This is a genomic window from Paenibacillus sp. NPDC058174 (assembly GCF_042883865.1).
Classification (GTDB): Bacteria; Bacillota; Bacilli; order Paenibacillales; family Paenibacillaceae; genus Pristimantibacillus.
The window spans coordinates 273,039-330,709 of record NZ_JBHVUY010000004.1 but is presented as its reverse complement, the minus strand read 5'-3'; the positions used below and the strand labels follow the sequence as shown (position 1 = coordinate 330,709).

Here is a 57,671-nt window from a genome sequence, read left to right as displayed (position 1 = left end):
GCAACCCGATGCGGCCAACGTCGTAGCCGCTCGTGGAGGTTTTTGCAAGCGCTAACGTCTCGAACAGCGCGTTCAGATGCGGCTGGATCTCACCGCCCCCAGCCCGCTGGGCGGCCAGCACAGCTGCTTCCTTCGAGCCGCCTCCGGCCGGAATGAGTCCAACCCCAGTCTCCACCAGGCCGAAGTACGTCTCCGGCGAGTAGATGATCTGATCCGCCGGCAGGCAGGCCTCGACTCCGCCGCCCAGCGTCATCCGGTGCGGTGCCGCTACGACAGGGCGGTCGAGTCTTTTCAGCCCCAGCATGCTGGATTGGAACAGCCGGATAATGTCCTCGACCTCCTCCCATTCGCCGCTTTGCGCCTCCATGAGCAGCAGCATCAGATTCGCGCCGACGCAGAAATTCCGGCCCTCATTCGCAATGACGAGCCCCCGCCAATTTCGGCTCACTTCTTCCGTGCTGCGCTGAATCGCCGTCAGAATATCGCCGCCAATCGCATTGTTGGGCGAGTGAAATTCCAGACAGACGACCTCATCGCCCAAGTCGATTAAGCTCGCCCCGGAGGTGCTAAGCACCGTGCGCCCGGATTCTTTTAACGCCGCTAATGAAATGTCGTCTGCACCAGGCTCCTCCTCCGTGAAGACATAACGGTTGCCTGAGGCGGCTGCCGCATAGAATCTCTTGGCAACAGTACCTGCAGGCGAACCATCTTCTGGCGGCGCGATCCGGTAAAAGCTTTCATTGCCCGCCTCCAGCCATTGCAGCACCCATTCCGGCACCTCGTCGCCTTCATCGCTCATGCGCTGCACAGACCTCCGAAGCCCGATTGCATCCCACAGCTCGAAGGGTCCCAGCTCCCAGTTAAAGCCCCATTTCATCGCCCGGTCGATCTCTGCAATGGAGTCCGCGATGACGCCAGTCAGCTTCGCCGAATACAGCAGCGTCCGCTTGATCGTCTGCCAAGCAAACAGCGAATACCGGCTGCCCGGCTCGGCCGCCAGCAGCGCCTTCGCTTTGCCTGCCGCGCCTTTTGCCGCCTTAGCCGCATCGATTACGGTCGAGCTGATTTGCTTCCGCGGACCATAATCCATCGTCTGCAAACGGAGCGACTCGATCTCACTCCCGCCGCCTGCAGCCTTCTTCTTCCTGTAAAAGCCGCCGCCCGACTTCTCGCCAAGCCGCCCCGACGCGACCAGCGCCTCCAATACCGGTGGACGTGCGAACACGGCAAGCTCCTCCGGATCGCTGCTCCGCTCCCGCACGTTGTCTACGACATGCAGCAAAGTGTCGAGCCCGACGATATCCAGCATCCGGAACGTTGCTGTCTTCGGCCTTCCCATTGCCGGTCCCGTCAAGGCATCCGCTTCCTCCACAGTGAGCCCGTAGCGGACCACCTCTTCCAGCGTCACAAGCATGCCGTACGTGCCGATCCGATTCGCGATAAAATTAGGCGTATCCTTGGCAAGCACAACACCTTTGCCGAGCCGTTTCTCGCAGAGATCAATCAGCTTCGCAACGACAGCAGGGTCCGTATCCGGCGTCGGCACAACCTCTACCAGCTTCATATAACGAGGCGGGTTAAAAAAATGCGTCGCCGCAAAATGCTTTCGGAACTCTTCGCTTCGTCCCTCCGCCATCGCCGCAACGGACAACCCTGATGTATTGGTTGTGACAATCGTCCCTGGCTTACGTACCTTCTCGATCTGCTCGAACAAGCTTCGTTTCACATCCAGCCGTTCTACTACTGCTTCTACGATCCAATCGGCGTCAGCCAGTCCGGCAAGATCATCTTCTAGATTGCCTGCCGTAATCCGTCCAGCAAAAGCCGCGTCATACAAAGCTGCCGGCTGCGCCTTAACCAACCGCTGCAGTGCGGTCTGTGCGAGACGATTGCGCACCTGTGTGTGATGGAGCGTCAGCCCGATCCTCTCTTCTTCCTCTGTCAGCGAGCGAGGGATAATATCGAGCAGCAGCACCTGCATGCCCGCATTCGCAAGGTGGGCCGCTATTCCCGCCCCCATAACGCCGGAGCCGATAACCGCAGCGCGGCGCACCGATTCCGCACGATGATTCGACATAAGCACCAACCCCTTTTCTCGATCACGATTCTGTTAAGCTTCCAGTCCTTTGCTCAATTCAGACTTTATCTGCCTTCCGAGCCGAACACGCTTGCTGCCAGCAGCTCCGCGACATCACGCGCCGACACCTGCTCATCCGCCTCCAGCGACTTTAGTCCATCCTCCATCATCGTCAAGCAATACGGGCAGGCCGACCCGATAACGGAGGGCTTCACCTCCAGCGCCTGCGAGGTGCGTGCGATATTGACCCGGACACCGCTTTGCTCCTCCATCCACATCAAGCCGCCGCCGGCTCCGCAGCACATGCCGTTGGCCCGTGAACGGGCCATTTCTTGCAATTGAACGCCGGGTATCGCTTTCAACAATTGGCGCGGCGCATCGTAAACCTCGTTGTAGCGCCCCAGGTAGCAGGAGTCATGATAAGTGACCCGCTCCTCCAGCGCATGCCGAGGCTTTAGGCGGCCGGCTGCAAGCAATTCAGCCAGCAGCTCGGTATGATGCTCTACTACGACAGATTCCGGAAGTCCAAAATCGGGATAATCCTTTTTAAAAGCGTTATAGGTATGCGGACAGACAGTAACGATTCGAGTAATGCCGTACTTAGCGATGGTCGCAATGTTCTCGCGGCACAGCTCTTGAAACAGCAGCTCATTGCCGATACGTCTCGCCGTATCGCCCGAGCTCCGCTCCTCCAGCCCCAGCGTTGCAAACGTTACGCCTGCCTGGTCAAGCAAACGGACAACATCGTAGAGCACCTTGCGGCTGCGCGTATCATAGGCGCCCATGGAGCCCGCCCATAGCAGCACCTCCGGCACAGCAGCCTTAACAGCAGCAGTAACAGCCGCCCCCTTCTCATGCTCAGCATGCTGCGATACCCTCAGCGCCGCTTCCTTCCTGAACTCCTGCATCGTAGGCACCCGTACGCCGGTACGGCTCTCGCACTCCTCAATCCACGCCGCCCGCTCCACGCGGGGCAGTCCCCACGGATTGCTTTGGCGCTCGATATTTTGAAGCGCCCGCTGGCCATCGGCTGGCAGCTTGCCGTCCATCAGCACGAGATAACGGCGCATATCGATGATTTTGTCGACATGCTCGTTGCCCACAGGGCACACCTCCTCGCAGTTGCGGCAGGTTGTGCAGGCCCACAGCTCCTCCTCGGTCATCACGTCGCCAATCAGCTCGGCGTCCTCCGCTTTTGAGCCCTCCCGTACGCTCCATGCCTGCGCCTGTGCCGCCATCGTTGGCCCGATGGAAGTCACGCTGCCCTCGAAGCCGTCCTCCCACACCGGGAGAGACGCCCCCATCGTATGCGCCCCCGCCGTCCGTCCGCCCATCACCCGGGGAATCCAAGCCGATTTGGACGTAACCGCCGCCCCTTTTTCCGTCAGATGATCACGAAGCTTCACCATCAAATGCATAGGCGACAGCAGCTTGCCGGTGTTGGACGCCGGACACACATTCGTGCAGCGGCCGCATTCGACGCATGCGTATAGATCGATTAATTGCTTGTGCGAAAAATGCTCCACCTTCCCTGCGCCAAAAGCTTCCGCTTCTTCATTCTCCAAATCCAGCGGCGACAGCTTGCCGACCGGCGCTCTGCGGTGAAGCCACAGATTGACCGGCCCCGTTATCAGATGAAAATGTTTGGACTGCGGCACATAGACGAGAAACGAGAGCAATACGGCCAGATGCAGCCACCAGAACAACTCGTAGCCGATATCCGCGGCCAGGCTCCCCCCAGAGACGCCCAGCACGCCAAGTCCATGGGCCAGCACAGCAGATACCGGCGCGTAGCTTTCCGCAACAAGATGCACTGCCGCATCCGGCCCGTCAGCTATACCTCCGCCAGCTCCTGCGCCCGAAGCTGCAAGCCGCTCAAACGCCAGCGTGAACAGCACCGTCGCCATCAGACCGCCGATAAACCATAGAACGAGCGAAGGCTTCCAGCCTCTTTTCAACCGTGGAAGACGCTCCACATAGCGGCGAAAGCCGCCGTATAGTACAGCAAGCAGCACTAACGATACCGTCAGCTCCTGGCTCCAGGCGAAGCCGTCGTAGTAGGGAAACGGAATAGGATGTCCGCTCAGTTTCTTCCAGATGAGATCCGCTGCGCCGAACTGAAGCACGATAAAGCCGTAAAAATAAATCAAATGCATAATCCCGCTTCGAATATCGTGAAGCAGCTTGCGATGGCCCAGCATTTGCCCGGCAAAAGACGGCCTTCGCTTCGTCCTCTCCCCCATGCCCCCTTCTTGACCTCCCGGCAGCCAGTCAAGCTTCACCGGCACGCCGAGGCCTATGTACAAAGCCCGCCTCCACACGACAGTCGCGGATATCCATCCCGCCAGCGCTACTGCAGCCGCAAAAGCCGTCCATCTAGCCAACTCCGTCCCATGCTCAGCGAGCCAATTCAAAGCTGCCGACATATTTTTCGCCCCCTTTCCCTTCGCCTGATCCGGACAAGCTTTCATAGCGCTTTCATTAAGCCGCAGTGCTCCAAGTATATGAGCCGAAGAACGCGAACATGCCGCCGGGAAGTCCTGCTGGATGGGGTCTATTTATGTGTTTCCGGTCATACTGTAGCACTGAAGGGAAGTCCCATGAGCCGAGCTGTTACACCACTTTCACATCAACGGGGGGAGGAATGGAGCTGTATGCTCACTATCGCTGTTTTACTTAAACAAACCTTTGATACGGAGGAAAAAATAGTCGTCGCGCCGGACGGCAGCATATCGAGCGGGGAGGCGAAGCTCGTCATTAATCCTTATGACGAGTACGCATTGGAGGAGGCGCTGCGCCAGCGCGAGCTGCATGGCGGAAAGGTGCACGTTATTACATCCGGCCCAGAAAAGGCCGAGGAGGCTTTGCGGACAGCCCTTGCCATGGGTGCAGATGAAGCGGTCCGGCTGGAAAGCGAAGGCAGCACCCTGCTCGCCGAGGGGGACAGCCATACGATTGCGGCGGCGCTCACCGAAATATTGCGACCGCTTGCTCCGGACCTCGTGCTGGCGGGACTGTTCGCCGTTGACAGCGGCTCGGGCAGCGTTGCGCTGCAGGTCGCCGAGCGGCTTGGACTGCCGCATGCTTCGTCTGCGGTCAAGCTGGATATTGCGGAGGCGGCTGGAACTGCCGCCTCGGGAGCTATCCCGGCAGGCGCACAGGCAGCTGAACGGTTCGCTATCGTGGAGCGTGATGTCGAAGGTGACACTGAGACGGTCGCCATTCCGCTGCCTGCGCTCATCACCGCACAGCAGGGCTTGAACGAGCCCCGCTACCCTTCGCTGCCGGGCATTATGAAAGCGAAGAAAAAACCGCTCGTCCGCGTCAATCCCGCCGACTTCGGCGGCGAATGGTTAACGGCGGCAGCGGCAAGAACGGTACGAACAGCACTGTTCCCGCCGGAGCCGCGGGCTGCGGGCAAACGGCTCGCCGGCTCGCCTTCCGAGCAGGCCGCCGCGCTGACGCAGCTGCTTCAGACTGCCGTTAAGCTGGAGTAGCCTCTTAAATGTCTCAAGACCATCCGGGAGGAGATGAACATTCGCAATGGCTAAAACGATTCTCGTATTTGCCGAATGCCGCGACGGTAAATTGCGCCGTGTCGCGCTGGAAGCGCTAGGCGCAGCGCGGCTGCTTGCCGGCGGGGACGGCGAGGTGCATGCCGTCCTTGCCGGCTCCGGCGCAGCGTCCGGTGAAGCGGACGCGCTTGCCGCCCGAGGCGCGGACGTCGTGCATGTCGCCGACGACCCCGCCCTGCAAAGCTATGCGCCCGAGGCGTACCTTGCCGCCATCGGCGCCGCTATCGATGCCGTGCAGCCGGATGCGCTGCTGCTCGGCCATACCGCTTCCGGGCGCGACCTGGCTCCGCGCCTCGCAGCAAGATACAACGCCGGCCATATCGCCGACGTGACCGCGATTGACGGCGCAGGCGATGACGCCGTCTTCACGCGCCCGCTCTACGCCGGCAAGGCATTCGAGCGGCGCAGCTTCGCCGCAGCGGCCGCTGCCGTAAACACAGGCGGACCATCGGTCATCACGATCCGCCCGAACAATCTGCCGCCGGCAGAAGCGATTGACGGCGGCCGCCAAGGCGTTGTGCAGCCGTTGCCGTTCACGGTGCCGGCGCTCTACACCGCTGTGCGCTCGCTTGTGCGCCGCACCGGCGGCCAGCTTGATCTCGCCGAGGCCGACGTCGTCGTGTCCGGCGGCAGAGGCGTGCGCAGCGCAGCAGGCTTCGAGCCGCTGCAGGCGCTCGCCGGTGTGCTCGGCGGCGCAATCGGCGCCTCGCGCGGCGCCTGCGACGCCGGCTATTGCGGTTATGCCCTGCAAATCGGGCAAACCGGCAAGGTCGTGACGCCGCAGCTCTATATTGCCTGCGGCATCAGCGGCGCGATTCAGCATCTGGCTGGCATGAGCCAGTCACGTGTCATCGTCGCCATTAACAAAGACCCCGACGCCCCCATTTTCGGCGTTGCCGATTACGGCGTGGTCGGGGATCTGTTCGAGGTCGTGCCATTGCTGACCGCCGAGCTGCAGCGAACGCTAGCCAACCCCGGTGCCTAATTGTCATGAACAGCATGCGTTCTTGCGATTCTTCACACCGCTAATCCTTCATCCCGTTAATACTAAACGGGATGCAATTCTGAGCGAAAAAGCAGCTCCGCAAGGCCCGTTCAATCCGGCCTTACGGAGCTGCTTTTTCACTTTTAACACCTGCTTACCCGGTGCAATGCCACCAATTCCCTCTAGAACCGCCTACTTTGTTCTGGTAACGTTTATATTGGACTACTTGTACAGAAAGAGGTATCACAGCAATGAAGAAATCGCTTTTCCTTGTTTTTGTTCTAGTTTTAGCTTTATTCTATCCGCTCCATTTGAAGTCCATCGAAGCCGCCGAGGCCAATCCCTTGGATTTGTATAATCCCACATACATCGAAGGACATTGGGCCAACGCGCAATTAGAAAACTTCGTAAGCGCCGATCTTCTGAAAGGCTACACCGATCCCAAGGGCAGCGTGACCCTTCAGCCAGAAGCTCCTATTACCCGTGCGGAATTCACTGCTATGCTGGTCCGCGTTCTGGACTTAAAGAGCGAGGACAGCAGCATCACGTTCGCCGACGTCCAGCCTGACAGCTGGTATGCCGAGCCGATTCGGATTGCAGCAGCCTTAGGTGTGGCGAATGGTGTTGGCTCTAACCGCTTCGGGCCTAACCAGAACATTACGCGGGGCGAGATGACTGTGCTCGTCGTTAGAGCCTTTCAATCCTCCATCTCATTTGAAGGCAAAGCCGTGGACTTCTCGGATGTGCCGAACTATTATGCAAGGCCTTTTATTCAACAAGCGAGTCAGGCAGGCATTATTCAAGGCAGCACTGCATCCATGTTCCGGCCTTTTACCATTGCTAAGCGCGCCGAAGCCGTAGTAATGCTGCAGCGAGCTTTGGATTTGCAAAAAAGCGCTTTGCCGCAGGACAGTCAGCTCACGCAGCCAGTTCTCGACTCGGAAGAGCAGGAGCTGCAAATCTTCAAGGACAAGGCATTTGACCAGCTTGACGATGCTTTTGCGAAATTTTACACCGGCTATTACCTGGCGATCAGCAATGCGTACGCCTCCGACGTCGTAAAGTGGACCAAGCAAGGCTACGGACTCAGCATGGAAAAAGCCGCAGCCCAGAAGCTGCAAGTATTGCAAAAGACCGACCGGTTTGCGGCGGTAGAGTCGACTGGCGGCAGCTACAAAATCACCATGACCGATGGCGATAACCAGCAAGTAGAGATGCAGTCGAATGAGGGCGTTTATCTGCTCAAAAAGATGACCGATGGCGCTTGGAAAATTTACGCCTTCTACACAAGCGAAAGCGCAAAATAAGATAGCTAGCTAAAAAAAAGACAGTTTCGATGTAGGCCCTAGCGCCTTACTCTCGAAACTGTCTTTTTTTCATTCATGCTGCGCTGCCATGCTTGCCTAAGCGAAGTCCGGCCGAATCTCCCGGATACAATCCGGCGATTCATACGCTTCGTCACCAATTGCGTTCGTAACCGGATAAGCTCGCATTTGATAAGACTCCAGCGGCTCCAGATGCTTGCGCAGCGACCGGTAATCCTGCAGGCGCGGATTAAGCCAATCCTCCAGCCCTTCCTCATCGAGCACGATCGGCACACGCGGCTGCCATTGCGACATCGCACCTGATGACGGAGCGGTCAGCATCGTAAACGCCCGGACAAGCTCGCCGCTGTAGTTGCGCCACTCGTCATAGAAGCCAGCGACGCCCAGCAGCCGCTGCTGCGGCACCACGATATGCATCGCCCGCGGCTCCTTCTCTTTGCCGGACTGCTGCCAGCCGAAAAATCCGCTGCAGGGCACGACGCACCGCTGTCTGCGCAGCATCCGGTCGAAGAAACGCTTCTCCGACAGCGTCCCGGTATCCGCATTCACCGAATCCTTGGCCCAGAAAGGGAACAATCCCCATCTTGCGTCATGCATCGTGCGTTGCTCCCACTTATCATTCATTACGATGGACACCGTTTGTGTCGGCGCAACGTTGAACCGATTCGTGTAGCAATGCAGCAGCTTCTTAATTTGGAATGCCTCGACCATATCGCCGACATCCGCCGTAATGGAATACCGTTCAATCATGTTAGCCCAGCCCCTTCTGCTTTCCTCTGTTTCAAGTATTTGCATAAAATGGGCCGGACTATTCGTTAGTTTGTAAAACGTTTGCGGAAACGCAGCGGCGGCATACCCGTCTGCGCAGCGAACAGCCGCGAGAAATGCGGTGTCTGCCGGAAGCCGGTCTCTTCCGCGATCTTGGCAATCGTCCAATCCGTCTTAATCAACAGCAACTTGGCCTGATCGAGACGGTAATACAGCAAGTACTGCTGCGGCGTGCAGCCGAACACCTCGGTCATGCAGCGGGTAATATAGTTCGTATGAAGCTGCAGCGCTTCGCTGAGCATCGTGTTCGTAATGACGCTGCGGTAGTTCATTTTCAAATAAGCGGCAGCGCGTTCCGCAACCGATACACCTGCTCTGGCTGCATCTGAACGCCAGCCTTCATCCAGCATTTGCAGCAGATGGAGGAAGCGCTGCTGACGCTCCCAGAATGCGCCGTGCGAGGAGCTGCTCGCCGCCTCATGCAGCTGAGAGAAGATCAGCTTCGCTTCGTCCGGGAAGGACAGATGCATTTTTTTCGGCAGACGAATGGCATAGGTATAATAATCCCCTCTTAGCGAGCCGGTGTGGCTGCCTTCGGTCTCCTCCCAGGCGCCAACGGTCTGAAAATGCACCCAGTCGAACGTCGTCTCCTCCGTACAAGGCTTGAATGAGCAATGCCAGCGGTCCGGACGAAGAATGAGCACGTCACCCGGCTTCAGCGTCCATTTATTGTTCTCCTCGGCGATATACAGGGAGCCTTCCTGAACGAAGAGCAAGTCGAACACGCCGATATTGCTCCGGTTCGGATGCTCTTGCCCAGCGGTGTAGGTTCTGCGGTTCGATTCTATGAAAAATGGCAGCGGCGGCGAACGAAAGGTTAGCAGCAAGTCCTCTTGCAATGATGATCTCTCCCTAATAGCTGTAAACTCCGGGGTTTCTAGCGATTGTTCCATCTCTGAAAATAGTCCCGATCTCACGCTTCAATCTTAAATCTATTGCCATGTTACATAAATCGTCACCGTTTGTCTACAAGACTCGACAATCCTCTTCTTTCTATCTTCCATTCCGCCAAAAACCTCAGCTAAAATGGAAAAAACCGCGATCTGAACAGCATTAGCCTGTTCAAACTGCGGTTTGCGCGTTTATAGATTCAGCTAGACTTTGAGTGCTTCAGCTATCTGCCTGCCGAGCGCTTTGCAGGCTTCCTTTTCCTCACCGGACGGACTGTATTCCACTTTGAGCCCTTCGGCAGCTATTTCAGCGCCAAGCTCTCTCAGTTTCTCTTCAATAATATCGACCGATGCGCAAAAGATCGGATACGATGAATCGCCGGAGCCAAACGCTGCTGCTTTTCGCCCTGATAGATTCAAGCTGTCCATCTCCTCGTAAAAATCGAGAAATTCATCGGGCAGTTCCCCGTCACCCCAGGTATACGCTCCAATTATGATGCCGTCATAGGCCAGCAGCTCCTCAGGTTTAGCGTCGAAGGCTTCCTTCGCCACAACCTCCGCACCAGCCTCCTTTGCTCCTGCTGCGACGGACTCCGCCATCTCTTCCGTATTTCCTGTCAAGCTTGTGTACAGCACAATAACTTTCGGCAACAGGCTCTCTCCCCTCGCACTTATAGCTGTGGCTGCGCGTCCATTGTCTGGATACCGTTGAACAGCGTCGCCATATAAAATTGCCCGCCCTGCAGATCGACATCCGTCACCGGGAAGCCCAGCTTCACGGAGATCAGCATGAGCCGTTCCTTAAAGTAGCCCAGCCGGAACAGTCCGTGGTCGGTGCATACGTATATATCTTTATTGAAGTTTTTAATACCGAAAATAAAATGATTGCCGAAGCGTATCCGGTCGAATTGGCCTTTTTTATCGCCGACTAGCAGCTCGCCCTTGTCGCTTGAACCAAGCAGATGTCCGCGGAATACGCTTAGGCTGGTTACCGTCCGGTTCAGCTCGAACTGCGCCCAGCTGTCCATAAAGCGATCGTACAGCGATATTCCCTGATCATGGCCGACTATGAGATATTGAGGCAGGTTGAGGAAATCATAGACCTTCCTGTCGGTGCATGATGACTGCTCCCATTTGCCATTCGTATGGATCCATAGCCCATACTCGGTAGCAGCATAACCCGTGCCGCCCAGCAGCCTGTACTGATAGCATGGCACTGCCAATCCGGTGTCCGACCATTTGCCGTTATCGAATTGGAACAAGCCATAGTTCGTGCAAGCTTGGAGCAGTCCGCTATGCATCTGAAGCCGGTTCGTATTGGCCTGCTCGGGCATCCCTGCGCTCAGCTTCTCCCATTGGCCTGAGCCGCTGATTTCATAGACACCGTGGCCCGAGGAGGCCGCATAGATCGAATCGCCGCCTGCCATAATCGATGAGAACGGAAACAGCATCCAGTTCCATGGCCGTCCCGTCTCCGTGCTGCCAAGCTGCTCGCTTTTATCGTAGGAATGCTCCTTCATGACTGAATCAGCTCCATCCCGTGCAAATTTACGGAGCTCTTGCCGGTTATCCCCGGCACTGCCGCATGCGATGGTACTCCTTGTGCAAGAGATATTTGTGATTCCGAACTTTTGATGCGTTTATAGGCCACGGCGAGCAATGCCGATTGTTTCTTTTTGAGAACCATTTCGTACAATAATCCCATTTCCGCTTCCTCCTGTATCTATGCGACAACGCGAGCGTCGTTCTATTTGAATTTTAATTGATAATGATTATCACTTTCGTATTTATGATAACCATTCTCACTGTAAGTGTCAACTACATTCTTGACATCCATTTGCAAACGGACCCGGCTTCTCACCGTCGAACTAAATGTGACTGTTGATGCCACCGTGGTGTATATCCCCTTACTCTCACACACTATCCGAGCTTTACTTCACCACTGGGCAATCAATTACGCTATTCGGTACTTATTTTCCTTATTTGAACGATTATTTTGAAGATTCGAGAGTATAACGTCACAAAGTTCATAAGCGCGGAAATTGATTTCTTAATAAAGAAAAATAGTTTCTTATCGGACCAAATCAGCTAGTAACTTAGCCCTGCGCTTGCCCCATAGCGAAATTGGCTTCGTTATTTTGCGAATCGGGTTCGCTGTTGGCAGCATCAGCCTTATGTGCCCTCCGAGCAGCGAAATTGGCTTCGTTATTTTGCGAATCCGGTTCGCTATACATTTCATTTGCTCCATTGGCATCCACCTAGCGAACTTGCTTTCGCTAATAGAAAAATTGGTTCACTTTTCCACCCTACCCGCACCTTCTCATACCTCCAAACGACGCACAACGAACCTGATTCGCTATTTTGCGAACTTCGTTTCGCTTTTTTCAGCATTTTAAGCCTGTTTTGGGCACGCTCCTCGCCAGAGCGAAGCTAGCTTCGCTACTCATGAACCTAGGTTCACGGATAGCGAAAATAGGTTCGCTGTTGGCTAAAGCAGCCTCTTTTGCTCGCCGCATAGCGAACTTGGCTTCGTTATTTTGCGAATCAGGTTCGCTGTTGGCTGAAGCAGCCTCTTTGCTCGCCGTGCAGCGAACTTCGCTTCGCTATTTTGCGAATCAGGTTCGCTATTAGCTGATTCCAGTCTCTTCGCTCACCGCCCAGCGAATTTGTTTTCGCTAATAGCGCAAACGATTCTCTAATTCCTTAGCCGTATTCCTCATATTCCATCCAAAACACGCACTACGAACCTGATTCGCTATTTTGCGAACCTCGTTTCGCTTTTTTCAACGTTTTGAGCGTGCTTCAGGCACGCTCCTCGCCAGAGCGAAGCTAGCTTCGCTACTCATGAACCTAGGTTCATGGATAGCGAAATAGATTCGCTGTAGACTGGAGCAGCCTCTTTTGCTCGCCATGCAGCGAACTTGGCTTCGTTATTTTGCGAATCAGGTTCGCTGTTGGCTGAAGCAGCCTCTTTGCTCACCATGCTGCGAACTTGGCTTCGTTATTTTGCGAATCGGGTTCGCTGCAAGTTTGATTCACCTAATCCTCACTCACTCAATGAAGCTATTTTCGCAAATAGCGAAAACGGTTCACTAATTACTCGAGGGCCCCCCCTCGCGCTCCATATCAACTATGCACAACGAGCCTATTCTCGCTATCAGAGAAATCAGTTCACCAGTTCCTTCGGTCTTCAGTCGGCGCACTGTCCAAACTCCGCACAGGTGTGACCAGCCACCCCAGCAACACGCAAAAAAGACGCCTCCGATTTTAGATCGGAAGCGTCCTGCCACTTGAATATACGGTTATAAGTTCACTTGCAGCCGGATCATTACCTTATCCCCTACCAAACGAACGTCGCCTACGCCGACAATATCATCCGCGGACAAACCAAGGGGGATGGTGATCTTCTCCAAGGAGCCATGCGGCAGCTTTACACCGCGCACGCTCATTCCGATCGGCTCCAGCACAACGTTTGGCGCTTTCCAGACCAGTCTGTAGGTGACCAGCAGCCCGACCGGGATTTTGTCGCGGTAGGTTACATTCAAATGCGCGAGCAGATGCTCGTCCTTAAGCTCAAAAGCCGCGCCGTTCACCTTCATATCCGAATACAGATCCTCTTGCGAGCTGCCCATTTGCATTTTCAGCAAATTGTTGACGTCGGCTTCTGTCAGCACAAGCTCCGGCGACAGCCTTTTTACCATATCCAGCGCCTTCGCCTTCAGATCAATCGGCTCATAACGCATATCTAATTGTTGCTGCGGTGCGACATATGACTTCAGCCACAAACCGCCGCCCACGATGAGCACGGCCAGTATGACAATCGTCGTAAGCAGCCGCTTAAAAAATTTCCCCATAAAGCCTCCTTCCCCGTCCATCAGACCAGCAGCCATCGATTTACACTGCATGATCGGAACGAGGATGCTATAATGAATCATTCGTAGTTGTTATCAACTGATTATTGAAGAGGTGATTGCACATGGAAGCTTCCTATGCTCCAAAAATCGGATTAGAAGAAATCGTACACGCGCAAATGCATTTGAAGGATGTCATTACACGCACTCCCCTCCAGTACAACCGTGTGCTCTCAGAGCGCTACGGCTGCACCGTACTGCTCAAGCGGGAGGATCTGCAAATCGTCCGTTCTTTTAAAATTCGCGGTGCCTACCATACCATGCGTTCTCTGGCTCCCGAAAAGCTTGCGTTTGGCGTCATCTGCGCCAGCGCCGGCAACCACGCCCAAGGCGTCGCTTACTCCTGCCAAACGCTCGGCATTCCGGGCAAAATATATATGCCAAGCACAACGCCTCGGCAAAAGGTAAATCAGGTTTCGTTCTTCGGCGGCAGCTTCGTCGAGGTCGTATTGACCGGCGATACCTTTGACGATGCCTATGCCGAAGCGGTCGCAGAGAGCAATCGCAGCGGCATGGCTTTTATCCATCCGTTCGACGACCTCAAAATCATCGCCGGCAACGGCACCGTCGGCCAAGAGCTGATGGAAGCTGCTGAGACGGTTCCCGATTATGTACTCGTGACGGTTGGCGGCGGCGGTCTCGCTGCAGGCGTTGCCTCCTATGTGAAGGCGGTCTCCCCATGTACACAGGTTATCGGAGTTGAGCCGGAAGGCGCTCCGTCGCTGCGTGAATCGCTGGATGCGGGAGAGGTCGTCTCGCTGGACCAGATCGAGAAGTTCGTCGACGGGGCAGCGGTTAAGCGCGTTGGTGACATGACCTTTGCCATCTGCCGCGAGCTGCTTGACGATGTGATCGCCGTTCCCGAGGGCAAAATCTGCACGACGCTGCTCGATCTGTACAACGAGAATGCGATCGTCGCCGAGCCTGCTGGCGCAGTGCCGATTGCGGCGCTAGAACAGCTGCGCGAGCAGATTGCCGGCAAGACGGTTGTCTGTGTCATCAGCGGCGGCAACAATGACGTCGACCGGATGCAGGAGATCAAAGAGCGTTCGCTTATCTATGAAGGTCTCAAGCATTACTTCATGTTGAGCTTCCCGCAGCGTGCAGGCGCTTTGCGTGAGTTTCTCGATGATGTACTTGGCCCGAACGACGACATTACCCGCTTCGAATATACGAAAAAGCATAATAAGGACAATGGGCCTTCCCTTGTCGGCGTCGAGCTGAAGCATCGCGACGACTATGCCGCGCTGATCGGACGGATGCAGAAGAAAGGCATTCAGTTTGTCGAGTTGAACAAAGACCCCGTCCTGTTCAACCTGCTTATTTGATCACTCATTTAACCTGATTAAATACTAACAAAGTTTAATTATTTACCAAGCGTAAGCTTTAGGCGCGTCTCCGCCCGGTCCCGGGAAAATCTCATCGATCCGGGCGAGCGTTGCCTCATCCAGCTTCACTTCCACGGCACGCAGCGAGCGCTCGAATTGATCCAGCGTTCTTACCCCGATAATCGGCGCCGTAACGGCCGGGTTCGCAAGCAGCCATGCTAGTGATACGAGATCCTCCGGTTCGCCAAGCTCATCGCAAAGCTTTCCGTAAGCATCCAATTGCTCACGATGCTGCTCCAGACGTTTGTTATCCCCGCTTCTGCGCCCGGCTCCGCCGCGGCGATGATTGCCAGCCAGCAGACCTCCGTCAAGCGGACTCCAAGGAATAACACCCAAGCCCAGCGCCTTCGATGCTGGCAGTACTTCCAGCTCCGGCAACCGGCATAGCAGGTTGTATTTGTGCTGCTCCGAGATCAGACCCAGATGACCTCTCGCTTTCGCTTCTCCTTGCGCCACTGCAATATCCCAGCCGGCAAAGTTGCTGGAACCGACATAGCCGATCTTCCCTTGTGCAACCGCCGTCTCAAATGCCGACCACAGTTCACGCCAATTGACATTCCGGTCAACGTGATGCATCTGGTACAGCTCGATGTGATCCGTTTGCAGACGCTTCAGCGAGCCCTCGAGATGACGGCGAATTTTATAAGCTGACAGACCTTGTTCACGATTTGGACCGTCATAAGTATCATGCATGTCGCCGTATACTTTGGTAGCGAGCACTGTGCGCTCACGGCGGCCTCCGCCTTGTTGAAACCAGCGCCCGATAATCTCTTCGGTGCGGCCGGAATTTTCGCCCCAGCCGTAGATGTTGGCGGTATCAATGAAATTGATCCCGGCATCAAGAGCCGCATCCAGAATGCGGAACGATTCTTTCTCATCGGTGTCCACACCGAAATTCATCGTGCCCAAGCATAAACGGCTTACTTTAAGTCCGGACTGTCCCAAGTACGTATATTCCATGAATCATTCTCCTCTGCCTCGCAATTTTTATGGATACAATACCCATTATACAAAAATAATAAATACGAACCAAACAGTGTTCACAATGGCATGACAATTGCCCGCTATACTTGCGGCAGGAGGTGCACCATTCCATGGCTAAGCATGATTATTTCCGTCAGCCCAAACTGCTCATTTTGTATGCATCTTATGGAGAAGGACATGTGCAAGCCGCCCGCGCCATTCGTGACGCGCTGGAGGAGCAAGGCAATTACCGGACCGTGCTCATCGATCTGATGGCAGAGTCTCACCCTTGGCTCAACGAAATGACCCGCAAATTTTATCAGCAAAGCTATACGCGCCTGCCTGCACTTTATGGATGGGTATATGGTGTGACACGGCCAATGAAACATGACTCCCTGTTCGGGGGACTACTGCATTCTTTGGGCCGTGACAAAATCAGACGCATAATGGCGCAAGAAAAACCCGATGCTGTTATTCATACGTTCCCTTTATTTGCATTGCCATCGCTCAACCGGCGCTCCCGCTTATTCGGCAATCCGCCGTCCTATGCGGTCATTACCGACTTCGACCTGCACCGGCGGTGGGTACACCCCGATATTGAGCGCTATTACGTGGCAACCGATGACCTAAAGCAGGAGCTTAGCATGCTGGGCATTCGCAGTACGAGCGTTCATGTCAGCGGCATCCCGCTCAAACCGGGCTTCCGGAATGTCGCCCCGAACCTTGAGCTGTTCCGTAAATTTGGGCTGGACCCTGCCCAGCCGACGATTCTGCTCATGGCAGGCGCACAAGGCGTCATGCCGCATATCGGCAAACTGTGCACCGGCCTGCTCGAAGAGCACCGGTCGGCTCAGATTGCGCTCGTCTGCGGCCGCAACGAAAGGCTGCGGCATACGGTGGAGCGGCGTTTTGCCCAACATCCGCAGGGCTCGCGTCTGCATCTGTTCGGCTACGTGGAGCAAATTCATGAGCTGATGTCGATCTCCACCTGCCTCGTTACGAAGCCCGGAGGCGTCACGCTCTCGGAAGGCATAGCCGCAGGCCTGCCTATCTTTATCTACCGGCCCGTTCCCGGCCAAGAGAAGCAAAACGCCGTCTATCTGCAGTCGAAGGGAGCTGCCGTCATCTGCCGCAAGCCCGAGCAGCTGATCGCGAGCTTGCTTAGCGTCATTAACGACCCGGAGCGGCTCTCCAGCAGCAAAGCCTGCCTGAACTCCTTGCAATATACGGAATCAGCGGCGGAGAGCATCGCGCGTGACATTTTAAGCCGCATCCAGTCGGGGAGATCGCTATTTTCAACGGTGTAATCCAATGATAAAGGAGTTTTATAGCCTGTGAAATTAACGAATAATCCTTGGTTCGGAGCGGAGCTGCGGCTTATCTCGATTATTTTGTTCGTTGTCGAGTTTGTCCGCGGCGCCGTACTAATCAGCTTGCTGCCCATCTACGGGCAAAAAACGCTCGGCCTATCGCTCGATATTATCGGCGTTGCCATTACGGCCCATTACTTGACCGACACGATTCTGAAAATGGCAATCGGCTATTTGCTCGACCGGTTCTCCATCCGGTTCGTGGTCCAGATCGGCCTTCTCCTCTCGCTGGTTGGCGTGTTCCTGTTCCAATTCGCCCAGCTTCCATGGGTGTTCATTGCCGCTGCTGCCCTTTACGGCATTGGGATGTCGCCAATCTGGATCGTCTGCTTGACCAAAGTGACGGCCGAGCAGCGGGCGACGCAGATGGGCTTCCTCTACACGATCTGGTTTGTCGGACTGGGCTCCGGACCGATCGTCTGCAATATTTTGCTCGACTATAACGCGGTTGCCACCTACTATTTGCTGCTTGCCCTCGCATTCGTCAGCTGGGTGCTCTCCTTCTTCATGAGCGGGAAGCGAGCTAATGACCTGAAGCCCGTACCGATTCGCGATCAGTTCGCGGTACTCGGCTCGCAGCTTAAGCAAATGCGGCTGCTCCTTCCCGGCATGATTCTGCAAACCGCAGGCGCCAGCATGCTCGTTCCGATCCTGCCGAGCTTTGCGGAGAAGCATCTCGGCATTCCCGGCACGCAGTACTCCTTGCTTCTGACGATCGGAGGAGTATGCGCCGCCGCAGGCCTTATTCCGATGGGCCGTTTAACGGACAAGCTAGGGGGCAAAAAGGGGTTTCTTGTCGTCGGCTTTATTTTTTTCGCCGTCAGTTTATATTTATTGGCATGGAAGCTTCCATTCTGGTATTGTTTAATCATCGCAATGGCGCTGGGCTTATCCTATGCCGCCGTCCTGCCTGCCTGGAACGCTTTGCTGGCCGCTTACGTGCCGCCGAAGCAGGAGGGGCTCGGCTGGGGCATTTTATCCACTTTCGAGGGAATTGGCGTTATGGTCGGGCCTCTGGCCGGAGGATTTATCGCTACCTCTTACGGGGAACCCTCCGTGGTGTGGATTAGCGCGATTCTGTTCGGATTAATCGGATTGTTCTATTTATTTCTCCCGACGAGAGCATTGAGCGGACGAGCATCGGGATAAAACATAGAAGCTCCCGTAAGGATAGGGAAAGAGTGGGGATTACGAGTTCATGACAATGATTCAAAACTGGCTGCACCTTCTCCAAAATATCGATCTCGAGCATCTTCAGCGCACACTGGAGAGCTATGCGGAATTTGGTCCGCTGCTCGGTATTACGCTGCCGCTGCTGGAGGCGTTCTTGCCGTTCCTGCCGCTTCTCGTTATCGTGGCCGCCAACGCCAACATATTCGGGCTGTGGTTCGGCTTCCTGTTCTCCTGGATCGGCGTATCCATTGGCGCGCTGTGCGTATTCTGGGTTAGCCGCCGGTTGGGCCATAACGTTAAAGCGCGCATTGAGCGGCGTTTCCCGCGTTCAGAGAAGTTTTTCAAATGGATCGAAAGCAGAGGCTTTACACCTCTCTTCCTGCTTGCATGCTTTCCTTTCTCTCCATCCTCGCTTATCAACATCGTGTCAGGCCTAAGCTCCGTCCCGTTCCGTACCTTTGCCATCGCTACCGTGCTGGGCAAGGCGGTTATGATTCTGAGCATCTCGCTAATCAGCTTCGATATCAGCAGCTTCCGCCAGGAGCCTTGGCGCATTTTCGTTACCATCGCCGTCATTCTGATCATGTGGTTTGGCGGAAAAAGGCTGGAAGCCCGCTATCAAATCAGCTGATCGCAACGGAGAGGGGCTTAAGCAGCTATGTTCAATATTGGCGCCACGTTAATCGTTTTGCTCCTCGCGGCGCTGCTGCTCGGCGCTATGTTCTTTTTTATCCGCATCTCCACGGACGATTCGGACAAATACAAGGAGTGGAAGGAAATGGTGGAGTCGCTGTTCGGCACTCCTGCCTTCCTTCGCCCGGGCGCTGGCGAGCAGCCTGGCAATGCCGAAGCGGCCGCGGCTGCCTCGGCCACATCAGCGCAGCCTTTCACGGAGCTTTGCCCCGCCTGCGGCGAGACCGTCACGGAGCAGAACGCCGACTGCCCGTCCTGCGGGCTGCGCTTACTCTAATTGGATGTGTCCGCGCACCACGCGCCTCACTTAAGACCCTCAAAAAGCCTTAACCACACTTATATTGGGTGCCTTATGGTTGATTAAGACCCTCGCAAGGCGTTAACGCTTTCCCGTCAGGCCGGAAATCGCCTTTTTCTTGCTGCGTTTCCGACCTTAAAGGCCTTTCAGGGCCTTATTCGCTCTTTCGCCCTTGCTTTGTGGCTCGTTAAGACCCTCGCAGGGTCTTAACGCTTTCCCGTCCGGCCATAAACTGCCTTTTCCTGGCTGCGTTTCGGACCTTAAAGGCCTTTCAGGGCTTTATTCGCTCTTTCACCTTTACTTTGTTGCTCGTTAAGACCCTCGCAGGGTCTTATCACCTTACCGCCAGGTTATAAACGGCCTTTTCCTTCCTGCGTTTCGGACCTTAAAGGCCTTTCAGGGCCTTATGCGCTCTTTCGCCCTTACTTTATGGCCCGTTAAGACCCTCTCAGGGTCTTAACTACCTCCCGCGCACAAAAAACTGCTCTGGCATCATACCGTTCATCCTCTGTCCGCAGATTTCATACCGCTTCATACTGCTTCTTTACCGTCTCTGCTCCGCTTCTACATCATTTTTATCCGATTTCTACATCAATTCTCTCACGTTCCTATATGCATCTCCTCCTCACCTCACCCTGCTCATACACCAACCAACCATTTCAGCCTTCCCTTCGCGCTCATACAATTCTTCCTTTTGTGGCAAACTGTTGGAGCATCCTCAGCCGAAAGGAGGAGACGCAATTGTCAGGCGAACAGCCATCCCATAAGCAAATCGCGGCAGCTAAAGCCCAGTCGAAAGCCGATCGCACCGGTACAGGGAAGCAGAAGGCAAGCGAGCTGCAGTCCGAGGCCGACGCAGCAGCGGTAACGAAGCACGGACAATAAGCAAACGGAAGGACGAGTACGATGAACGAGCATGACAATGACAACAGGCAAAACGATATGGATCCCATCTCTGGCGAAAATGTCGACGTAGACGGCGTCTACGAAAACGAGTGGGGCCGCGTCGAAAAGCTCGAGCGCGGCGACGTATTTCCGAAGGACCCTCAACTGGGTTCGACGGAATGGGAGCTTGTCGAGCTCGATTTCGACAATCACCACGAAGGACGGACCGATCCACGGCTTATTCCGAAGGACGACGACAACGATCCTGAGGCTCATATGCAGCATCCCCGCCGCCATAAAGGCAGCAATAAGACAGAAAATTAAACAATAAAACGGGCTGTCTCCTATCTGGTTGAACATCAACCAAACAGGGACAGCCCGCTTCCTTTTTTAGACACAACCCATATTTACATACCTGACAACTTGTCCAGCAGCAGATCATCTTTCGCCTTCGAGCCTTTACTAGCTATAAGCGGCCAGCGCAGCGGTACGCGTGTTAACGCTCAACCTGCTATCCCTTGCCCGGCTTGTCCGCTAAGTCCAAGCTCTCAGCCGGCGCTTCCTTCTCCTGCCTGCTTTCCTCAGCCGCTCCCCGCTGCTGCACCTGATCGACCAGCTTCTCAAGCCGGCGCAAATGATAAGCGTATTCGAACAGCCCGGATGCTACGAAGACGAGACGCTTATGCTCGTCCGGATCTTCCCGCAAATAATCGGTCAGCTCGTTAACCAGCTTAAATTCACGATCCTCTTCTGGCTCAATGTCAGCATGAGGCTTCATTTTATTCTCGAATTTGAGCAGAATCGATTCATGATATTTGGTCAGATCCTCGATCTGACGGTCAAATTGCTTCGCCCATTGCTCAGCACCAGGCGATGCGAAATAGTGCTCCTCCACAACATCAAGCAGCTCGGAGCCTTTTTGCAGCGTCTTGATCATCTGCTTGGATACGAGCAGCTGGCGGGCATGGCTTTTTTTCGTACGAGCCAGTACCTTCCGCTCCTCCTCAAACAGCGTATACCGGTCCTCCAGCTTGCGCAGGGTAGCATGCAATGCTTCCTTCTCTTTACGGTACACTTGCTCCTTCATCTCGTTGGAGATTGCTGTGCGAAGCAGCAGCGACAGCTGGCCATACGCATGATGCACCTGCTCCGTAAACTGCTTTCTTGGCCGCGGCGGAAAAACCAGTACGTTGACCGTGAATGCCGCTCCAATACCGGTTAATACCATTAGGAAACGGTCCAGCGCAACGGTAATATTTTGCCCATGCGCCTCCATAATGGCTACAACGGTGACGAGCGTAACGCCAATCGTCGTCTCCATCTTCAGCCGTATGCTGACTAAAATAACAAGTATACATACAAGTCCCACAGCTATCGGCGTCTGGCCGAAAAGCTGCATCGCACCGAGCGCCATCGCGGCCCCGAGTATGTTGGTCTGGAACTGGTCCAGCACCTGCTGCCATGAACGGTATATCGACGGCTGAATCGTCAATATGGCAGCGACCGCCGTAATAAGCGGCGATGGAAAACCAAAGAAACTGCTTAAATATATCGCCAGTGCAACAGCCATTCCTGTCTTCAGCACCCGCGCTCCAATCGTCATACGTCCTTCTCCTCTACCAGCCATTGATTGTGCTTCTTATTATGCCACATTTAAGCGCCGCAGTCTTGTCTGTGCTAATGCTTCATCTTGCGCTATGAAATTGCAGGCAAAATCGGCTGCGTCCGGGAGCTTGGAAAACGAATATAAAAGGTTGTTCCTTCTCCAGTCTGGCTGTAGGCGTTAATTTGACCGTGATGGTTGTCTACGATTTTGTAGGTTACCATCATGCCAAGACCCGTTCCTTTCTCTTTGGTCGTGTAAAAGGGCTGGCCAATCTTCGACAGCTGCTCCTTCTCCATCCCCGGCCCCTCATCCTGAATCGAGACCGTTACGGTACGCCCCTCCTCCAAACCGGCTACAATCGTAATCTTGCCTCCGTGAGGCATCACTTCAATTGCATTTTTTATAACGTTAATAAACACTTGCTTAATTTGATTTTCCACACCCATGATCCAGAGCGGCTGTTGATCCATCTGCAGCACCATTTCAATATTGTGCAGAATCGCTTCGGTCTCCAGCAATACTACGGTCTCGGACAGCATTTTGCGGACATCCTGTTCAGCGAGATCATACACTTGAGGCTTGGACAGCATCAATAGCTCGCTCACGATCGACTCGATTCGTACAAGCTCCGATTTCATAATGTCGTAGTAGTTCCGGTTATCAGCCCGTCCGGTCGTGATCAACTGCAAAAAACCCTTCAACGAGGTGAGAGGATTGCGGATTTCATGCGCGATTCCTGCAGCAAGCTGGCCAGCGATATAGAGCTTCTCGGAGTTGATGAGCAGCTCTTCGTTTTTCTTCCGTTCGGATATATCTCGAATAATGACTTGAACGATCGGCTCCCCCGACAGGCTCATGCTGGATCGTACAACTTCCGTATAGAGCCGGGTTCCTTTCACAGTCTGCCACTCCAGCTCCATCGGCTTTTGCTGAGCGTCATTAGGCTCGCTTTCCTCATGAAGCCAGCGGTTGAGCTGCTCGTGATGCTTCACATGAAGCAATTGCCGGACCGACTTGCCAATCATTTCATCTGCCTGCTTCACTTCAAACATACGCAGACCGGCCTTATTAATAAAGGTCCATTTATTGTTTTTGATCATAGCGATCATATCAAGCGAGTTCTCCACCAGCATCTTGTATTGCGCATTCATTACGTTGTACTTGCGCGCCGCATACCAGGTTGTGAAGGTGAAGCTGAAGATCAGAAGCGTTGCGATACCTAGCAAAAAAGCGAGCAGCAGCAAGTAGTTGTTCAAGCGGTCGGTTGTAACTATTTCGGCATGCTCGATTTTCAAAGCGATCAAACCGACTTGATGCATCGCCATTGCCGAAGCGCCAAGCACAACGCTGCTGATCATTTTATAGGTTTGCCGTTTAAGCATAAATAGATAGAGTGAAAAAAACGTGCCAAAATAAATAATAACAAAGGAGAGAATCATGAGCGGATAGTCAACTTCACAGTCCCGTATCTCGCCGGAGAGCATCGTCACGTAATGCAATGCAGCAGCTCCCACCGATATAAAAATACTGCTCGTTAAGAGCCGGACATTAAGCGCGCATTTCGACCATAAATTCATAATGCCGAAATAAGTAAGCGCAGAACAGCCTACGAGCGCATACAGCATTTTCATATCCAATACGATAAGGTAATCAGAGCCCAGCATTGATACGACATGCATCGTCCAGAGTCCGAGACCAAGCACCAGAGATCCGCCAACAATCCAGTTTTTCAGCGAAAATCTCTGCTTCGTACGCGGCTGCCCCACCATGCTGAACATTGTATAGCAAGCAAATACAACGATGAGCAGCGATAATAGCATGTAATAGAATTTACCTATCGTAGGATCGTGATTCATACGGCTCCCTTGTCTTCCATTATTGTGGCTGTCACTAGAAAATTCGACAATGCTGAAAAAAATCCTGTCGACTTTTTTGGAAGAAAAAACAAAATTAATGCGTATTATATCAAATGGTCTGTACTTCCGAATCTAGCGGAAATCGACTAAAATGATAGAGTAGTTTACGAATAAATTGGGTATACTAGATTTAAAGGAGAGCGATCGTACTATGAAGATCATTCAGGAATTTAAGGAGTTCGCCGTCAAAGGCAACGTAATCGATCTGGCCGTCGGTGTCATTATCGGTGCTGCCTTCGGTAAAATCGTTACGTCACTCGTAAATGATATCATTATGCCGCCAATTGGACGGATTCTTGGGGGCGCGGATTTTAAAGGATTGTTTATTAATCTGGATCCGGAAAAGGCAGAGCGGCTTGGAGCTGCCAAAGATCAGCTTCATTCCCTTAAGTACATGACCGACAACGGCATCCCCGTCATCGCTTACGGTCAGTTCATCAACGTACTGCTGGACTTCTTTATCGTATCTGTATGTATTTTCTTCCTTGTAAAATTCATTAACGTACTGCGCCGGCTTAAGCCTGCTCAGGAAGATGCCGAAGCGGCTCCTACGGAGAAAGAGTGCCCTTACTGCTTGTCCCAAGTGCCGATTAAGGCGACGCGCTGCAAGCATTGCACATCGCAGCTTGAAGTGCCGGCAGCCGGCGCAAGCGTATAGCGGAGCAGATGATGGCAGAGGAATTATTCGATATTTATGACGAGCATTTGAACCCCATCGGCACGGCTACCCGCTCAGAGACTCATGCTCGCGGGTACTGGCACCGTTCCTTCCATTGCTGGCTGACCCGCAGGGAAGGAGATAGGCGATTTGTCCGCTTCCAGCTGCGTCAGGCGGGCAAGGACACCCATCCGGGACATTACGACATCACCGTCGCCGGCCATTTGTCGGCCGGCGAAACGATGCGCGATGCGGTACGCGAGATCGAAGAGGAGATCGGCATTTCCGTCGCCTTTGAGGAATTGATTCCGATAGGCCAACTTCGGGAAGAAGCAGACGGCGAAGTGAATGGCGTACCTTTTATCGACCGTGAAGTCAGTGATGTTTTCGGCTGCGTATGCGACTTGCCGCTGACCTCGCTAACGCTCCAAGCTGAAGAGGTTGCCGGCGTCTATGAAGCCGACCTTGAAGAACTGATCCGGCTGTTCGACGGAGAGCTGCCGGAATTGAACGCCGAAGGCGTCGAGGTTGCCGGCTCTTTATCGGGCGGCCTTCAGCAGACGGCACAGCGAACCGTCCGTTCCGCCGAATTCGTGCCCCGCGAGGGATACGCCGAAATAATGCGCGCGCTCCGCGCTTGTACGTAACATTGACGGCCTTCGGGCCGTCTTTTTTTGCAGACTCAGGCTCCTCCGACTTGATTACAGCTTTTCCGCCGCGTCCCTGCATACCTGAAACCATCTCCCAATTGCGATACCACTGGTCGATCATGCCATGGATGTTGTAGAACACCGTCTGGCGGGGAGCGAGATCAAAATTATCGATTTCAGGCTGATTATTGATTCGCGCCGCGGTTGCGTGAATGCAGCCGTGAATGCCGCTTGATTCGATAAAACGCCCAAGCTCATCCAATGTGGCAAACGAACGGGGATTGTTGATTATCCGCGCTTCTGCAGCCCGATTATAGCAAGGCGCGTTTCGAATGGCAGACGGCACTTCCGTCCATCCTGCGATATAGCGCATATCGTAGCCCTGATTCTGATACCACCCATACACTTTGTTTATGAAATAACGGTGAAAGCGCAGAAACTGCTCCCCAAAGCCCCGGGGCGGAATCGTTCCCGGTGTAACGTGATGCTGATGATGCCAAATCTGATGCTCTTGCAGCCAATCTCTTGGAAAATTCGGAATTACCGGCATTTATACTCGCCTCCATACACTATTTTCGCCTATGGTAGATGCCACAGTTTATGCAAACGAGGTTTGGGAAGTGTAGGCGGCACGGCAATCACGGGGTACAGCCGCACACAAAGTGCCGGCCATTCAGGCGTGTTGGTTGCAATGGGTAGCGAGCATATTCGTTTGTATGTTTTTCATAAAGTTGGCAAAAGCTAAGGTGACAACAGACAGGAGGCTCTAATAACCGATGAGAAAACAACTAGCTTACGGAATGATCAGCCTGCTCGCAGCTGGTGCTTTGTTGAACGGAGCATTGGCAGGAACAGCAGCGGCCGACAAACCGAAACCAACCCCCGCCAACCCTAATCCGCCAGCAGCAGCGGCTGAAGTAAAAGTATCGATTGTTAACAGCAAAGGCGAGCCAATCGGCGCAGCGCTGCTTCAGGAGAAAAACGACGGGCTGCACATTCTGCTGCAGGCAAGCGGCTTGCCGGAGGGCGAGCATGGCATTCACTTCCACAACGTCGGCAAATGTGAAGGCCCAACTTTTGAATCGGCTGGCCCTCACTTTAATCCAACAAATAAAGAACATGGCTTCGACAATCCGAAAGGGTTCCATGACGGCGACCTGCCGAACATTAAAGTCGATGCCAACGGCAAGGTCGGAACCGAAATCGTCACGAAAAACGCCACCTTGGCGAAAAACGCGGCCAACTCCTTATTGAAAGAAGGCGGCACAGCGCTCATGATTCATGAGAAAGCCGACGACTATAAAACTGACCCTTCCGGCAATTCCGGCAACCGGATCGCTTGCGGGGTTATTAAGTAAATGAGAGAGCGGCTCCGTTTGGGGCCGCTTTTTCTATACGCTCTGACGTTTCGGTCATGCAGGGCGGAGTTTTCATGTGCTATGCACTGGGGTTGCTGCGCGTTTCGGTCATGCAGGGCGGAGTTTTCATGTGCTATGCACCGGGGTCGCTGCGCGTTTCGGTTCATGCTGCTATTCTTGATTCCATTTCCTCCATCTCTATGATTGATGATAAAAATGAATAGAATCTTCAAAAAATCATCATGAACTCGAACCACTCCGCTCACCCTCACCTCACATCAGCACTGTCTGCTTCTAAACACCTTGCACTGCTCAGCAGCAACGAACCCGATTCGCTAGAACATCAGCAGACGTTCGCATCGTGCGTAACGAACCCGATTCGCTATTTTGCGAAGACCGATTCGCTGTTCCTGCCCAAAAAGCGAGTATTCTGGGCGAGATCGAGCATTAGCGAAGAGAATTTCGCTAACGGAGAACCTAGGTTCTCCAAAAACGAAGTTTAATTCGCTGTAGCGGAAATGGCCGTATTTCGGTCCGTGTGCAGCGAAATTAGATTCGCTGTTTTGCGAAGCAGGTTCGCTAAAGTATCAGCAGACGTCATTCGGAACACGTACAACGAACTTGGATTCTCTGTTTTGCGAAGCAGATTAGTTAAAGCATCAGCAGACGTAACTCGGAACGCATGCAGCGAACTTGGATTCGCTATTTTGCTAAGTCGGTTCACTAAAGCTCAGCAGACGTCATTCGCATCGTGCATAACGAACCCGATTCGTTATTTTGCGAAGGCCGATTCGTTGTTCCTGCCCAAAAAGCTAGTATTCCGGGCGAGATCGAGCATTAGCGAAGAGACATTCGCAAACGGAGAACCTAGGTTCTCCAAAAACGAAGTTTAGTTCGCTGTAGCCGAAGTGGCCGTATTTCTGTCCGTGTGCAGCGAAATTAGATTCGCTATTTTGCGAATCAGGTTCGCTAAAGTATCAGCAGACGCAACTCGGAACGCGCGTAGCGAACTTGGATTCACTGTTTTGCGAAGCAGATTAGTTAAAGCATCAGTAGACGCAACTCGGAACACACGCAGCGAATTTTGATTCGCTATTAAGCTAAGTCGGTTCGCTAAAGTTTTAGCAGACGCAATTCGGAATGCGTGCAACAAACTGGGATTTGCTGTTGTGCGAAGCAGGTTCGCAGTACGCGGGTCACGTCGCCGATGCCCGGTGTATGCATGAGAGCGATAATGTTACTTTTGGCGGAATACTGTCCATTCGCAAACGTTGTGCTGCCTTCCTGATGGTTAGGCAGCGTGATAGTTGCCGCGGATTTTTTGTCTTGCGTACAAACACCCAATCACTTGCCCCGTTTCGTACATAACTTACAGAGTGCTTAACACGTAAAGGAGGTGCATTGAATGTCCGGTTTCGTTGGTGGTGCTTTTCACAGCACTGGCGTAATCCTTGTATTGTTCATCCTGCTCGTGATTATTGCTTGTAGCTGTGGTTTTGTAGGCGGCTTTGGCGGTGGCTACGGCCCTGGGTATGGCAACGTCGGCGGCCTTGGAGTTGGCCCTAAAGGCTACTAATATCCATGGCGCTATCGCATATACGACTGCATATGCAGCTTAAATGAACCAATACACCTGTAACGAAAGGACCCATTTCGATGGGTCCTTCTTGCACGAAATTAAACCCGTGAGGGCAGATAAACGCGGATAAAAACAAAAAAAAGCGCGAATTCCGTTTCAAACGGAACCCGCGCGGTTATTTAATAAATATGCTGATGAAGGGAATTGAACCCCCGACCTACGCATTACGAGTGCGTTGCTCTACCCCTGAGCTACATCAGCATGATTTTTATATAATACGTATTTTTAAGTGATTAGTCAAGTATTGGCTGGGTGCTTTTGTCCGCCGACTTTGTGACGGTTTTATGTCACCGCGTCTGTCCCGGCTTGCTCCTTATTTGCGCGCCGCGGCATAGGTTCGAGCTCCTGCTCATATTTTATGAGAGAACCATTCGTGACGTAAAGAATAAGCATCCCCTAAGCAAGTAAAGTCAGCTAGTGCACAGAGCATGGTGAACACACACAGTACGCAAGAAAAACAAAGCAAATGCCCAGATTCCTATCAGGCTTTAAGCCATGCAATTGCCGCTCGGCGCGGTCTGTCCCGTATGCTATAATAGCCGCATCCCCGTATGGATGAGGTGAAGCCGTGCAGTTTATTGCAATGGTTACGATGCTGCTTGATCATATCGGCGTTGTCTGGTTCCCGGACGACACGACATGGCGCGTGATCGGAAGATTGGCATTGCCGCTATACGCCTATGCGCTTGTAATCGGCTATTTGCGCACACGCAGCGTGAATCTTTACATGTGGCGAATGTTTGCCATTGCAGCCATTTCTCAAATTCCGTACTCCTTAACTTTTCGAACACTGGAGATCAATACGGTTGGCACCTTGTTCATCTGCTTGCTAATGTTATGGTCGCTGGACAAGCTGAGAGACAGGCATGCTCTGCAATTCGCTCTCGCTGCAGCCACAGTTCTTCTAGTCGAGTTGGTACCTGTCAGCTATGGAGCTTATCTTCCTGTACTCATTATCATTTATCGTTATTTGCCTGCTGGCTGGATGGCTCCTCTGCATTTTGCGCTTAATTTGGTTTTTATGTTTTACAAGGGGTGGACGGTTCAGCTTTTTAGCGTATTAGCTACGCTGCTGCTCGTATATATGCCCGTCTTTTTGAAAACGGTCGACCGTATACGGGTGCCTCGGGTAATATGGCGAAGCTTCTATCCGCTACACTTAGTATTGATCGCTGCTATTGATTATTCGAACTTGTTAGAAATTCGTTAGCAAACAAAACATTATTCTTACGGGCGTTTCATAACCTACTAAATATTTAACGGTAAAATGGAAAAAAACGATCGGAGGTGCAACCGGTCATGATGAAAATCATAACCTTCAAAAATCGATCCGTTCCTGTGTTTTTTCCTAATGAACCCACTACATCTGTTGAACAACTTCATCATAAGTTAAAAGAGATGGAGTATAATTTCGATTTTCGCAAAAAGTGGAAACGTATTTCAAAAGTGGATGTCGTCAGAGACGTAGCCATTTTCCAATACAATGATGGTACTAAGCTTTATTTGGAAGTCAGTTAAATCGGTTTTCAACAAGCAATTTGAAAAGCGCCAGAACGAGAGCAATAAGGGCGGCATCAGCCCCATTTGTTATCGTTCTGGCGTTTTCTGCTGTTCCGGTTAATAGTCGAAAAACAGCAAACTTCCCAGTGAACGTGGGACGATAGCCCACCTGATGCCAAAACCCTGCGAACTGATCGCCTCCGCTCATAGCTAGATAGCCAGTTGCTTCCACTCCACTACGCTCTACATCAAACTACACCATTCTAGGAGGAACAAAATGCAAATATGCATTTTGAGGGGTTGCAAAAGACCCTAAACTGCTAAAAAAGTACAAAAGTACATTTTTGAAAATCGGCCTTTTCGCCTTTTCAAAGCTTTTTAGCCGATCAGCCTTCACTTTCTCCAATATAAGGCCTGCACTCTGCTAATTCGAGGCCTCTACATTGGATTTTTCCAATGTAGAGCACCTTTTTGACTGTTTTTCCACCCCTACGTTGGATATATCCAACGTAGGACTCCTTTTCCGCTGTATTACCCGCCTCTACATTGGATTTTTCCAATGTAGAGCACCTTTTTGACTGTTTTTCCACCCCTACGTTGGATATTTCCAACGTAGGACTCCTTTTCCTCTGTATTACCCGCCTCTACGTTGGATTTTTCCAATGTAGAGCACCTTTTTGACTGCTTTTTCACCCCTACGTTGGAAATATCCAACGTAGAGCATTTTTTTCGCTGCTTTCCCGCTTCTACGTTGGAATTTTCCAACGTAGACTCCGAATCAAGAGAAACTAAGAGGGCCTAATGGAATCAAGAACGGCGGCATGAACAAAACCGCGCAGCGAGCCCCGCAGCTTGATGCATCTCAAAAAAAGAGGCCGCCGAATCTTCCCCGGCAGCCTCCCCAAGCGGTGGCCCGCTCATCCATCATGACCCACCGTCACCTTATGATTGTCTAAGCGAGGATAAATCCAGTTCATCCGGCTTCATTGGCTTGCCGAGCATAAAGCCCTGCACATAGTCGCAGCCCCATTCCTGGAGCAGCCGGTATTGCTCGATATATTCAACGCCGCTGGCGGTTATCTCCAGCCCCAGCTTATGTGCAAGTGCAATGACCATCTCTACGATATGGCGTTCGGCTGAAGGCATGTCGATATGCTGTGTAAAAGCCGGGCTTATTTTCAAGCCGTTAATGGGCAGTTGCTTCAGACTAGCCAATGAGAAGCTGCCAGTGCCGAACTCATCGATAACGAGACGCACACCCTGAGCACGCAGCTGCGTCAGCACTTCCAGCGGCTGATCGCTTGGGTTTTGCTTATCTTCTTTGATCTCCAGCTCCAGACATGCCGGACTTAAACCCGTGTCATTGAGCACATTCGCTACCATACTCGGGAAAGCAGGATCCTTTAGCTGCAGCGGGCTGACATTTACCGTAACGATCAGCTGCTCCAACCCGTAAATTTGCATGCTGGAGAGCATCTGGCATGCTTCCCGCAGCACCCACTCTCCAATCGGCACGATCCACCCATTCTGCTCCGCCACGGGAAGAAATTCAGAAGGCGATACACTGCCAAGCTCCGGATGATTCCAACGCAGCAGCGCTTCGAAACCTCTCAGCTTGCCGTCCGAGATGCGGTAGATCGGCTGGCAGCTTATCGTAAATTGCCGCTCATAAAGCGCGGTTCGCATAGACGCTTCAATGGCGACCCAGCGATTCAGCCGCTCCGTATCTTCGAGAGAATAGAAGCAAATTTTGCCCCAGCCCTGCGCTTTTGCTCTAGACAGAGCCGTCTCTGCCCGGCTGAGCAGCTGCTCGCTCGTTCTGCCGTCATTAGGATAAATGCTCGCTCCGACGCTTGCTGTAAGCCGGGACTCTACACCTTCAAGCTCGCATGCCGACTCCACGGCATACTTCATGGCCTCGACCGCGAGACCGCCATCCGGCTGGTTGCGGTCCAGCTCTTGAGCAAGCAGAAAATCGTTCTCGCCGATCTGGCAAGCCAGCATTTCGGCACCCCGCACAGCTCCCCATGAAAGATGCGATGCCGCATGTTGGCTATCAGCCTCGCGTACTGCTGTAATTCCACTGCCCGAACGTGAGGAGGCCTCCTCCTTCTGCCTGCGATCGGCCGCTAAACCGGCAGCCTGCGCCCCTTGCTCCGGGCTGGTCCCGGCTGCCCTTTGTCCTCCAGCGGCCAGCCGCTCTGCGACCGCCCGAATCATTTCGCTTCCGTATGCCATACCCTTTGTCTCATTTATGCGATAAAACCAATCCAGATGAATGACAGCAACAACGAGCCGTTTTCCGGATGCGCGGGCCTGATAAAGCGCCAGTTCCAACTGGGCGAACGCTTGCGCACGGGCCGGAGTTTCGATGACTGCTTGCACCTGTTTGACACCATCCTTTACCCTCAATAATTAGTGCTATCATCCCATATAAGTATTAGAAAAATTTAGGATGGTTGTTTAGAAGAATGTTAGATTCAACTGTCAAGATGCTGATAGGAGCAACTTCCGCCTAACATAAATAAAGAAGACCGCCCTGCGCAAGCAAGGCGGCCTTCCTTCGTCACAATGAATGCCTGTCTAATCAGCGACTCCTGCGTTTCTTCCAGCTTCCGAATAGTCAGCCGTGTACTTATAGCCGAATCCCCAGACAGTACGGATCAAACGGGGCTCCTTCGGATTATGCTCGATCTTTTTCCGTAAATTTACGATATGAACGTCAATTGCCCGGTCCGTGACAAAGGAATCGAATCCCCTTATCGCATTGATGAGCTCCTCGCGGCTGAATACTTTGCCCGGATGGGCAAGAAACAGCTTCATCATCTCGTACTCGGAAAAAGTGGTCTCCACCAGCTTGCCCCTTACGAGCAGCAAACGGCGTTCCAAATCCAGTTGAATCGGCAAGCCGTTCAACGCTGGAAGAGCCTCCTCCGCTTCTGCTTCTGCTTCGGCCTCTGGCTCCGGAGCGGCAATGTTGGAACGGCGGATTAACGCCTCCACCCTTGCCGTCATCTCATGCATACTAAACGGTTTGCACATATAGTCATCCGCTCCGGCCTTCAAGGCCAGCACGCGTTCTGACACTTCACTCTTCATAGACAAGATCATAATCGGTACATGAGACCGCTCTCTGAGCGTACTGCACACTTCCATGCCGTCCCGATCCGGCAGCATTAAATCCAGCAGCACGATATCGGGCTCAAATTCATTCGCCGTCCGCAGCCCTTCCTCTGCAAGTCCTGCTTGCTTCACCAAGTAGCCTTCCTCCGACAAATACATAGACAGCATATCACTCATCATGACGTCATCTTCTATGACTAAAACTTTATACACTGGCGCCACCCCTCATTGGGATTGGAGATTTCTGTCGAATTCGATATTATATCCATAATATACAATATCGCTCCCAGAGGGACAATCGTTTGTTAGAAAATTGTTAGGAATATTTGTCGAACTAGCAAACGAATTGTTTGCTACATTCTGTTTTTCAATGACAGCATCGTTTCATCGAGCCGCTGCCGAAGCCGCCCGGCAGCTTCCTGCCAGCTTGGCTCATCAAACTCCTCTCGTTTGACAACCGCCTCGAGCGCCCCAGCCTCGCAAGCGATCGCATGAGCCGACAAATGGCTCGACGCGCCCTTCAACGTATGCAGCATCCGCTTAACTGTTCCGAACTGTCCACTTTGCAGATTCGCCTCAAGCTTGTCCATAAAATCAGAGTAATCCGCTTCGAACTGATCCAGCATATGCAGCAAAATCATTTGCTTGCCGTTCACCCGCGCAAGCGCCGCCTCCAGATCAATTCCTTCGACAGCCGGTATGTTATGCTCCGCCAATGCTGGAGCCCCCGGCAGCTTGTCAGGCAGAGAGCCGGCAAGCGGCAGATGAAGCGACAAGGCAATCGCGGAATACAGCTGCTCTGCGTTAATAGGCTTCGTGACGACACCATTCATGCCTAGCCGCATATACGTCTCATGATCGGAACGCAGCGTGTTGGCAGTCACTGCGATAATCGGGATGTGCCGGTAAAGAATATTGTCGCGAATAATCCGCGTCGCTTCCATTCCATCCATCTCCGGCATATGAATATCCATCAGGATGAGCTGCCATTCTTCCTGCTCCAGCATCTGCAGCGCTTCTTTGCCGTTCTCGGCAACGCCAACCTCAAATCCGTAAGCCTTAAGCATTTCCTGGGCCACCATCTGATTAATGGCGTTATCCTCCGCCAGCAAAATACGAACGCCGCTTGCCGCCCCCACCATGGAAGCCGCAGCCTGTACGGCGGCTTCTTTCAGTTCCCGGTCCGCAAACTTCCTCTTCTCTGCACCAGGAGAATCAATCAACAGCCGGCTAAGCGCCGTATACATCGCCTGCCGGGTGACCGGCTTCGTCAGCAGCGCTGACGGCCGTTCCGATTCCGGCATCTGAAGGAGCTCATCCCTTCCGAAGGAGGTCGTAAATACGGCAGTCTGAACGCCAGCCGCCTCCGCTTCCTTGTGGAAGGCCAGCCACGTCTCCGCGCCGTACATATCCGGCATCTCCATATCGAGCATAATGAGCTTCGGCCTCTCCGCCGCCGCCTTCACCCGCTTCAAACGCGCCCTGGCCGATTTCCAGGAATAGAACGGCACCGGAGTCAACCCAAACGAATCGACCACCTTATACCAGTGGAGCCGCATTTCATCATTATCCTCAACGACCCAGATCGGCGGCTGCCGGTCTGCCCCTTCAATGGAATAATTGACAGGCGCAGAGTTCGGCAGCAGCGCAAATCGAAGCTCGAATTGGAAGCGGCTACCGGAGCCAAGCTCGCTCTCCACCTGCAGCTTGCCGCCCATCATCTCGACAAAAGCATTCGAGATGACAAGACCAAGACCGGTGCCGCCAAACTTACGGGTCGTGGAGCTGTCAGCTTGAGTAAACGGCACGAACAGCTTGTCCACCTGCTCCTGCGACATGCCGATGCCCGTATCCTCGACCATGAAGCGCAGCTTCAGGCTGTCCTGCTGCTGATCCAGGACCGTCAGCCTCAGCATCACTCTGCCTTGTGACGTAAACTTGATGGCATTCATGCACAGGTTAAGCAAAATTTGCTCCAAGCGCAGCGGATCGCCAACAAGCGTCACCGGCAGCTCCTTCGGCGAATCCAGTATAAATTCAAACTGCTCTTTGCCGCCCATAAAGATGCTGAGCTGATCAGCCAGCCGGTGAAGCAGCTCCTCCGGCTTAAACGCCAGCCGTTCCGGCTCGACCTTGCCCGCTTCGATTTTAGAGAAATCAAGGATGTCGTTAATAATGCGCAGCAAGGTGTCGGACGACGTATTGATCTTGTCCATATAATCCTTCTGCGAGGCGGACAGCCCCGTTCGGCGCATCAACTGCGCCAGCCCGATAATGCCATTGAGCGGCGTACGGATCTCATGGCTCATCAGCGCCAGGAAGCTGCTCTTTGCGGTATTCGCTTCTTCGGCTTCTTGCGTAGCCCGGATCAGCTCCTCCTGAATACGCTGCTGCTCAGATACATCACGAGCGATACAGGAGTAGAACAATTCACCCGTACGGCTGTTGGCATGCGCAACGACGACCATGGAGACAAATATTTTTTTGCCCTCGCAGGTAATCAGCTCCGCGTTGCCCTCCCAGAAGCCCTGACGTTCCGCTACTCTAGCGCCGTTGATCAGCTCTTTGTACACCAGCGGCTCCATATGGCGCTTCAAGGTCGTATATTTCGCTGAAGCATCCAGCGCCAGCATTTCCTTGCCTGCCGTATTCATATAGATAATGCGTCCTCTATGATCGACAGAGGCTATCAAGTCCTGCGCGGAGCCAACGATGTCGAGAAGCCGGTTCTGCATTTTTTCCATCTGCAAATGCTCAGAAATGTCGTAGGCCATGCCCACGGTGCCGGTAAATTTCCCGTTATGGTCACGCAGGCCGTTGCTGCTGTGGCGAACCGGAATTCTAGCGCCGCTTCTATGTATGAACGTCCATTCCCGCTCGTAAGAGAAATTTTCCAGCCTCAGCTCATGGAACAGCTCCAGACCTGGAGCTATCGTTCTTCCCAGGCGCTCGGACAACAGCTCCGCTTCCTCTCGAATCTCCTCCGGGTCGATGAACAGCAGCGGTGTCGCATGACCGCGCACCTCTTCCAGTTTATAGCCGATTAAATGCTCGGCTGCCGTATTCATGTAGGAAATGCGGTAATGCTCATCCAGCACGATAAACGCATACTGGTTCTGGTTAATAATTGCGCCAAGCTGCTCGAACATATCCTTCAAATGCACCATCATGCCATTAACCGATGCTGCCAGCTTGCCCACCTCATCGCTAGGCAGTTCGTTCAGATGCTCGGCGTCGAACCTGCCGTCCGCCGCTTGCTCCGTTACGGCAAGGATGCCCTCGAGACGGCGGACAATCGTAGCAAAAAAGATAAAAAACAAAATGACGACGACAATTTCCGCCAACGCAATCGTTGCGAACGTCTGCAGAAACACCCGGTTCAGCCCTTCGTTCAGGCTGGTGTACGGCATTTCCAGCGAGAACCGCCAGCCGGTCACCGCATCCACCTTCTCATAGAAGACGATGTGCTTATGCGTTCCCCTTTTCTGCTTAAAGGTGCCCGACTGCTCCTCCTGAGCGGCTCCCGCACCCGCCTTGGTCTTCGCCTCCATGGCCTCCTTGAAGCCGATGGTTTCATTCAGTTCTTCCTCGGGAACAGCCGAATAGATCATTTCACCTTCACGGTTGAACATCCGGAATACCCCCGTCTCCTGTTTCTCTAGACGGAGATAGGGCTCGAGCACGGAGAGCTGCATCGATGCATAGACGACACCGATAATCTTGTTCTGATCGCCATACACCGGAACGACGATAAACGACTGCTTGTCCTTCTCAAAAAAAGGAATCATCGGATCGGTAATCGTTACTTTGCCTTCGATCGCATCCAGGAAAAAGGACTGGCCGCCCATCGGGATCGTTGGTCCGTTCGTCCGGATCGCAAACCCGTTCGGATGAACAAATCCGATTGCATGGTAGGTAAATCCGGAACGCACAAGCTCGCGGTTGAAATAGCGCAGCCGCTCCTCGTCCGTTCCGAAGCGGACTACATCCGTCCGGCTCATGACAAGCACCTCGGCCCGCCGGATGGCAAGCCAAGAAGCCAGCTGGCTCGCCCCGCTTTGCAGCCGGCTCATCGTCTTCTCCTTCGCCGAATCGATCATTTGCTCACGTACGGTCATGTAATTGCTGACGCCTGCAAGCAATAATGGAATGATGGAGATCAGTACGATCAACAGCAGCCCTTTGGTTCTGAGTGACATTTTATTCAAACAAGCTTGCCCCTTCCAAGCGATGTCATTTCTTGTATTATACCGTCCAAAACTCCCGGATGGCGATATCGCGAAAAAAAACGCCTGGATAGGAATTACCCCATCCAAGCGTTTAGCGCCAAACTGTTATTTTGCAAGAATTTCTTCAATGGCATGCAGCTCTTCAGCCGAGAAGTCCAGCCGGTTCAATGCCGCAACATTATCATCGATTTGTTCCACACGGCTGGCACCAATCAGTGCAGATGTTACTCTGCCGCCGCGAAGCACCCATGCCAGCGCCATTTGAGCGAGTGATTGCCCCCGTTCAGAAGCCAGTTCGTTCAGACTGCGGATTTTCGCCAGTTTCTCTTCCGTAATCTGATCCGATTTCAGGAAGACGCTAGGGCCGCCTGCACGGGAATCAGCCGGAACACCGTTCAAGTAACGGTTGGTCAACAGTCCGCCAGCCAAAGGCGAGAATACGATCGAGCCGATTCCGTCCGTCTCCAGCACGTCCTGCAAGCCGTCCTCGATCCAGCGGTTGAACATTGAATACGACGGCTGGTGAATGAGGCAAGGCGTGCCAAGCTGCTTCAAGATCGCCGACGCTTTGGCCGTCTGCTCCGCGCTGTAGTTGGAGAGGCCGACATAAAGCGCTTTGCCCTGCCGAACGATATGATCCAGCGCAGCCATCGTTTCTTCAAGCGGAGTATCCGGATCTGGGCGGTGATGGTAGAAAATATCGACATATTCCAGTCCCATCCGTTTTAGGCTCTGATCCAGGCTGGAGACCAAATACTTGCGGGAGCCCCACTCGCCGTAAGGTCCCTCCCACATGTAGTAGCCAGCTTTGGTTGATATAATAAGCTCATCGCGGTAAGCCGCGAGATCCTGATGCAAGATTTGTCCGAACATTTCTTCGGCTGAGCCTGGCGGCGGTCCATAATTGTTAGCCAGATCGAAATGAGTGATGCCCAAATCGAACGCCCGGCGAACCATAGCTCTGCCATTCTCCAACCGGTCATTTCCTCCGAAATTATGCCACAAGCCTAGCGATACTGCCGGCAGCTTCAAGCCGCTGCGTCCCGCCCGATTGTACTTCATTTGTTCATAACGGTTTTGCTCCGGTAAATAAGCCATCGATGTTCATCCTCCTATGTATAGACTACCCTTCTATTGTAACCGAGCTGAAACGCCAATGCCATTCCCGTCCAAAAAGCTTTTATAACTGTTAAGCCGGCGCTGCTCCGTCAATCCACTTTAACTGAAACTCCCGGCTAGATCGAATCGTTTCATCGAAGAACTCCCGCTGCTCCTCAGCAAGGGCTACGAAAGCCTCGACGCAGGAAGGATCGAAGTGCTTGCCGCTTTCCCCGCGAATGTGGTCCATCGCTTCATCATGAGACAAAGCCTGGCGATAGGAACGTGAAGATGTGAGCGCATCATAGACGTCCGCAATCGCAATCACTCTGGCGAGCAGCGGAATGCCGCTGCCGCTTAGGCCGCTTGGATAGCCGCTGCCGTCCCAGCGCTCATGATGAGAGCGGATAACCGCCAGCTCCTCACTCATGAAACCCAGCCTCCTGCATAAATGGTAGCCCGTCAGAGGATGCTCCTCGATAATGGCGCGTTCCTCCCGATTAAGCTTGCCTGGCTTGTTCAGAATATGGCCGGGAATGCTTAGCTTACCGATATCATGAACAATTCCCCCTTGGGCGATTGCCCGCAGCTGATTCGAGGATAAGCCCATCACTTCTCCAAGCTTAAGGGCATAAATCGCAACCCGGTAATTATGGCCAGCTGTGTAAGCGTCTCTGCTCTCCGTCGCCCGGATAAGCTCCTTAATGGCCGGCGACATGTAGGCTTGAATCCATTCCCTCGGATTGCCGCGAAGCAAGAGCAGCATGGAGGAGGTTAATGAACCGGTGCTTCTGTATTGCAGTAAAATGCCCGCCGACATTCCGATAACAGATGCCAGCAGCAAAATATGATACAGCCACCAGCTCAGCTTCCACGATTCCCCGGTGACGATAATCATTTGCGCCAGAATCATCCAGCCAGCGCTGTACACAATCGCAAGCTGCAGCGGAAAACGGGAAGAAGCATACGTCTGCCAGTAGCGCATCATCGTCCATAGATTCAAGGCGACTATGACGCCCGTAGCAATCCAGCGCATCGGATTTTCCTTCAAATGCAGCCATTCCGTCACTTGAGGCACGTACCATAAGAGCAGACAAAGCGCCACAAGCGCAGCCGACCATATCGGAACGAGCCAGCGCTGCCAGCGGGACAGCCAGCGGATGACCAGACGATCCGAGGACATGGAGGATAGCCACAGCCAGAGCACCGCCAGCAGAATGCTAATCTGAGCAGCTGTTCCGGATATGCTGCTATGATGGTTCAGGAAGCCCGGCGTTGACATGCCGTGCACAGTGAACAAAGTAGCAAGCGAGACGTAAGCGAGCGACAGGAAGCTGATTTTCAAATTGCGGATCCGAATAGCGGCGAACCCGATCGCTACCGCAACAACTAAGGCGATCAGGGAAACGATGCTGACAATGTAGAAGTGTCCGTGTGGAGAGTGAATGTCGGCATCCAGCGGAGACGTGCCCCGCAAAACGATGTAGATGGCCAGCGGCAATGCCATAGACAAGGCAAACCAGCCATAAACCCGAGGGGTGACGCGCATAATCAAAACCTCCCCTTAATATGATTACGAGATCCCTTGTATCTGAGCACGATTCAGTGCAGCCATCCATTCATCCAATTGCTCTCTTGGCATCGGCTTGCTGAAATAAAAGCCCTGCATCACCTGACAGCCGGACGCCTTTAAGAAATCAAGCTGCTGCTCCGTCTCTACTCCTTCCGCCACCACTTGCAGATCAAGCTGATTGGCAAGCGTAATGATCGTATTGACGACAGCACGCTTGGCTGGAGAATGACTCTGCTGCATAAACAGCTTATCGATCTTCAGCGTATGGAAAGGGATGAGATCAAGACTGCCTAATGAAGAATAGCCGGAACCGAAGTCATCCATCGATATCGTAATCCCCATATCCTGCAGAGGCTTCAGTTGACTAACGACGTCCATCACATTGTTCATGACAATCGTCTCCGTGATCTCCAGCTCCAGCAGCTCAGCCGGAAGCGCAGAGCGCTCCAGCGCAACCAGGACCATATCCATCAGATTTTTACTGTCAAACACTTTAACCGAAAGATTGACTGACACCGTGAGCGGCTCAGGCTCATGCTCATTCCATTGGACGCAATCGCGGCATGCCTGTTCCAGCACCCAGCGTGTCATGGAGACGATCATCCCCGTCTCTTCGGCAATCGGAATAAATTCATCCGGCGAGATGGTCCCGTAAACAGGATGCTTCCAGCGAAGCAGCGCTTCGAATCCGGTCGGATAGTTCGTATCGGCATTCCATTTGGGCTGATAGTAGTTAACGAACTGCCCTTTCGTCAGAGCAAGCTGCATATCCTTCTCCAGTTCCATTCTGCGGGAAGCCATCCTGTCCAATTCCATGTTATAGACAAAATATTGATTTTTCCCTTGCCGTTTCGCTTGATACATGGCAGTATCGGCTGCGATCAGCAGCTTGGAACGATCCGTCCCATGCTCCGGTGAACTGCTGATACCAATGCTGCCAGTAATATAAAGCTCGTTGCCCTCCAAAAAATACGGCTTGCGTATATGCTCCAATATAGCGGATGCAACACGGGTGGCTTCAGCAGCTTCAATGCCTTTAATAATAAGCAGAAACTCGTCGCCGCCTAGGCGGAATATTTCCGATTGCTGGTCGTTGAAGGTCTGAAGTCGTGAGGCGGCCTCTTGCACCAGCAAATCGCCGATGTCATGGCCCAAGGTGTCGTTTATGACTTTGAAACGGTCCAAATCGAGGAAAAACAACGTAAACGAGGCATTCTCTAACTCATCCTCGAAATAACGGCTTAAGGCATGCCGGTTAGATAAGCCGGTCAACGAATCGCTGTAGGCCATCCGCTCCAGCACGGTACGGTCGAAATGTATAGCCCCCCAGGTGACGATCATAATCGCCAGTGTCGTGAAGGTCACACCAAGCAGCAGAAATAAATTGACTGGCGTTGACTGTACGACAATCTCAGGACTGCCGCACCAGAAAGACGCCGCAGCCATTCCCGTATAATGCATGCCGCAGACCGCAACGCCCATCAGCGCGGCTGCCGACCATTTGGACAGACCGGCGCGGGATGAGTTCCGGAATTTATGGAATAAGTACAGGGCGGCGCAAGCGACCAGTACGGCAATAACGGCAGACAGCGCCCACAAGTAATAATTATAAGTAATCGTTACCGTTGGCGACTCCATCGACGCCATGCCGGTATAATGCATCGTGACGATGCCCGCGCCCATAATGGTTCCGCCTAACGCCAGCCTCAACCGGCTGTTGTTCTTCGTCAGCGAGAACAGAAACGCAAAGTACGACGCCAAAATCGCCGCCACGATAGAGACCAGCGTAATCGGTATATTATAGCTCATCGGCACGCCGACGTGGAAAGCGATCATCCCGATGAAATGCATCGTCCATATGCCGCTGCCCATAACAAAAGCGCTGGCCGCCATCCATCCTTGCTGGGCTTTGCCGCGAGAGTGGGATATTTTATAAACCAAATTCAAAGACGAATACGAAGCCAGAATAGAAATGATAAAAGACAATGCAACGATCCAGCCGTTATAATCTCCAGTTAATGCGAACATATTTCCCCTCCGCTCCAGCAGCAATCACTGGGCGCTTATTTAATTTTCGTCTATATCTCTACTTATACAATCATACGAAATCGGCTAGGATGCAACATTTTTTTATTTTAGATTAAGGTTTTTTGTAAAATGTTTTGTTATAGTAGGTGAAGATTGCAAATTAGCACCGTATTATTGAAGGGAGCTCATAAAAAATGGAAAACAAAGATCCGCAGCAGCCTAGAGACGAAGAGCAAAAAAATGCTGCGACGGAAGAGCAGCCAGAAGCGACTGAGGAACAGACGATTCAACAAGAAGAATCGGATCAGAATGCGGCAGCTCGCGACGAAGTAAACGAAGAAATCGATAACGTTGAAGGAGAGCAAGCAGCGGCATCCGCACTCGCTGTTCCGGCTGTTGAACAAGCCCCTGCCCAGTCCAGCGGCGGAAGCAAAGCATGGATCGCTATCTCGGCCGTGCTTGCCATTGTGCTCGTTATCGTATTGATTAAACCTCCGTTCACCGGAAGCGGCAAAGCGGTCGCAACGGTTAACGGCGTTAAAATTACACAGGACAAGCTTTATCATGCATTGCTTCCGCAAGGCGGCGCTTCTACGCTGGACGGCTTGATCACGAAAGAACTGATCGACCAAGCGGCCGACAAAGCAAGCGTTAAGATCACGGACGAAGACATCACTGGCGAAATCGATTCGCTGATCAAGCAATTCGGCTCGGAAGAGGCTTTGAATTCTGCGCTGACGCAAAACGGCATGACGATGGAAGATCTTCGCGAGGATGCGGGTATGCAGCTCAAAATCCGCAAAATTCTGGAGCCGAAAACAAAAGTAACGGACGAAGACGTGAAGAAGTTCTATGACGAGAATAAAGCTTCTTATGCTACACCAGAGCAAATTCGCGTTTCCCATATTATGCTTGGAACGAAAGAAGAAGCAGCCGATGTCTTGAAGCAGTTGAAGGACGGCGGCGACTTCGCTAAGCTTGCAGCGGAGAAATCGACAGATACGCAATCCGGTCCAAACGGCGGCGACCTTGGTTTTATCAGCAAAAACAGCGGTTCGGGCGACGAAGCGTTTGACAAAGCGGCATTTGCGCTTGATGTCAATCAATTGAGCGATGTCATTCAGACGTCGGCCGGCTTCCATATCATCAAAAAGACGGAAGTGAAAGCAGCGACGAACCCGACTTTTGAAGAGAAGAAGGAAGATGTCCGCAAGCAGCTGATCGATCAAAAAATTCAAGAGCTTTCGAGTGCTTGGATGGAAGAGCTGCATAGCAGCGCTAAAATCGAAAACAACCTTGAAAAAGAAAAAGCGCCAGCAACGGCAGCGAAATAATAACTTAAAAAGAAGGCGAACGGCTGGTCATCAGCTCGTTCGCCTTCTTTTTATCCCTCATATGCGGGACGCTTGATTATTATGCTATGATTGAATACGATGCTTATTAGGAACGATCTACATATTGGAGGTTACAAGCGATTATGAGTCAATATCAAGTCACCAGCCGCGAGGAAACGTATACGATTTACGAGTTAACGGAGCCGGGTACGGAATCCCGCGTTCAAGTCTGCCCGGAGAGAGGCGGCATCGTGATCGGCTGCCAGCTGCATGGACTGGAGCTGTTCTATCTGGACCGGGAAACATTCGAGAACAAGACGGCGAATATTCGCGGCGGGAACCCTATTCTATTCCCCATTAGCGGCCAACTGGAGAACCGCTCTTATACATGGAACGGACAAACCTACGAAATGGCGAACCACGGCGTAGCGAGAACAGCAGCTTGGGAAGTCATCAGCACGAATACGGACGGCGAGGCTTCCATCACGCTGCAGCTGCGCAGCGACGAGACGACCAAGCAATCCTTCCCGTTCGACTTTGAACTCGTATTCACCTACGCTCTGAAGGATGGCGAGCTGCATACCCGCCAGCAATACCGCAACTTGACTGCGGATCAGGCTATGCCTTTCTACGCAGGCTTCCATCCTTATTTCAATGTAGACAGCAAAAAGCTTTCCTACGATACCGATGCAACCCGTTATCTGGATTACAACGATATGGTAGAAAAGCCGTTTGAAGGCGTATTTGACCTGGAAGGCCTTGTAGAGTCCGTGACGCTGCTCGATACGAAAAAGAATGAAATCTCCTTCCCGGCAGCCGGCGGCGCAACGGTACGCCTGTCCTACAGCGATGTATTCAAATATGTGGTGCTATGGTCGGTTAACGGCAAGCCATTCGTATGCGTAGAGCCGTGGATGGCGATGAACAGCGAGCTGAACCGCCAGGAAGAGCTGGTTATGCTTGAGCCTAGCGGCAAGCTGGAAGCCAACCTGACGATTAGCTGCCAGCGTTAAACCGCAGCCTGATCGGCGGAGGCGTGAAGCACGGTAACTTGCTTTCCGTTGTCTCTAAGTCGCTCCACCGTTCGTTTGACGGCAAGGTTTGCCGTATGATCCCATACTTTGGTGCCCGTGAGGTCGAGGCGGATTTCCTCGGCCTCGCATTGCGTTTCGATCTGCTCCTCCAGCTCGGAGGCGGAGGCGAAGAACAGCTGTCCGTGAACGCGGTACGTTCTTCTCGTTCCGTCCCACTCGCTGTCGATCTGCACTCTCGACGCCTTGATCGCAAAGCCGATAAAGCTGAACAGCACTCCAACGCCTACCCCGATTGCCAAATCATGCGTAAGCAGCACGGCGGCAACCGTCGACAGCATGATGAACGTCTCTCCCGCAGGAAGCTTCTTCATCTTGAACACCGATGACCAGTCGAAAATCGATACACAGACCATCAGCATAATGCCCACGAGCGCTGCCATCGGAATCATCGCCAGCACATCGCCCAGCAGAACGGTCAGCAGCAGCAGGAACAGCGCCGCGACAAGTGTTGACAGCCTGCGTTTCCCGCCCATTTTCACATTAAGCACCGACTCTGCGACGAGCGCGCAGCCCGCCATCCCTCCGAAAAAGCCGGCCACGACATTGGCTATACCTTGACCGCGCATCTCCCGGTTTTTATCGGTCCGCTCTCCAGTCATCTCATCAAGCAAATTATGCGTCAGCATCGTTTCCGTATAGCCGACAACCGCCAGAGACAAGGAATATGGAGCGATTATCGCAAGCGTATCCCAGCTGAAAGGAATGTCCGGGAGGAAAAAGGACGGCAGCGAAGCGTCAATTGCAGCAATCTCGCCGATGCGGGTCACATCGCCAAGTCCAAGCGCCCATACCGCTATGCTTAGAACTGCTACAGCAACGAGCGGCGATGGAATCGCCTTGAAATAACGCGGCAGCCAGTAAATAATGGCAAGAGTCAGACCCACCAAGGCGTACATGAGCCAGGATTCGCCTTGGAAATACCGGAGCTGGGACATAAAGATCATAATCGCCAGCGCATTAATAAAGCCGGTCAGCACCCCTTGCGGGACGAAGCGCATAAGCTTGCCAAGCTTGAATACGCCCATCAGGAACTGGATAACACCCGTTAACACCGTAGCTGCAAACAAATACTGAATACCGTGCTCGTGTACGAGCGAGAGCATCAGCACGGCCATCGAGCCGGCTGCTGCGGATACCATGCCGGGACGGCCTCCCATAAACGTCACGACGAGCAGGATGCAAATCGTCGCGTAAATACCGACAACCGGCGGAACACCCGCCATGAAGGAAAATGCGAGCGAATCCGGCACTAGCGCCAGTGTCGCTGTCATGCCCGCCAGCACATTCGCGCGGACATCAGTCGTCCACTGCTCGCGCCAGGAAGCTTTTTGAAGCATACTTCACCTCTTCTTATCCTATAAATTACCGATCTATATGAATCTGTGCAAAGCGCTAAACCTAAGATTGGGCCGCGCAGACAGTTCGTCCTCTATCGTAAAGTTAGCCTCAAGGCAATAAAAAATCCGGCTCCACAGAGCCGGACGGTTCCTTCACTCATCATAACGCCATTCAAAAACAGGGTCAATCCCCCAACATCTGCACCTTCGGACAGCTGTTAGTAGCCCTCTCCTGCTCCTCCGGATACGATCGCCACGCTGGCGCTGGCGCCAATCCGTGTCGCTCCAGAAGCCAGCATCAGCAGGGCTGTCTTCTGATCGCGGACGCCCCCTGATGCCTTAACGCCCATCTCAGAACCAACAGTGCGGCGCATTAGCGAAATATCTGCAGCGGTAGCTCCGCCTTTGCCAAAGCCCGTTGACGTCTTCACATAATCCGCCCCCGCCTCCTTGCAGATCAAGCATGCCCGCACTTTCTCCTCGTCTGTCAGCAACCCGGTCTCTAAGATCACTTTGACGACTGCTTGTCCGTCAGCAGCCGCAACGACACCCGCTACGTCTCCTCTGACTCCCTCGTCATTGCCGGATTTGAGCAGTCCGATGTTCAGTACCATATCAACCTCAGTTGCGCCGTTTGCGATCGCATCCCGTGTCTCCGCCGCTTTCGCGAACGTTGTTGTCGCTCCCAGCGGAAAACCGATAACCGTCGTGATGCCGACCTTCGAATCTGCCAGCAGCTCTGACGCCAGCTTTACCCAGCCGGGATTGATGCACACCGTCGCAAAGCCATGATGCTTCGCTTCTTGGCAAAGCTGTACGATATCGGCCTTTGTCGCATCTGCCTTCAACACGGTATGATCAATTGCCGCCGCAATGTCTGCGGCCGTCAAGTTATGTCCTTCACTCATGAGCGGATCGCCCTCCTCGTTATTTCCCCCATTATAATCAACCGTATGCACCAAGAGCAACAAGACAGACTAAGCAGAATGTCCTCCAATAGTATGCCATAAGTTTTAATTTTCAGAAAATTAAAGAAAGCTAAACAGGAATTCATTTGCAAACGTAGAATAGGAAATTCGTTGTCAAATATAGGATATGGAGGGATGAGAGGTCTATGTTCAAGAGGTTCAAATGGTTAGGCTCCGCCTTGTTGGCCGTATCGCTAATTGCCGTCTCGACAGGCACCGTCACTGCAGCCGAATCCGCAACAACCGCAGCTGGCAAGCATATTACGCTGCTGCACACGAATGACATGCACGCCCGGGCGGTGGAGAACACAAGCGGAGAAATGGGCTTCGCCAAGCTCAGCGGCATCATCGACAGTTACCGGGCAGCCAATCCCAACACGCTTCTGCTTGACGGCGGAGATGCCGTGCACGGAACAACCTTCGCCACTTTGGTAACCGGCGAAAGCGTCGTGAAGGTCATGAACAAAATGGGCTATGATGCGGCGGTACCGGGCAACCATGAATATAATTACGGTTATGAACGGCTGCTGGAGCTCGAGAACGAAATGACTTACCCGCTGCTCAGCGCAAATACTCGCGTAACGAAAGACCAGACACTTCTGTACAAGCCTTATGTCATTAAAGAAGTAGATGGTGTAAGAATCGGCATATTCGGTTTGACAACGCCGGAGACGGCATATAAAACGCATCCTAATAATGTGAAAGGGCTATCCTTCACTAACCCCGTGAAGGAGGCGCAAGCCATTGTGGGCGAGCTGAAAGACAAGACGGACATCATCGTAGCTTTAGGCCATATCGGACAAGATGCCGCAAGTGAGGACACGAGCTTGAAGCTGCTGAAGGAAGTGTCCGGCATAGACGTATTTATTGATGGTCACAGCCATACGGTGTTGAAGGACGGCCTTGTGGCGGGCAACGGAACCCTTTTAGCCAGCGCAGGCGAATATACGAAATATTTAGGTGTCGTTGATCTGTGGTTCGATAACGGCAAAGTGGTTAAGAAGCAAGCTGCACTCATTGATCAGAAGCAGGCTGCGGCTATTAAGCCTAATGCCGAAGTGACGGCGCTCGTTGCAGATATTCAGAAAAGCCAGGAAGCCATCCTGACACAGGAGGTCGGCAAGGCGGCCGTCAAACTGGAGGGAACTCGTGAGCTTGTGCGGGCTAGCGAGACGAATCTGGGCAACCTGATCGCCGATGCAATTCGTGATGCAGCCGGGGCAGACATTGGTCTGACGAACGGCGGCGGCATCCGCGCCTCCATTAATGAAGGCATCATTACGAAAGGAGACGTCATCACGGTACTGCCATTCGGCAATCAAATTGTAACCTTGAAGGTCTCTGGCGCCGACTTGAAGGCTGCACTCGAAAATGGCGTATCCGATTATCCCAATCCGAAAGGCGCATTCCCGCAAGTGTCCGGCATAGCATTTAAGATTGATGCAGCCAAGCCCGCAGGTGAACGCGTTCATTCCGTAACCGTGGGCGGCAAGCCGCTTGACGGGAAAAAGCAATACGTTATAGCGACGAATGACTTCATGGCTGCGGGCGGAGACGAATATGTGATGTTCAGCAGCTATCCGCAAGCTGGAATGTATGGCTCGCTTGACGAGGCACTCATTGCCTACATCGAGAAGCTGGACGGCGTACTGCCGAAGGCAGAGGGACGTATTACCGCTGCTGCCGCTGCCGCATCGGAAATCCCGCCTGCTGCGGCCGAGCCGGAACCGGCAACGAATACCAAGCCGGAGGTGAAACCTGAGCCTAAACCGGAAACAAAGCCCACGGCTAAGCCAGAGCCCGCTTCATATACCGTTAAGAAGGGCGATACGCTCTGGTCGATCGCCAAAGCACACGGTACAACTTGGCAGCAGCTTCTCGACCTCAACGGTATTGCCAACCCGAATCTCATCTACCCGGGGCAAAAAATTAAGCTTGCTGCTTAATCCCTAGATGCTGGGTATGAATCGAAAAGGCGTCCCGGAAGTCAGAAATGACGGTGGGACGCCTTTTTTTGCTTATAGACTTGTAAGCCGTCTGCAATATGTCACGGTGAACTCAAACACTCGGCTTGTCCCGATTACGCAGGAGGATGATATAGAAATCAAAATATAAAAGTGCAGGCTGTCTGGCGTTTTTCCGCCGTTTTTGGCGATCAAAATGCAAATGTGCAGGTTGTTTGCTCTAAAATGCTTCAATCCGCCGAAATTGTACGAATTCAAATGCACTTTTACATTTTGATAGCGATTTTAAGGCTTTTGAGGCTTATCAAAATGCACATTTGCATTTTGAGCCTCGTCCGGCTTCATTTTCAAACCTTCAGAAAGCCAAAAACGGCAGTGCAGGGATAAAATCATCCTTGCACTGCCGTTTTTATTTTAGGCCGATTGCTGGCCCTGCTCTCTTCCTCGGACACCATGCTTCCGCTCATACACCAGATAGAGAATCAGATACAAAACGAAAAACAGTCCCGAGAAAAGGAACATCGTTGCGTAATTGGTCCACATCGCTGCAAAGCCTAAAAGGATGGCGCCAGATCCGATACCGATATCAAACAAATTATAGTAGGTTGCCGTAGCGACGCCACGCCGTTGCGGTTCCACTCTATTAATGACCCATGCCTGCAAGGCCGGGAACAAAGCTCCGAAGCCTAGGCCATAGAACACAGCAGCCAGCAGCAGCATCGCGGTCGTCTCCGTCTTGTACAGCAGTACACAGCCAATTACGCACAATACGGCTGAAGGGAATAACACCCAGAACCGGCCTTTCCGGTCAAACAACGGGCCGCTGACGAACCGGATGAGTACCTCGCTGATTGCAACGACGAGGAAGAAATAGCCGATATTGGCCAGTCCCTTTTCGATGCCGAACAGCGTAATAAAGCTCAGCAGGCCGCCAAAAGCGAAGCCTACCATCATGCCGAGCAAGGACGGGAACAGCGCCTTCCTCTCCACGACATCATGAACCCATGATTTTTCGGAGCCAGCAGCGGTCTCTCTGATCGCCGCTTCAGCTTCCCGCTCCTTGGCGTTAGCCTTGATCTGCGCCTGTCCTTCAGGAGATAGCCGGACGAATAAGGTGAAGAACAGCGACAGCAGCAGAATAACGACTCCGAAGCCAAACAATCCGCCGTAGCTGTAATGGTCGAGCAGCCAGATGCCAAGAAACGGACCTAATGAGAAGGAAATTGCATTACCTGTCGCAAAAAAGCCCATTCCTTCACCCCGGCGCGAAGCCGGGATCACATCGGATACGACGGTTCCGAACATCGTCGTCGCCAGTCCAAAGCCAATGCCGTGCACGACACGGAGCAGAAGCAGGACGGACAACGTACCCGCGACATAATAGCTCGCCATTCCGATCAAGCAAATAATGACGCCAACGAGCAGCAGCCCCTTTTTGCCCAGCCGCTTCATCCCCGCCCCTGTCAATGGACGGGATAGAACGGCGGCAAACGTAAAGAAGCCTAGTATCAAGCCGATTTGCGACTCTGTGCTGCCTTGGTCTGCCGCAAAAATCGGCAATGTAGGCAGCAGCATTTCGATCGCCATAAAAAGAAATAAATTCGAGCAACACAATAAAATGAAGTTTTTCGTCCATAAGGACTCGCGCATGCTGTAAAATCCCTTCGACTTTCGTTATGAATTTGGAAAGCGTACCCCGCTTCCCAGCTAAAGACCATCATAACGCAGCCAAATCCCGCTGTAAATCAACGTTTTACATGAAAGCGGCTCCATCCCCTACCCTGCCATAGGGCTCGCTGCCCGGCAATTCATCGAACCATATGGCGTCATCCGGACAATCCAGCATCATGAAATGTCCCTCGCGGCCGTACTTCGAATGATGATACTTTAAATAAGCCTTGCCATTGTCGATCGACACAATCTCGATCTTGCCGGAGCTGTGATACATAACGAGCTTTAGCGGGCTTCCGCCGGCGGAGATGAGCGCCTTCGCTCCCTCCACGACTTGAAAGGCGCGTTTCAAACGAACGGAAGCCTCTCTGTCGCCGCTTTCGGGACGCTGAATAAACACCAGAGCCGGCGTTACGCCGATCCAGGCCAGTTGATTCAGCATATGCGCCAATTGAAACGGGTCGTCATTGATGCCTTTCAGAATGGGGGTGTGATTGACTAGAATGACGCCGGCCTGATGAAGTACTTCCAGGCTGACGCGTGCCTCAGGTGTCAGATCGCTAGGACGATGGAATTGCGTGGTCACTTGAATGCGGGTGCTGTCCGGAAACTCCCCCCTGCCGATGGCTTCAACCAGCTCTGCGAGCTGCGAATCTCCCTCCAGCAAGACCGGATTGCCATTGTTCAAAGTAACCGAATATTGGGGCTGCGGCATACAAACTCCTCCTTAAAAAAGAATTTGTGGTGCACGCTTCACCAGCGGGGGTCGATAAAAACACAAAAAGACCCTTACAATCCTAAGGTTTGCAAGGGTCATAAACATTCGTATTCATACATGAGATGACCCATCCACTGCTGACGAGGTTAGCTGACGGACTCGGGTAGATGGTACCCTAAGGCTGATGCATGGCATCAATACCTATTCGCCCCACTTGCATTTGGTTCCCCCGCTTTCCGGCAATGCCGGAAATTAAGCGTAATCTAATTTTAAAAGATGCCCAAACCATTTGTCAAACGATCCGGCAAATTCCAGCCAAAGCCTATAATTTTAGCGCTCGATCAGCTTGAAATCATCATAATGGAAGCCCGGAGCTACAACGCAGGATACGAATACAGGCTCGTCCCCCAGCGGATGCGACATTTGCCATTCTCCTGCCGGTACCAGCGCTTGCGGCTGCTGGCCATTCAGAACATCGCCGCCCAGCATAATTTCCTGGCGGGTATGCGGCGCATCCTCTGTGCCCCCAAGCGTAAGCTTCATTGGGCCGCCGGAATGCCACAGCCACAGCTCGTCCGAATGCACTTTATGCCAATCGGAGAATTCATCAGGATGCAGCAGGAAGTAAATCGAAGAAGCTGCAAAACGAGGTCCCGAATAGGGCTCGCCGAGCACCTGATGCGGAATTTCAAAAGATGCTTTCCATAGCTCCTTGTACCAGCCGCCCTCTACATGCGGCTTTAATCCTAAAGCTTCAACCAAAGGGGACAGCTGTTTAACCGTATTGCTCATATGATCTCTCCTCCCAATCTCTTTCTAAAGCTTCGTTACTGCTTCAAATTTTATACCGAATGCCGAGAAATCGTCAAACGAGCGGCATTGCATCTCACGAGAAGGCTTAATAAAAAACCTGCTCCTAGCCGCCCCTGAGACGGAAGCGATAGGAACAGGCTTTTTGGCATTTGTATCCGTTACGCTGTACCAAACTGTGCCTGATGAAGACGGCTGTATACGCCGCCGGTAGCCACCAACTCGTCATGCCGCCCTTGCTCGGAAATACCTTCTTCCGTTACGACGACAATGCGGTCGGCATTCTTGATCGTTGCCAAGCGGTGGGCGATAACGAGCGTCGTTCTGCCAACGGAGAGCTCCGCCAGCGACTGCTGAATCGCCGCTTCCGTCTCGGTGTCCAGCGCCGAGGTCGCTTCGTCCAATATAAGAATCGGCGGATTCTTCAAGAACATCCGGGCAATCGCCATCCGCTGCTTCTGGCCGCCGGACAGCTTCACGCCCCGCTCGCCGACGACCGTATCCAGCCCGTTCGGCTGCGCAGCAATGAATTCCTCCAGCCGTGCCCGGCGTGCCGCTTCCCTGATCTCCGCCTCGGAAGCGTCCAGCTTGCCGTAGGCGATATTTTCACGGATCGTGCCATGGAACAGGAACACATCCTGCTGTACGATGCCGATCTGCTTGCGCAGCGATTCCATCGTCACTTCGCGAATATCATGCCCGTCGACAGAAATGCTGCCGCCGTCCACCTCATAGAAGCGAGGCAGAAGACTGCACAGCGTCGTCTTCCCTGCACCGGAAGGCCCCACGAAGGCGACCGTTTCGCCTGCCTTAATCGACAAGCTGATTCCGTTTAATACCTTATCTTTGCCCTCATAGCCGAAGGTTACATCGTTGTAGCGGATATCTCCCTTAACAAGGCCGATATCACGGGCATTAGGCGCGTCTGCGATGTCCGGATCGGTATCTATTAATTTCAGGTAGCGCTTGAAGCCCGCGATCCCTTTCGGATAGCTCTCGATAACAGCATTAATTTTCTCAATCGGCTTGAAGAAGATATTCGTCATCAGAACAAAAGCGATAAACTCACCGTAGTGCAGCTGGCCTTGAATAACGAACCAGGCACCGAACAACAAAACAAACAGCTGGACAAAACGCATGAGCATGTAAGTGACTGATGCGTTCATACCAATGATTTTATACGAAATCAGCTTGGCCACACGGAAACGGCTGTTGTTCTCCGCGAATTGCTTGCCTTCATGCTTTTCATTAGCGAATGCTTGTACGACACGAATGCCGCCAACCGTATCCTCAACACGAGCGTTGAAGTCAGCCATTTCACTAAATAGACGATCGGAAGCCTTCGTCATCTTTTTGTTAAAGAAAATAACGAGCCAGATGATGATTGGAACAATAACATAAGTCAGAATTGCAAGCTCCAAATTAATGTAAGCCATGATGCCAAAGGCGCCTATCAGCGTCATCACCGCGATAAACATATCCTCGGGTCCGTGATGCGCCACCTCGCCGATCTCGAACAGGTCATTCGTAAGCCGGGAGATCAGATGGCCGGTCTTCGTATTGTCGAAATACCGGAAGGACAGCTTCTGCACATGCTGGAACAGCTTACGCCGCATGTCTGTCTCAATGTTAATCCCAAGCATGTGCCCCCAGTAGGTGACTACATACGACAACAGCGTATTGATTACGTAAATAATAAAAAGAATGGAACAAGCCGTAATGATATACATCCAGTTCCCGTCAGGGAGCAAGGTATCAACAACGTAACTGACTGCAAGCGGGAAGCATAGCTCTAGAATAGCTAGTACAACTGCGCTGCAGAAGTCAAGATAGAACAGCTTGCGATAAGGCTTATAATAGCTGAAAAATCTGCGAAGCATTTGCAATCTCCTTTTTTCGGGTAGTGGCCGTAAAAGCCATTGATAATGATTTTCAATTAAAAGCATACCCAAACTTCCAGCCAGTGTCAATTGCTGTTTCGGAGATATTCAGCACTTCATTAGAAGCTGATACATCTAGGATTGAACGGAATTAGAGCAGCATTCAATGCCGATTTCAGCTCAGATACAGTTCGGTTTTAGTTCAAATCTAGTTCGGGTTGAGCTGTACAGCCGCCTGCTTGCCGCTCACCTGAATGCCTGTTTGTTTCTGCCCGTGCGGCTTCAAATCGCCCGCTAGCTGTTCCAGCAGCGCCTTCGCCTTTGGCCCTTCCTTGCCCGTAATCCGTACGACAAGCAGCACGGCATTTCCCGATTCCAGCAGCTTGGCCGCTTGCCGCTGCTTCGTCTCGTAGTCATGCTGTTCGATATCGACGGACAGCCGCAGCTCCTTCACCTTCGCCGGCTGCTCCTTCACCTTCTCTTCCCGCTTCTGCCGGCTGGCCTCATTCTTCGCTGAGCCTCTGCGCATAAGCTTGCAAGGCGGCGGGCTGCTCATCAGCGATTCGCAGACGAGATCCGCCTTCAGCTCTTTGGCCATTGCCAGCGCCTCAGTCCGCGATACGATGCCGAGATCCTCACCGTCCAAGCCCGTAAGCAGCAGCTCGGACGCTTTTATCTTTTCATTCATAATCATCAGTCGTTACCTCCATTAATCATTCATGCGCTTAAATAGTGAAAGCTTAAGCTTTGGCTACGGAAGTATTGCCCCCTGTCGCAGGCAAGCTTCCTCGTTGCCCGGCAGTCCCTTGTTCGGCGCGACGGATCATCTTCTGCTGCTTCCATCTCAGCCAGACCAGAACGCCCCGGATATATTCGTCGGCGATCATGCAGCCGTAAATACCGAGAAGCCCCCAGCCCCAGTGAATCCCAACCACATACGGCATCAGACCGCCAACGGTCGTTGTCACGGTAAGCGATACGATCATAATAAACCGGGTATCCCCGACAGCGTTCAAGGAGTTGCCGAAAGCCATGTTTAGCATTTTGCCAGGCTGCAGCACCAGATTCATTCCCAGCAAGGACACGCCCATTGCAATAATTTCCGGCTCCTTCGTAAAGATGCCAAGCACTTTGCCGCCAAATAAATAAATGACAAAGGCATTCATCAGGACGATAAGCTCCGCAATCCATAAGGCGCGGAACACGCTCTTATACGCCTTACGGAATTCACCTGCACCGTACATATGGGCAATCTGGATTTGCAAGGCCATCGCAATCGACTGTCCCAGCATGAAGCAGAACGATTCCAGCGTGTTCATATACGTCCGTGCGGCCAGCTCGTTTGCGCCAAGCATCGCAATATAGCTGAAAATAACGAGCTGCGAGAATACCCAAGCCGACAGCCCGACGGCCAGCGGCCAGCCGATTTTCAGCACCTCCTTCAACAGCTTGTTGTCGAAGATGCGGAAGTCGGCCAGATTGATTTTACGCTCAAAAGCGTTCAAGAACATGAACAGCAGCACGATCGTTGCGAGCAGACGGCTAATTACAGTAGAGATTGCGACACCTGCAAGCCCCCATTGCGGAAGGCCAAGCTCGCCGAAAATAAAGCCATAATTCAATATAACATGAACGACGTTCATCGCGATCGCAATATACATCGGACCCTTCGTATTGCCTGTGCTGCGGATGGATGTGCTGAGCGTTGCCATTATAGCAGTCAGAATCATGCTGCCGCCAACGATGGAGATATACACTTTAGCCAATGGCAGCAGCTTATCCGGAAGCTGAAGCACCGCAGCAATCTGTGTCGGCATGAAATATAGAAGCAAGCTGAGTACGAGACCGATCAGTGCAGTCACCTTAACAGCGATAATTGCAATTGTACGCGCATCCTCATTTTTGCGGGACCCGATACGCTGCGCGATCAGAATACCCGCTCCGCTGGATACGGTGACGAACAATGTGGTCAATGCCATAAACAGCTGATTGGAAAAGCCTACGACAGCTACCGCATCATCGGATATGCGGCTAACCATAAGCGTGTCGGCCGCCCCCAGCAGAAATTGCAGAAATAGTTCGATAAAAATGGGCCAAGCCAGCATCCAGAGCGTAAACTTGCGCGGTTGCGAATTCATCATTTGAAACCTCCTGTTGTATACGACTGCAGCTTGCTGCCCAAACTTTGGAACATCGGGAATATACGGTCTGCTTACTGTCTGAGCATCAAAATCGTCATTTCAAATTATAGATGCTATACTGCAAGCAGTGTATCAGATTCAAAACCGAAACTTTCACGATTCCAACCTTCATTCCGTTGAACTAACAGGAGGTATCCATACGATGACGCTCTTCCAATTTACCATACCGCCACTACCGCATTACATGGCCAGCGGCTTCACCGTCAACGCCCCCGGCTTCAGGCATCCCGGGCGACGGAGAATCGAGGTATTCGATCTGTTAGTCGTTACCGAAGGCTGCCTCTATATCGAAGAGGAGGATCAGCGCTTCGCAATCGAGGCCGGCCACAGCCTCATACTGCGCCCCGATGCTTATCATCACGGGTTCCAACCTTGTGAGGAGCAGACCTGCTATCATTGGCTGCACTTCCAGACGACGGGCGGCTGGAGTATTCATGATAGCAGTTATTCCATCCACGAGCCTGCCGAGACCGATTCTTCGGCAGCGGCAGCCGCCCGGATTTTCACAACGCAGACGTTCATTAAGCAAGTACCGCAATTTACGAAGCTGCTTCAGCCGGCAAAGGTAACGGAAACGATCCGGCAGCTGACCGAGTTAGATCGCAGCAATCACCGCAGCAGCGTAAGCTGGAAGCAGCAGCTTCTATTTCAAGAGCTAGTGGAACAGCTGTCGGCCTCCTTTGAAATGCACAACTCCTCACCCGCTGCCCTATGCGCCGAGCAGGCCGCCACTTATTTGCGGCAGCACTACCGGGAGGCGATAACGGCGAAAGAGCTTGGCGAAAGCATCAATTTCCATCCCGTGTACATCGCGCGCTGCATGCAAAAGGTGTTCGGCTGTTCGCCGATCGACTATTTGACGCGCTTTCGAATCGAACGCGCCAAGCTGCTTCTGCTGCAAACCGATCAGCCTGTCGCCCGGATCGCCGAGGAAGTCGGGTTCAGCCATCCCGCCTACTTCGCGTCCAGCTTCACGAAGCATGAAGGAATTTCGCCGCGCAAATACCGCCAGCGCTTCGCGCACGGCTGAATCAAGCCGCGCCGCTCTATCGCATCTGGCGGTAAATAAGAATAATAAATTAACGCTTGCTGTTCTGAATCAGATCCATCTTCAGCTGCCATGCCTTTTCGCTCAAATGAATGGCGTACAGCTCCGGATTCAGCTTCCGCTGCACCTCCGGCTTGAATCTTGCCAGCTCCCGCTGATGGAAGGCCCGAATCTGCTCCAGGCTTGGAAGCTTATACACCAGCTCCCCTTTATCGATGACTCGGACGAGCAGCGGCAGCGCCTCGTAATCGGTAACGACGCGGGATATATAGGGGTGCACGGGGTCGAACAGCCTTAATGGCTCGCCCCGCACCATCTCATCCTCACCGTTAAGAGAGATATAATCGGCTTCCGCGAGACCCGTGCTCCGGTCAACAATCCGGTAGACTTCTTTGCGTCCAGGTGTAGACACCTTCTCCGGATTGTTCGACAGCTTGATCACGGGTATCCATTCCCCATCACGCTCGCGTGCCGTCAGCTTGTACACGCCGCCAAGCGAAGGCTGATCGGCGGCTGTAATGAGCTGAGTGCCGACACCCCAAGTATCAATCTTCGCCCCTTGTGCCTTCAGGTTGAAAATCAGCGTCTCATCGAGATCATTCGAAGCAACGATAGACACATAAGGCAGACCCGCCGCGTCGAGACGTTTGCGCGCTTCCTTGGACAAATAAGCAAGGTCGCCGCTGTCGAGCCGTACGGCGCTCATCCGCTTGCCGATGCTCTCCAGCCAATGGGCGGTTTTGATCGCATTGTTTAATCCGCTTTTGAGCGTGTCGTAAGTATCGATGAGCAGCGTCACCTGATCCGGCAGCGCCTTCGCATAGTTAAGAAACGCCTCTTCCTCGCTGTCATGCCCCTGCACCCATGAATGGGCGTGCGTGCCCTTCGTCGGGATGCCGAACAGCAT

48 protein-coding genes, 1 tRNA gene and 1 riboswitch (2 of these 50 cut by a window edge) are annotated in these 57,671 nt (G+C 52.9%); of the genes, 20 read left to right on the top strand and 29 right to left on the bottom strand.

Going from position 1 to position 57,671, the window contains the following annotated elements; translation table 11 throughout:
* Both ACFVVF_RS20695 and ACFVVF_RS20690 read right to left on the bottom strand, forming a co-directional pair.
* Positions 1 to 2,077, bottom strand: partial view of a 3-hydroxyacyl-CoA dehydrogenase/enoyl-CoA hydratase family protein gene (locus ACFVVF_RS20695; RefSeq protein ID WP_387813767.1) — the 5' portion only. It extends 380 nt beyond the left edge of the window; the window shows 2,077 of its 2,457 coding nt (coding positions 1-2,077); the start codon lies at positions 2,075 to 2,077; its stop codon lies off the left edge, out of view.
* Between the two features lie 65 nt (positions 2,078 to 2,142).
* Entirely contained in the window at positions 2,143 to 4,503 is a 2,361-nt protein-coding gene (locus ACFVVF_RS20690) for a (Fe-S)-binding protein (protein ID WP_387813765.1), read from the bottom strand.
* Positions 4,504 to 4,731: 228 nt separating this feature from the next.
* On the opposite strand from ACFVVF_RS20690, the gene ACFVVF_RS20685 reads away from it, so the two are divergent.
* From ACFVVF_RS20685 to ACFVVF_RS20675, 3 genes are all read left to right on the top strand, one after another.
* The gene (locus ACFVVF_RS20685; protein WP_387813763.1) at positions 4,732 to 5,574 is read left to right on the top strand and encodes an electron transfer flavoprotein subunit beta/FixA family protein; all 843 of its coding nucleotides are present in this window, start codon (positions 4,732 to 4,734) and stop codon (positions 5,572 to 5,574) included.
* 46 nt (positions 5,575 to 5,620) lie between these two features.
* On the top strand, positions 5,621 to 6,637 hold the full coding sequence (locus ACFVVF_RS20680) for an electron transfer flavoprotein subunit alpha/FixB family protein (RefSeq protein WP_387813761.1): 1,017 nt from the start codon (positions 5,621 to 5,623) through the stop codon (positions 6,635 to 6,637).
* A gap of 251 nt (positions 6,638 to 6,888) precedes the next feature.
* Entirely contained in the window at positions 6,889 to 7,944 is a 1,056-nt protein-coding gene (locus ACFVVF_RS20675; protein ID WP_387813759.1) for an S-layer homology domain-containing protein, read from the top strand.
* 96 nt (positions 7,945 to 8,040) lie between these two features.
* Here the strand turns inward: ACFVVF_RS20675 and ACFVVF_RS20670 are convergent, their stop codons facing one another.
* The 7 genes from ACFVVF_RS20670 to ACFVVF_RS20640 all read right to left on the bottom strand — a co-directional run bounded on the left by ACFVVF_RS20670 (position 8,041) and on the right by ACFVVF_RS20640 (position 13,534).
* Positions 8,041 to 8,712 (bottom strand): SOS response-associated peptidase, encoded by a 672-nt coding sequence (locus tag ACFVVF_RS20670; RefSeq protein ID WP_387813757.1) that lies wholly within the window; start codon positions 8,710 to 8,712, stop codon positions 8,041 to 8,043.
* 65 nt (positions 8,713 to 8,777) lie between these two features.
* Positions 8,778 to 9,629 carry an AraC family transcriptional regulator gene (locus ACFVVF_RS20665; protein WP_188888878.1) on the bottom strand — a complete coding sequence of 284 codons (852 nt, stop codon included), beginning with the start codon at positions 9,627 to 9,629 and terminating at the stop codon, positions 8,778 to 8,780.
* Between the two features lie 255 nt (positions 9,630 to 9,884).
* A complete protein-coding gene (locus ACFVVF_RS20660; RefSeq protein WP_387813755.1) occupies positions 9,885 to 10,331 on the bottom strand; it encodes a flavodoxin in 447 nt (148 codons plus the stop codon).
* 20 nt (positions 10,332 to 10,351) lie between these two features.
* A complete protein-coding gene (locus tag ACFVVF_RS20655) occupies positions 10,352 to 11,200 on the bottom strand; it encodes a hypothetical protein (RefSeq protein WP_387813753.1) in 849 nt (282 codons plus the stop codon).
* On the bottom strand, positions 11,197 to 11,385 hold the full coding sequence (locus ACFVVF_RS20650; RefSeq protein ID WP_387813751.1) for a hypothetical protein: 189 nt from the start codon (positions 11,383 to 11,385) through the stop codon (positions 11,197 to 11,199). The genes ACFVVF_RS20655 and ACFVVF_RS20650 overlap by 4 nt, the downstream gene beginning before the upstream one ends.
* A 366-nt stretch (positions 11,386 to 11,751) precedes the next feature.
* A complete protein-coding gene (locus ACFVVF_RS20645; RefSeq protein WP_387813750.1) occupies positions 11,752 to 11,928 on the bottom strand; it encodes a hypothetical protein in 177 nt (58 codons plus the stop codon).
* 1,054 nt (positions 11,929 to 12,982) lie between these two features.
* On the bottom strand, positions 12,983 to 13,534 hold the full coding sequence (locus ACFVVF_RS20640; RefSeq protein ID WP_387813748.1) for a hypothetical protein: 552 nt from the start codon (positions 13,532 to 13,534) through the stop codon (positions 12,983 to 12,985).
* A 122-nt stretch (positions 13,535 to 13,656) separates the two neighbouring features.
* Here ACFVVF_RS20640 and ilvA point away from each other — a divergent pair, with 122 nt between their 5' ends.
* Positions 13,657 to 14,919, top strand: coding sequence for a threonine ammonia-lyase IlvA (gene ilvA / locus ACFVVF_RS20635; protein ID WP_387813746.1), 1,263 nt, complete (start codon positions 13,657 to 13,659; stop codon positions 14,917 to 14,919).
* A gap of 42 nt (positions 14,920 to 14,961) precedes the next feature.
* Here the strand turns inward: ilvA and ACFVVF_RS20630 are convergent, their stop codons facing one another.
* The gene (locus tag ACFVVF_RS20630; RefSeq protein WP_387813744.1) at positions 14,962 to 15,939 is read right to left on the bottom strand and encodes an aldo/keto reductase; all 978 of its coding nucleotides are present in this window, start codon (positions 15,937 to 15,939) and stop codon (positions 14,962 to 14,964) included.
* 134 nt (positions 15,940 to 16,073) lie between these two features.
* Here ACFVVF_RS20630 and ACFVVF_RS20625 point away from each other — a divergent pair, with 134 nt between their 5' ends.
* The 6 genes from ACFVVF_RS20625 to ACFVVF_RS20600 all read left to right on the top strand — a co-directional run bounded on the left by ACFVVF_RS20625 (position 16,074) and on the right by ACFVVF_RS20600 (position 20,685).
* The gene (locus tag ACFVVF_RS20625) at positions 16,074 to 17,249 is read left to right on the top strand and encodes an MGDG synthase family glycosyltransferase (protein WP_387813742.1); all 1,176 of its coding nucleotides are present in this window, start codon (positions 16,074 to 16,076) and stop codon (positions 17,247 to 17,249) included.
* Positions 17,250 to 17,276: 27 nt separating this feature from the next.
* Positions 17,277 to 18,461, top strand: a complete 1,185-nt coding sequence (locus ACFVVF_RS20620) for an MFS transporter (RefSeq protein WP_387813741.1) — start codon at positions 17,277 to 17,279, stop codon at positions 18,459 to 18,461.
* 49 nt (positions 18,462 to 18,510) lie between these two features.
* Positions 18,511 to 19,116 (top strand): TVP38/TMEM64 family protein, encoded by a 606-nt coding sequence (locus ACFVVF_RS20615; protein ID WP_387813739.1) that lies wholly within the window; start codon positions 18,511 to 18,513, stop codon positions 19,114 to 19,116.
* 27 nt (positions 19,117 to 19,143) lie between these two features.
* Positions 19,144 to 19,455 (top strand): hypothetical protein, encoded by a 312-nt coding sequence (locus ACFVVF_RS20610; RefSeq protein ID WP_387813737.1) that lies wholly within the window; start codon positions 19,144 to 19,146, stop codon positions 19,453 to 19,455.
* A gap of 762 nt (positions 19,456 to 20,217) precedes the next feature.
* Positions 20,218 to 20,361, top strand: coding sequence for a hypothetical protein (locus tag ACFVVF_RS20605; RefSeq protein WP_387813736.1), 144 nt, complete (start codon positions 20,218 to 20,220; stop codon positions 20,359 to 20,361).
* Positions 20,362 to 20,382: 21 nt separating this feature from the next.
* On the top strand, positions 20,383 to 20,685 hold the full coding sequence (locus tag ACFVVF_RS20600) for a transposase (protein ID WP_387813734.1): 303 nt from the start codon (positions 20,383 to 20,385) through the stop codon (positions 20,683 to 20,685).
* Positions 20,686 to 20,872: 187 nt separating this feature from the next.
* Here the strand turns inward: ACFVVF_RS20600 and ACFVVF_RS20595 are convergent, their stop codons facing one another.
* A complete protein-coding gene (locus ACFVVF_RS20595; RefSeq protein ID WP_387813732.1) occupies positions 20,873 to 21,964 on the bottom strand; it encodes an FUSC family protein in 1,092 nt (363 codons plus the stop codon).
* Positions 21,965 to 22,056: 92 nt separating this feature from the next.
* Positions 22,057 to 23,823: an ATP-binding protein gene (locus tag ACFVVF_RS20590; protein WP_387813730.1), complete on the bottom strand. Its 1,767-nt coding sequence runs from the start codon at positions 23,821 to 23,823 to the stop codon at positions 22,057 to 22,059.
* Positions 23,824 to 24,034: 211 nt separating this feature from the next.
* Between ACFVVF_RS20590 and mscL the strand changes: the two genes are divergently transcribed.
* The 4 genes from mscL to ACFVVF_RS20570 all read left to right on the top strand — a co-directional run bounded on the left by mscL (position 24,035) and on the right by ACFVVF_RS20570 (position 28,125).
* Positions 24,035 to 24,541, top strand: a complete 507-nt coding sequence (gene mscL, locus ACFVVF_RS20585; RefSeq protein ID WP_387813728.1) for a large conductance mechanosensitive channel protein MscL — start codon at positions 24,035 to 24,037, stop codon at positions 24,539 to 24,541.
* Positions 24,542 to 24,552: 11 nt separating this feature from the next.
* On the top strand, positions 24,553 to 25,188 hold the full coding sequence (locus ACFVVF_RS20580; protein WP_387814296.1) for an NUDIX hydrolase: 636 nt from the start codon (positions 24,553 to 24,555) through the stop codon (positions 25,186 to 25,188).
* A gap of 779 nt (positions 25,189 to 25,967) precedes the next feature.
* Entirely contained in the window at positions 25,968 to 26,549 is a 582-nt protein-coding gene (locus ACFVVF_RS20575) for a superoxide dismutase family protein (protein WP_387813726.1), read from the top strand.
* Positions 26,550 to 27,954: 1,405 nt separating this feature from the next.
* On the top strand, positions 27,955 to 28,125 hold the full coding sequence (locus ACFVVF_RS20570; RefSeq protein ID WP_387813724.1) for a hypothetical protein: 171 nt from the start codon (positions 27,955 to 27,957) through the stop codon (positions 28,123 to 28,125).
* 192 nt (positions 28,126 to 28,317) lie between these two features.
* Here the strand turns inward: ACFVVF_RS20570 and ACFVVF_RS20565 are convergent.
* Positions 28,318 to 28,389 (bottom strand) — tRNA-Thr (locus ACFVVF_RS20565).
* A gap of 367 nt (positions 28,390 to 28,756) precedes the next feature.
* Between ACFVVF_RS20565 and ACFVVF_RS20560 the strand changes: the two genes are divergently transcribed.
* On the top strand, positions 28,757 to 29,398 hold the full coding sequence (locus tag ACFVVF_RS20560; protein WP_387813722.1) for a TraX family protein: 642 nt from the start codon (positions 28,757 to 28,759) through the stop codon (positions 29,396 to 29,398).
* A gap of 89 nt (positions 29,399 to 29,487) precedes the next feature.
* Positions 29,488 to 29,706 (top strand): hypothetical protein, encoded by a 219-nt coding sequence (locus tag ACFVVF_RS20555; protein WP_042168206.1) that lies wholly within the window; start codon positions 29,488 to 29,490, stop codon positions 29,704 to 29,706.
* On the opposite strand, the gene ACFVVF_RS20550 is transcribed toward ACFVVF_RS20555, so the two are convergent.
* The 7 genes from ACFVVF_RS20550 to ACFVVF_RS20520 all read right to left on the bottom strand — a co-directional run bounded on the left by ACFVVF_RS20550 (position 29,699) and on the right by ACFVVF_RS20520 (position 41,739).
* Positions 29,699 to 29,896, bottom strand: a complete 198-nt coding sequence (locus ACFVVF_RS20550) for a hypothetical protein (protein ID WP_387813720.1) — start codon at positions 29,894 to 29,896, stop codon at positions 29,699 to 29,701. The two genes, ACFVVF_RS20555 and ACFVVF_RS20550, sit on opposite strands and share 8 nt — an antisense overlap.
* Before the next feature lie 734 nt (positions 29,897 to 30,630).
* A complete protein-coding gene (locus ACFVVF_RS20545) occupies positions 30,631 to 32,073 on the bottom strand; it encodes a putative bifunctional diguanylate cyclase/phosphodiesterase (protein WP_387813719.1) in 1,443 nt (480 codons plus the stop codon).
* A gap of 198 nt (positions 32,074 to 32,271) precedes the next feature.
* Positions 32,272 to 33,024: a response regulator transcription factor gene (locus ACFVVF_RS20540; RefSeq protein WP_387813717.1), complete on the bottom strand. Its 753-nt coding sequence runs from the start codon at positions 33,022 to 33,024 to the stop codon at positions 32,272 to 32,274.
* Between the two features lie 140 nt (positions 33,025 to 33,164).
* Positions 33,165 to 37,010 carry a response regulator gene (locus ACFVVF_RS20535; protein WP_387813715.1) on the bottom strand — a complete coding sequence of 1,282 codons (3,846 nt, stop codon included), beginning with the start codon at positions 37,008 to 37,010 and terminating at the stop codon, positions 33,165 to 33,167.
* Between the two features lie 135 nt (positions 37,011 to 37,145).
* Complete coding sequence (mgrA, locus tag ACFVVF_RS20530) at positions 37,146 to 38,138, bottom strand: L-glyceraldehyde 3-phosphate reductase (protein WP_387813713.1); 993 nt, start codon at positions 38,136 to 38,138, stop codon at positions 37,146 to 37,148.
* A 91-nt stretch (positions 38,139 to 38,229) separates the two neighbouring features.
* Positions 38,230 to 39,687 carry an HD-GYP domain-containing protein gene (locus tag ACFVVF_RS20525; protein ID WP_387813711.1) on the bottom strand — a complete coding sequence of 486 codons (1,458 nt, stop codon included), beginning with the start codon at positions 39,685 to 39,687 and terminating at the stop codon, positions 38,230 to 38,232.
* Positions 39,688 to 39,711: 24 nt separating this feature from the next.
* Positions 39,712 to 41,739: a bifunctional diguanylate cyclase/phosphodiesterase gene (locus tag ACFVVF_RS20520; protein WP_387813709.1), complete on the bottom strand. Its 2,028-nt coding sequence runs from the start codon at positions 41,737 to 41,739 to the stop codon at positions 39,712 to 39,714.
* A gap of 194 nt (positions 41,740 to 41,933) precedes the next feature.
* Between ACFVVF_RS20520 and ACFVVF_RS20515 the strand changes: the two genes are divergently transcribed.
* Both ACFVVF_RS20515 and ACFVVF_RS20510 read left to right on the top strand, forming a co-directional pair.
* Positions 41,934 to 43,073 carry a peptidyl-prolyl cis-trans isomerase gene (locus ACFVVF_RS20515; RefSeq protein WP_387813708.1) on the top strand — a complete coding sequence of 380 codons (1,140 nt, stop codon included), beginning with the start codon at positions 41,934 to 41,936 and terminating at the stop codon, positions 43,071 to 43,073.
* 143 nt (positions 43,074 to 43,216) lie between these two features.
* Positions 43,217 to 44,086 carry an aldose epimerase family protein gene (locus ACFVVF_RS20510; RefSeq protein ID WP_387813706.1) on the top strand — a complete coding sequence of 290 codons (870 nt, stop codon included), beginning with the start codon at positions 43,217 to 43,219 and terminating at the stop codon, positions 44,084 to 44,086.
* Here ACFVVF_RS20510 and ACFVVF_RS20505 read toward each other — a convergent pair.
* Both ACFVVF_RS20505 and deoC read right to left on the bottom strand, forming a co-directional pair.
* A complete protein-coding gene (locus tag ACFVVF_RS20505) occupies positions 44,083 to 45,504 on the bottom strand; it encodes a SulP family inorganic anion transporter (protein WP_387813704.1) in 1,422 nt (473 codons plus the stop codon). The two genes, ACFVVF_RS20510 and ACFVVF_RS20505, sit on opposite strands and share 4 nt — an antisense overlap.
* Before the next feature lie 218 nt (positions 45,505 to 45,722).
* Complete coding sequence (gene deoC / locus ACFVVF_RS20500; RefSeq protein ID WP_387813702.1) at positions 45,723 to 46,412, bottom strand: deoxyribose-phosphate aldolase; 690 nt, start codon at positions 46,410 to 46,412, stop codon at positions 45,723 to 45,725.
* A 206-nt stretch (positions 46,413 to 46,618) separates the two neighbouring features.
* Here deoC and ACFVVF_RS20495 point away from each other — a divergent pair, with 206 nt between their 5' ends.
* Positions 46,619 to 48,418 carry a 5'-nucleotidase C-terminal domain-containing protein gene (locus ACFVVF_RS20495; protein ID WP_387813701.1) on the top strand — a complete coding sequence of 600 codons (1,800 nt, stop codon included), beginning with the start codon at positions 46,619 to 46,621 and terminating at the stop codon, positions 48,416 to 48,418.
* A 432-nt stretch (positions 48,419 to 48,850) separates the two neighbouring features.
* Here the strand turns inward: ACFVVF_RS20495 and ACFVVF_RS20490 are convergent, their stop codons facing one another.
* The 6 genes from ACFVVF_RS20490 to ACFVVF_RS20465 form a co-directional block, all read right to left on the bottom strand.
* On the bottom strand, positions 48,851 to 50,086 hold the full coding sequence (locus ACFVVF_RS20490) for an MFS transporter (protein WP_387813699.1): 1,236 nt from the start codon (positions 50,084 to 50,086) through the stop codon (positions 48,851 to 48,853).
* A 103-nt stretch (positions 50,087 to 50,189) separates the two neighbouring features.
* Positions 50,190 to 50,822, bottom strand: coding sequence for a hypothetical protein (locus tag ACFVVF_RS20485; protein WP_387813697.1), 633 nt, complete (start codon positions 50,820 to 50,822; stop codon positions 50,190 to 50,192).
* Between the two features lie 123 nt (positions 50,823 to 50,945).
* A riboswitch (cyclic di-AMP (ydaO/yuaA leader) is annotated at positions 50,946 to 51,094 on the bottom strand.
* A 61-nt stretch (positions 51,095 to 51,155) separates the two neighbouring features.
* Positions 51,156 to 51,617, bottom strand: coding sequence for a cupin domain-containing protein (locus ACFVVF_RS20480; RefSeq protein WP_387813696.1), 462 nt, complete (start codon positions 51,615 to 51,617; stop codon positions 51,156 to 51,158).
* A 179-nt stretch (positions 51,618 to 51,796) separates the two neighbouring features.
* Positions 51,797 to 53,515 carry an ABC transporter ATP-binding protein gene (locus tag ACFVVF_RS20475; RefSeq protein ID WP_387813694.1) on the bottom strand — a complete coding sequence of 573 codons (1,719 nt, stop codon included), beginning with the start codon at positions 53,513 to 53,515 and terminating at the stop codon, positions 51,797 to 51,799.
* Between the two features lie 208 nt (positions 53,516 to 53,723).
* A complete protein-coding gene (infC, locus tag ACFVVF_RS20470) occupies positions 53,724 to 54,209 on the bottom strand; it encodes a translation initiation factor IF-3 (protein WP_387813692.1) in 486 nt (161 codons plus the stop codon).
* Positions 54,210 to 54,255: 46 nt separating this feature from the next.
* Positions 54,256 to 55,653 carry an MATE family efflux transporter gene (locus ACFVVF_RS20465; RefSeq protein ID WP_387814294.1) on the bottom strand — a complete coding sequence of 466 codons (1,398 nt, stop codon included), beginning with the start codon at positions 55,651 to 55,653 and terminating at the stop codon, positions 54,256 to 54,258.
* A gap of 205 nt (positions 55,654 to 55,858) precedes the next feature.
* Between ACFVVF_RS20465 and ACFVVF_RS20460 the strand changes: the two genes are divergently transcribed.
* Positions 55,859 to 56,746, top strand: a complete 888-nt coding sequence (locus ACFVVF_RS20460; RefSeq protein ID WP_387813690.1) for a helix-turn-helix transcriptional regulator — start codon at positions 55,859 to 55,861, stop codon at positions 56,744 to 56,746.
* Between the two features lie 49 nt (positions 56,747 to 56,795).
* On the opposite strand, the gene ACFVVF_RS20455 is transcribed toward ACFVVF_RS20460, so the two are convergent.
* Positions 56,796 to 57,671: the 3' portion of a nicotinate phosphoribosyltransferase gene (locus ACFVVF_RS20455; protein WP_387813688.1), read on the bottom strand. The gene runs 567 nt beyond the window's last position; the window shows 876 of its 1,443 coding nt (coding positions 568-1,443); its start codon lies beyond the right edge, outside the window; its stop codon occupies positions 56,796 to 56,798.

What these genes read in the sequence shown, in the direction of transcription:
- ACFVVF_RS20690 (WP_387813765.1), bottom strand. Translation starts at nt 4,503, where the DNA reads ATGTCGGCAGCTTTGAATTGGCTCGCTGAGCATGGGACGGAGTTGGCT.
- ACFVVF_RS20685 (WP_387813763.1), top strand. Translation starts at nt 4,732, where the DNA reads ATGCTCACTATCGCTGTTTTACTTAAACAAACCTTTGATACGGAGGAA.
- ACFVVF_RS20680 (WP_387813761.1), top strand. Translation starts at nt 5,621, where the DNA reads ATGGCTAAAACGATTCTCGTATTTGCCGAATGCCGCGACGGTAAATTG.
- ACFVVF_RS20675 (WP_387813759.1), top strand. Translation starts at nt 6,889, where the DNA reads ATGAAGAAATCGCTTTTCCTTGTTTTTGTTCTAGTTTTAGCTTTATTC.
- ACFVVF_RS20670 (WP_387813757.1), bottom strand. Translation starts at nt 8,712, where the DNA reads ATGATTGAACGGTATTCCATTACGGCGGATGTCGGCGATATGGTCGAG.
- ACFVVF_RS20655 (WP_387813753.1), bottom strand. Translation starts at nt 11,200, where the DNA reads ATGAAGGAGCATTCCTACGATAAAAGCGAGCAGCTTGGCAGCACGGAG.
- ACFVVF_RS20650 (WP_387813751.1), bottom strand. Translation starts at nt 11,385, where the DNA reads ATGGGATTATTGTACGAAATGGTTCTCAAAAAGAAACAATCGGCATTG.
- ACFVVF_RS20645 (WP_387813750.1), bottom strand. Translation starts at nt 11,928, where the DNA reads ATGGAGCAAATGAAATGTATAGCGAACCGGATTCGCAAAATAACGAAG.
- ACFVVF_RS20640 (WP_387813748.1), bottom strand. Translation starts at nt 13,534, where the DNA reads ATGGGGAAATTTTTTAAGCGGCTGCTTACGACGATTGTCATACTGGCC.
- ilvA (WP_387813746.1), top strand. Translation starts at nt 13,657, where the DNA reads ATGGAAGCTTCCTATGCTCCAAAAATCGGATTAGAAGAAATCGTACAC.
- ACFVVF_RS20630 (WP_387813744.1), bottom strand. Translation starts at nt 15,939, where the DNA reads ATGGAATATACGTACTTGGGACAGTCCGGACTTAAAGTAAGCCGTTTA.
- ACFVVF_RS20625 (WP_387813742.1), top strand. Translation starts at nt 16,074, where the DNA reads ATGGCTAAGCATGATTATTTCCGTCAGCCCAAACTGCTCATTTTGTAT.
- ACFVVF_RS20615 (WP_387813739.1), top strand. Translation starts at nt 18,511, where the DNA reads ATGACAATGATTCAAAACTGGCTGCACCTTCTCCAAAATATCGATCTC.
- ACFVVF_RS20610 (WP_387813737.1), top strand. Translation starts at nt 19,144, where the DNA reads ATGTTCAATATTGGCGCCACGTTAATCGTTTTGCTCCTCGCGGCGCTG.
- ACFVVF_RS20600 (WP_387813734.1), top strand. Translation starts at nt 20,383, where the DNA reads ATGAACGAGCATGACAATGACAACAGGCAAAACGATATGGATCCCATC.
- ACFVVF_RS20595 (WP_387813732.1), bottom strand. Translation starts at nt 21,964, where the DNA reads ATGACGATTGGAGCGCGGGTGCTGAAGACAGGAATGGCTGTTGCACTG.
- ACFVVF_RS20590 (WP_387813730.1), bottom strand. Translation starts at nt 23,823, where the DNA reads ATGAATCACGATCCTACGATAGGTAAATTCTATTACATGCTATTATCG.
- mscL (WP_387813728.1), top strand. Translation starts at nt 24,035, where the DNA reads ATGAAGATCATTCAGGAATTTAAGGAGTTCGCCGTCAAAGGCAACGTA.
- ACFVVF_RS20580 (WP_387814296.1), top strand. Translation starts at nt 24,553, where the DNA reads ATGGCAGAGGAATTATTCGATATTTATGACGAGCATTTGAACCCCATC.
- ACFVVF_RS20575 (WP_387813726.1), top strand. Translation starts at nt 25,968, where the DNA reads ATGAGAAAACAACTAGCTTACGGAATGATCAGCCTGCTCGCAGCTGGT.
- ACFVVF_RS20570 (WP_387813724.1), top strand. Translation starts at nt 27,955, where the DNA reads ATGTCCGGTTTCGTTGGTGGTGCTTTTCACAGCACTGGCGTAATCCTT.
- ACFVVF_RS20555 (WP_042168206.1), top strand. Translation starts at nt 29,488, where the DNA reads ATGATGAAAATCATAACCTTCAAAAATCGATCCGTTCCTGTGTTTTTT.
- ACFVVF_RS20550 (WP_387813720.1), bottom strand. Translation starts at nt 29,896, where the DNA reads ATGAGCGGAGGCGATCAGTTCGCAGGGTTTTGGCATCAGGTGGGCTAT.
- ACFVVF_RS20535 (WP_387813715.1), bottom strand. Translation starts at nt 37,010, where the DNA reads ATGTCACTCAGAACCAAAGGGCTGCTGTTGATCGTACTGATCTCCATC.
- mgrA (WP_387813713.1), bottom strand. Translation starts at nt 38,138, where the DNA reads ATGGCTTATTTACCGGAGCAAAACCGTTATGAACAAATGAAGTACAAT.
- ACFVVF_RS20525 (WP_387813711.1), bottom strand. Translation starts at nt 39,687, where the DNA reads ATGCGCGTCACCCCTCGGGTTTATGGCTGGTTTGCCTTGTCTATGGCA.
- ACFVVF_RS20520 (WP_387813709.1), bottom strand. Translation starts at nt 41,739, where the DNA reads ATGTTCGCATTAACTGGAGATTATAACGGCTGGATCGTTGCATTGTCT.
- ACFVVF_RS20515 (WP_387813708.1), top strand. Translation starts at nt 41,934, where the DNA reads ATGGAAAACAAAGATCCGCAGCAGCCTAGAGACGAAGAGCAAAAAAAT.
- ACFVVF_RS20510 (WP_387813706.1), top strand. Translation starts at nt 43,217, where the DNA reads ATGAGTCAATATCAAGTCACCAGCCGCGAGGAAACGTATACGATTTAC.
- ACFVVF_RS20505 (WP_387813704.1), bottom strand. Translation starts at nt 45,504, where the DNA reads ATGCTTCAAAAAGCTTCCTGGCGCGAGCAGTGGACGACTGATGTCCGC.
- deoC (WP_387813702.1), bottom strand. Translation starts at nt 46,412, where the DNA reads ATGAGTGAAGGACATAACTTGACGGCCGCAGACATTGCGGCGGCAATT.
- ACFVVF_RS20495 (WP_387813701.1), top strand. Translation starts at nt 46,619, where the DNA reads ATGTTCAAGAGGTTCAAATGGTTAGGCTCCGCCTTGTTGGCCGTATCG.
- ACFVVF_RS20490 (WP_387813699.1), bottom strand. Translation starts at nt 50,086, where the DNA reads ATGCGCGAGTCCTTATGGACGAAAAACTTCATTTTATTGTGTTGCTCG.
- ACFVVF_RS20485 (WP_387813697.1), bottom strand. Translation starts at nt 50,822, where the DNA reads ATGCCGCAGCCCCAATATTCGGTTACTTTGAACAATGGCAATCCGGTC.
- ACFVVF_RS20480 (WP_387813696.1), bottom strand. Translation starts at nt 51,617, where the DNA reads ATGAGCAATACGGTTAAACAGCTGTCCCCTTTGGTTGAAGCTTTAGGA.
- ACFVVF_RS20475 (WP_387813694.1), bottom strand. Translation starts at nt 53,515, where the DNA reads ATGCTTCGCAGATTTTTCAGCTATTATAAGCCTTATCGCAAGCTGTTC.
- infC (WP_387813692.1), bottom strand. Translation starts at nt 54,209, where the DNA reads ATGATTATGAATGAAAAGATAAAAGCGTCCGAGCTGCTGCTTACGGGC.
- ACFVVF_RS20465 (WP_387814294.1), bottom strand. Translation starts at nt 55,653, where the DNA reads ATGAATTCGCAACCGCGCAAGTTTACGCTCTGGATGCTGGCTTGGCCC.
- ACFVVF_RS20460 (WP_387813690.1), top strand. Translation starts at nt 55,859, where the DNA reads ATGACGCTCTTCCAATTTACCATACCGCCACTACCGCATTACATGGCC.